48 protein-coding genes, 2 tRNA genes, 4 pseudogenes and 1 riboswitch (1 of these 55 only partly in view) are annotated in these 56774 nt (G+C 69.9%); of the genes and pseudogenes, 26 read left to right on the top strand and 28 right to left on the bottom strand.

All coding sequences use genetic code 11. The annotated features are described in order from the left end of the window. Positions 1–184: 184 nt before the first annotated feature. The 8 genes and pseudogenes from NMN56_RS27100 to NMN56_RS27135 all read left to right on the top strand — a co-directional run bounded on the left by NMN56_RS27100 (position 185) and on the right by NMN56_RS27135 (position 10293). Positions 185–1003, top strand: a complete 819-nt coding sequence (locus tag NMN56_RS27100) for a GntR family transcriptional regulator (protein WP_274040756.1) — start codon at positions 185–187, stop codon at positions 1001–1003. A gap of 172 nt (positions 1004–1175) precedes the next feature. Then, a complete protein-coding gene (locus NMN56_RS27105) occupies positions 1176–3335 on the top strand; it encodes a carbon starvation CstA family protein (RefSeq protein ID WP_274040757.1) in 2160 nt (719 codons plus the stop codon). Continuing rightward, positions 3332–3547, top strand: coding sequence for a YbdD/YjiX family protein (locus tag NMN56_RS27110; protein ID WP_274040758.1), 216 nt, complete (start codon positions 3332–3334; stop codon positions 3545–3547). Before NMN56_RS27105 ends, NMN56_RS27110 begins: the two co-directional genes overlap by 4 nt. Before the next feature lie 161 nt (positions 3548–3708). After that, positions 3709–3981 carry a DUF3311 domain-containing protein gene (locus tag NMN56_RS27115; RefSeq protein ID WP_274040759.1) on the top strand — a complete coding sequence of 91 codons (273 nt, stop codon included), beginning with the start codon at positions 3709–3711 and terminating at the stop codon, positions 3979–3981. Further along, positions 3978–5591, top strand: a pseudogene (gene mctP, locus NMN56_RS27120) (monocarboxylate uptake permease MctP); the annotation flags it as partial. The gene NMN56_RS27115 and the pseudogene mctP, both read left to right, overlap by 4 nt. Before the next feature lie 167 nt (positions 5592–5758). Then, positions 5759–6262, top strand: a complete 504-nt coding sequence (locus NMN56_RS27125) for a GNAT family N-acetyltransferase (RefSeq protein WP_274040761.1) — start codon at positions 5759–5761, stop codon at positions 6260–6262. 115 nt (positions 6263–6377) lie between these two features. Further along, positions 6378–6541, top strand: a riboswitch (cobalamin riboswitch). A gap of 327 nt (positions 6542–6868) precedes the next feature. Continuing rightward, positions 6869–9211, top strand: a complete 2343-nt coding sequence (locus NMN56_RS27130) for a ribonucleoside-diphosphate reductase subunit alpha (RefSeq protein ID WP_274041072.1) — start codon at positions 6869–6871, stop codon at positions 9209–9211. After that, on the top strand, positions 9211–10293 hold the full coding sequence (locus tag NMN56_RS27135; protein ID WP_274040762.1) for a ribonucleotide-diphosphate reductase subunit beta: 1083 nt from the start codon (positions 9211–9213) through the stop codon (positions 10291–10293). Before NMN56_RS27130 ends, NMN56_RS27135 begins: the two co-directional genes overlap by 1 nt. Positions 10294–10336: 43 nt before the next feature. Here NMN56_RS27135 and def read toward each other — a convergent pair whose 3' ends face one another. The 8 genes and pseudogenes from def to NMN56_RS27175 all read right to left on the bottom strand — a co-directional run bounded on the left by def (position 10337) and on the right by NMN56_RS27175 (position 18115). Then, positions 10337–10993 (bottom strand): peptide deformylase, encoded by a 657-nt coding sequence (gene def, locus NMN56_RS27140; protein WP_274040763.1) that lies wholly within the window; start codon positions 10991–10993, stop codon positions 10337–10339. A 74-nt stretch (positions 10994–11067) separates the two neighbouring features. Further along, positions 11068–12069, bottom strand: coding sequence for a tetratricopeptide repeat protein (locus NMN56_RS27145; protein WP_274040764.1), 1002 nt, complete (start codon positions 12067–12069; stop codon positions 11068–11070). A 149-nt stretch (positions 12070–12218) separates the two neighbouring features. Then, a complete protein-coding gene (locus NMN56_RS27150) occupies positions 12219–13481 on the bottom strand; it encodes an HD-GYP domain-containing protein (protein ID WP_274040765.1) in 1263 nt (420 codons plus the stop codon). Then, entirely contained in the window at positions 13478–14902 is a 1425-nt protein-coding gene (locus NMN56_RS27155) for an HD-GYP domain-containing protein (protein ID WP_274040766.1), read from the bottom strand. Before NMN56_RS27155 ends, NMN56_RS27150 begins: the two co-directional genes overlap by 4 nt. Before the next feature lie 373 nt (positions 14903–15275). Continuing rightward, a pseudogene (gene rsrA / locus NMN56_RS27160) lies at positions 15276–15578 on the bottom strand (mycothiol system anti-sigma-R factor); the annotation flags it as partial. After that, positions 15575–16243: a sigma-70 family RNA polymerase sigma factor gene (locus tag NMN56_RS27165; RefSeq protein WP_274041073.1), complete on the bottom strand. Its 669-nt coding sequence runs from the start codon at positions 16241–16243 to the stop codon at positions 15575–15577. The gene NMN56_RS27165 and the pseudogene rsrA, both read right to left, overlap by 4 nt. Positions 16244–16482: 239 nt before the next feature. Then, the gene (locus NMN56_RS27170; RefSeq protein ID WP_274040767.1) at positions 16483–17121 is read right to left on the bottom strand and encodes an alpha/beta hydrolase family protein; all 639 of its coding nucleotides are present in this window, start codon (positions 17119–17121) and stop codon (positions 16483–16485) included. 169 nt (positions 17122–17290) lie between these two features. Further along, a complete protein-coding gene (locus NMN56_RS27175; protein ID WP_274040768.1) occupies positions 17291–18115 on the bottom strand; it encodes an SOS response-associated peptidase in 825 nt (274 codons plus the stop codon). A gap of 90 nt (positions 18116–18205) precedes the next feature. Between NMN56_RS27175 and NMN56_RS27180 the strand changes: the two genes are divergently transcribed. The 4 genes from NMN56_RS27180 (at position 18206) to NMN56_RS27195 (ending at position 21834) form a co-directional block, all read left to right on the top strand. Continuing rightward, entirely contained in the window at positions 18206–18919 is a 714-nt protein-coding gene (locus NMN56_RS27180; RefSeq protein WP_274040769.1) for a M50 family metallopeptidase, read from the top strand. A 98-nt stretch (positions 18920–19017) separates the two neighbouring features. After that, positions 19018–20394, top strand: coding sequence for a 3-phosphoshikimate 1-carboxyvinyltransferase (gene aroA / locus NMN56_RS27185; protein ID WP_274040770.1), 1377 nt, complete (start codon positions 19018–19020; stop codon positions 20392–20394). Positions 20395–20406: 12 nt separating this feature from the next. Beyond that, positions 20407–21435, top strand: a complete 1029-nt coding sequence (gene rsgA / locus NMN56_RS27190) for a ribosome small subunit-dependent GTPase A (RefSeq protein ID WP_274040771.1) — start codon at positions 20407–20409, stop codon at positions 21433–21435. Between the two features lie 75 nt (positions 21436–21510). After that, the gene (locus NMN56_RS27195) at positions 21511–21834 is read left to right on the top strand and encodes a DMT family transporter (RefSeq protein WP_274040772.1); all 324 of its coding nucleotides are present in this window, start codon (positions 21511–21513) and stop codon (positions 21832–21834) included. A 97-nt stretch (positions 21835–21931) separates the two neighbouring features. On the opposite strand, the gene NMN56_RS27200 is transcribed toward NMN56_RS27195, so the two are convergent. Further along, entirely contained in the window at positions 21932–22567 is a 636-nt protein-coding gene (locus NMN56_RS27200) for a TetR/AcrR family transcriptional regulator (RefSeq protein WP_274040773.1), read from the bottom strand. A gap of 132 nt (positions 22568–22699) precedes the next feature. On the opposite strand from NMN56_RS27200, the gene hisN reads away from it, so the two are divergent. The 4 genes from hisN (at position 22700) to NMN56_RS27220 (ending at position 26127) form a co-directional block, all read left to right on the top strand. Then, positions 22700–23494 carry a histidinol-phosphatase gene (gene hisN, locus NMN56_RS27205; RefSeq protein ID WP_274040774.1) on the top strand — a complete coding sequence of 265 codons (795 nt, stop codon included), beginning with the start codon at positions 22700–22702 and terminating at the stop codon, positions 23492–23494. A 110-nt stretch (positions 23495–23604) separates the two neighbouring features. Beyond that, the gene (locus NMN56_RS27210; RefSeq protein WP_274040775.1) at positions 23605–24057 is read left to right on the top strand and encodes a CBS domain-containing protein; all 453 of its coding nucleotides are present in this window, start codon (positions 23605–23607) and stop codon (positions 24055–24057) included. Between the two features lie 159 nt (positions 24058–24216). Next, positions 24217–25770: a neutral/alkaline non-lysosomal ceramidase N-terminal domain-containing protein gene (locus tag NMN56_RS27215; protein ID WP_274040776.1), complete on the top strand. Its 1554-nt coding sequence runs from the start codon at positions 24217–24219 to the stop codon at positions 25768–25770. Between the two features lie 123 nt (positions 25771–25893). Further along, on the top strand, positions 25894–26127 hold the full coding sequence (locus NMN56_RS27220; RefSeq protein WP_274040777.1) for a hypothetical protein: 234 nt from the start codon (positions 25894–25896) through the stop codon (positions 26125–26127). A 659-nt stretch (positions 26128–26786) separates the two neighbouring features. On the opposite strand, the gene NMN56_RS27225 is transcribed toward NMN56_RS27220, so the two are convergent. Further along, entirely contained in the window at positions 26787–27239 is a 453-nt protein-coding gene (locus tag NMN56_RS27225; RefSeq protein ID WP_274040778.1) for a hypothetical protein, read from the bottom strand. A gap of 210 nt (positions 27240–27449) precedes the next feature. On the opposite strand from NMN56_RS27225, the pseudogene NMN56_RS27230 reads away from it, so the two are divergent. Next, positions 27450–27599: pseudogene (locus NMN56_RS27230) on the top strand (ATP/GTP-binding protein); the annotation flags it as partial. A 173-nt stretch (positions 27600–27772) separates the two neighbouring features. On the opposite strand, the gene NMN56_RS27235 reads toward NMN56_RS27230, so the two are convergent. The 9 genes and pseudogenes from NMN56_RS27235 to NMN56_RS27275 all read right to left on the bottom strand — a co-directional run bounded on the left by NMN56_RS27235 (position 27773) and on the right by NMN56_RS27275 (position 38605). After that, positions 27773–28081: a hypothetical protein gene (locus NMN56_RS27235; RefSeq protein WP_274040779.1), complete on the bottom strand. Its 309-nt coding sequence runs from the start codon at positions 28079–28081 to the stop codon at positions 27773–27775. Positions 28082–28221: 140 nt separating this feature from the next. Continuing rightward, positions 28222–28707 (bottom strand): flavin reductase family protein, encoded by a 486-nt coding sequence (locus NMN56_RS27240; protein WP_280842666.1) that lies wholly within the window; start codon positions 28705–28707, stop codon positions 28222–28224. Further along, positions 28670–29893 (bottom strand): NAD(P)/FAD-dependent oxidoreductase, encoded by a 1224-nt coding sequence (locus NMN56_RS27245; protein ID WP_347178668.1) that lies wholly within the window; start codon positions 29891–29893, stop codon positions 28670–28672. Before NMN56_RS27245 ends, NMN56_RS27240 begins: the two co-directional genes overlap by 38 nt. Before the next feature lie 15 nt (positions 29894–29908). Beyond that, positions 29909–30859, bottom strand: coding sequence for a MarR family winged helix-turn-helix transcriptional regulator (locus NMN56_RS27250; protein ID WP_280842667.1), 951 nt, complete (start codon positions 30857–30859; stop codon positions 29909–29911). Between the two features lie 189 nt (positions 30860–31048). Further along, positions 31049–32500 (bottom strand): MFS transporter, encoded by a 1452-nt coding sequence (locus NMN56_RS27255; protein WP_274040782.1) that lies wholly within the window; start codon positions 32498–32500, stop codon positions 31049–31051. A 59-nt stretch (positions 32501–32559) separates the two neighbouring features. Beyond that, positions 32560–33213, bottom strand: coding sequence for a hemerythrin domain-containing protein (locus NMN56_RS27260; protein WP_274040783.1), 654 nt, complete (start codon positions 33211–33213; stop codon positions 32560–32562). A 139-nt stretch (positions 33214–33352) separates the two neighbouring features. Further along, positions 33353–33949: pseudogene (locus tag NMN56_RS27265) on the bottom strand (cation:proton antiporter); the annotation flags it as partial. Between the two features lie 1192 nt (positions 33950–35141). After that, a complete protein-coding gene (locus NMN56_RS27270) occupies positions 35142–37010 on the bottom strand; it encodes a tyrosine-type recombinase/integrase (RefSeq protein ID WP_280842668.1) in 1869 nt (622 codons plus the stop codon). A gap of 158 nt (positions 37011–37168) precedes the next feature. Then, a complete protein-coding gene (locus NMN56_RS27275; protein WP_274041075.1) occupies positions 37169–38605 on the bottom strand; it encodes a catalase in 1437 nt (478 codons plus the stop codon). A gap of 163 nt (positions 38606–38768) precedes the next feature. Between NMN56_RS27275 and NMN56_RS27280 the strand changes: the two genes are divergently transcribed. From NMN56_RS27280 to NMN56_RS27295, 4 genes are all read left to right on the top strand, one after another. Continuing rightward, on the top strand, positions 38769–39182 hold the full coding sequence (locus NMN56_RS27280) for a Fur family transcriptional regulator (protein ID WP_274040785.1): 414 nt from the start codon (positions 38769–38771) through the stop codon (positions 39180–39182). Positions 39183–39336: 154 nt separating this feature from the next. Beyond that, on the top strand, positions 39337–40104 hold the full coding sequence (locus NMN56_RS27285) for an ABC transporter ATP-binding protein (protein WP_274040786.1): 768 nt from the start codon (positions 39337–39339) through the stop codon (positions 40102–40104). Then, positions 40101–40967 carry an ABC transporter permease gene (locus tag NMN56_RS27290; RefSeq protein ID WP_274040787.1) on the top strand — a complete coding sequence of 289 codons (867 nt, stop codon included), beginning with the start codon at positions 40101–40103 and terminating at the stop codon, positions 40965–40967. Before NMN56_RS27285 ends, NMN56_RS27290 begins: the two co-directional genes overlap by 4 nt. 82 nt (positions 40968–41049) lie before the next feature. Further along, positions 41050–42150, top strand: coding sequence for an ABC transporter substrate-binding protein (locus tag NMN56_RS27295; RefSeq protein ID WP_274040788.1), 1101 nt, complete (start codon positions 41050–41052; stop codon positions 42148–42150). Between the two features lie 182 nt (positions 42151–42332). Here the strand turns inward: NMN56_RS27295 and NMN56_RS27300 are convergent. From NMN56_RS27300 to NMN56_RS27315, 4 genes are all read right to left on the bottom strand, one after another. After that, positions 42333–42406 (bottom strand) — tRNA-Met (locus NMN56_RS27300). A gap of 94 nt (positions 42407–42500) precedes the next feature. Continuing rightward, positions 42501–44327 carry a tetratricopeptide repeat protein gene (locus NMN56_RS27305; protein WP_430542720.1) on the bottom strand — a complete coding sequence of 609 codons (1827 nt, stop codon included), beginning with the start codon at positions 44325–44327 and terminating at the stop codon, positions 42501–42503. Positions 44328–44508: 181 nt separating this feature from the next. Next, positions 44509–44582: transfer RNA gene (locus NMN56_RS27310), tRNA-Met, on the bottom strand. 162 nt (positions 44583–44744) lie between these two features. Further along, positions 44745–47645, bottom strand: coding sequence for a UPF0182 family membrane protein (locus tag NMN56_RS27315; protein ID WP_274041076.1), 2901 nt, complete (start codon positions 47643–47645; stop codon positions 44745–44747). Between the two features lie 142 nt (positions 47646–47787). Here NMN56_RS27315 and NMN56_RS27320 point away from each other — a divergent pair, with 142 nt between their 5' ends. Then, positions 47788–48378, top strand: coding sequence for a PPA1309 family protein (locus NMN56_RS27320; RefSeq protein WP_274040790.1), 591 nt, complete (start codon positions 47788–47790; stop codon positions 48376–48378). Positions 48379–48435: 57 nt separating this feature from the next. Here the strand turns inward: NMN56_RS27320 and NMN56_RS27325 are convergent, their stop codons facing one another. The 4 genes from NMN56_RS27325 to NMN56_RS27340 all read right to left on the bottom strand — a co-directional run bounded on the left by NMN56_RS27325 (position 48436) and on the right by NMN56_RS27340 (position 51684). Next, positions 48436–49533, bottom strand: a complete 1098-nt coding sequence (locus NMN56_RS27325) for a YlbL family protein (protein ID WP_274040791.1) — start codon at positions 49531–49533, stop codon at positions 48436–48438. A gap of 25 nt (positions 49534–49558) precedes the next feature. Then, positions 49559–49840, bottom strand: a complete 282-nt coding sequence (locus NMN56_RS27330) for a hypothetical protein (RefSeq protein WP_274040792.1) — start codon at positions 49838–49840, stop codon at positions 49559–49561. A gap of 217 nt (positions 49841–50057) precedes the next feature. Further along, positions 50058–50552: a molybdenum cofactor biosynthesis protein MoaE gene (locus NMN56_RS27335; RefSeq protein WP_430542721.1), complete on the bottom strand. Its 495-nt coding sequence runs from the start codon at positions 50550–50552 to the stop codon at positions 50058–50060. 31 nt (positions 50553–50583) lie between these two features. Then, positions 50584–51684 (bottom strand): SDR family oxidoreductase, encoded by a 1101-nt coding sequence (locus NMN56_RS27340; protein ID WP_274040794.1) that lies wholly within the window; start codon positions 51682–51684, stop codon positions 50584–50586. A gap of 193 nt (positions 51685–51877) precedes the next feature. Here NMN56_RS27340 and NMN56_RS27345 point away from each other — a divergent pair, with 193 nt between their 5' ends. Further along, positions 51878–53395 (top strand): zinc-dependent metalloprotease, encoded by a 1518-nt coding sequence (locus tag NMN56_RS27345; protein WP_274040795.1) that lies wholly within the window; start codon positions 51878–51880, stop codon positions 53393–53395. Beyond that, complete coding sequence (locus tag NMN56_RS27350) at positions 53392–53943, top strand: NUDIX hydrolase (protein ID WP_274040796.1); 552 nt, start codon at positions 53392–53394, stop codon at positions 53941–53943. Before NMN56_RS27345 ends, NMN56_RS27350 begins: the two co-directional genes overlap by 4 nt. A gap of 24 nt (positions 53944–53967) precedes the next feature. Here the strand turns inward: NMN56_RS27350 and NMN56_RS27355 are convergent, their stop codons facing one another. Then, a complete protein-coding gene (locus tag NMN56_RS27355) occupies positions 53968–54519 on the bottom strand; it encodes a M48 metallopeptidase family protein (protein WP_274040797.1) in 552 nt (183 codons plus the stop codon). Between the two features lie 255 nt (positions 54520–54774). On the opposite strand from NMN56_RS27355, the gene NMN56_RS27360 reads away from it, so the two are divergent. Next, complete coding sequence (locus NMN56_RS27360) at positions 54775–55875, top strand: ThiF family adenylyltransferase (RefSeq protein WP_274040798.1); 1101 nt, start codon at positions 54775–54777, stop codon at positions 55873–55875. 53 nt (positions 55876–55928) lie between these two features. Continuing rightward, positions 55929–56774, top strand: partial view of an ABC1 kinase family protein gene (locus NMN56_RS27365; protein WP_274040799.1) — the 5' portion only. It continues 555 nt past the right edge of the window; only the first 846 of its 1401 coding nucleotides appear in the window; its start codon is at positions 55929–55931; the stop codon falls past the right edge of the window.

The raw sequence follows: 56774 nt of genomic DNA on the forward strand, positions 1-56774 counted from the left end.
GTGCAGAGCTTGGCCTAGACCTTTAGGGGTGTCAACGGTGTATAAAGCTCCCTGTCGGTTCCGTTACCGGAACGACATCTGAGCTGGGACGCCTGAGTGGGCTGAGCCCGTGCCACGATGTGAGCCGCTACGTACACGGAGGAAGCCGGTGACGGCAGCACGACATGAGTCGGGAAGGCGTGCCATGAGTGCGGACGGGGGCGGCGCGGGGGCGCCGACGGCTTCGGCCGGGGCGGGGACGGATACCGCCGGCGGCAACGGAACCGGCGTGCGCACCGCGCGCGTTCCCAAGTACTACCGCCTCAAGCGGCACTTGCTGGAGATGACCGAAACGCTGCCACCGGGCACCCCGGTCCCACCGGAGCGCACGCTGGCCAGCGAGTTCGACACCTCGCGTACGACGGTCCGGCAGGCGCTCCAGGAACTGGTCGTCGAGGGGCGGCTGGAGCGCATCCAGGGCAAGGGCACGTTCGTCGCCAAGCCCAAGGTCTCCCAGGCGCTGCAACTCACCTCGTACACCGAGGACATGCGCGCCCAGGGGCTCGAACCCACCTCGCAGCTCCTGGACATCGGCTACGTCACAGCGGACGACCGGCTCTCCGGGCTGCTCGACATCCCCGCGGGCGGACGCGTGCTGCGCATCGAGCGGCTGCGGCTGGCCAGCGGGGAGCCCATGGCCATAGAGACCACCCACCTCTCCCAGAAGCGTTTCCCCGCACTGCGCCGCAGCCTGGTCAAGTACAGCTCCCTCTACACGGCGCTCGCCGAGGTCTACGGCGTCCATCTCGCCGAGGCCGAGGAGACGATCGAGACCTCGCTGGCCACACCGCGCGAGGCCGGACTGCTCGGCACCGACGTGGGGTTGCCGATGCTGATGCTCTCGCGGCACTCGCGGGACACGGGCGGGGAGCCCGTCGAGTGGGTGCGCTCGGTGTACCGGGGCGACCGGTACAAGTTCGTCGCCAACCTCCAGCGGCCGGGCGGCCGGCACCCCGCGCGGTAAGCCTCGTCCGGGGCACGCGGGGCCGCCTGGACGCCCGTTGGGGACGCGCCCCGGAAACTGGCCCGCGCCGCGGTGTAGCGCGGACCACCTCACTGTTCTACGGTCCTAGCCGTCGTGGTGTGCTCGCTACCAGCGGTGGTGGTGGGCCCCAGGGGGTCGAGGAGGACAGCGAGTGAGCAACGCAAGACAGGCCGGACGGCTCAGTCCACGTTCCATCGTCATCTGGACGGCCGTCGCCCTGATCGGGGCGGTCGGCTGGAGCATGCTCGCACTCGCCCGGGGCGAGGAGGTGTCGGCGGCCTGGATGGTCGCAGCGGCCCTCGGCTCGTACGCGATCGGGTACCGCTTCTACTCGCGCTTCATCGCCACCCGGGTGCTGCGCGTGGACAAGTCCCGTGCCACACCGGCGGAACGGCTCAACAACGGCATCGACTATCACCCGACGGACCGCAGGGTGCTGCTCGGCCACCACTTCGCCGCCATCGCGGGCGCAGGACCGCTCGTGGGTCCCGTGCTCGCGGCGCAGATGGGGTATCTGCCGGGCACCATCTGGATCGTCGTCGGGGTGATCTTCGCGGGCGCCGTGCAGGACATGGTGACCCTGTTCTTCTCGATGCGGCGTGACGGCAAGTCACTCGGCCAGATGGCCCGCGAGGAGATCGGCCCGGTGGGCGGCGCCGCGGCGCTGCTGGCCGTGTTCGCGATCATGATCATTCTGCTGGCCGTGCTGGCGCTCGTCGTCGTCAACGCGCTGGCCGAGTCGCCCTGGGGCACCTTCTCGATCGGCATGACCATCCCGATCGCGCTGTTCATGGGCTTCTACCTGCGCGTGCTGCGCCCCGGCAAGGTCAGCGAGGTCTCGCTGATCGGCATCGTGCTGCTGCTGTTCGCGCTGGTGGCCGGGCGCTGGGTCGCCGAGTCCTCCTGGGCCGAGACCTTCACGCTGGAGCCGGGCACGCTGGTCATCTGGATCCTGGCCTACAGCTTCATCGCCTCCATCCTCCCCGTCTGGATGCTGCTGGCGCCGCGTGACTACCTCTCCACGTTCATGAAGATCGGCACCATCGGGCTGCTGGCCGTCGGCGTGGTCGTCACGCTGCCGACGCTGAAGATGGAGGGCATCACCGACTTCGCCGGCGGCGGCGACGGGCCGGTGTTCGCCGGCTCGCTCTTCCCGTTCGTCTTCATCACCATCGCCTGCGGCGCCCTGTCCGGGTTCCACGCGCTGATCTCCTCGGGCACGACCCCGAAGATGATCCAGAAGGAGACCCAGGTCCGGATGATCGGGTACGGCTCCATGCTGATGGAGTCGTTCGTGGCGATCATGGCGATGGTCGCCGCCAGCATCATCGACCCGGGGCTCTACTTCGCGATGAACGCACCGGCGGGTGTGATCGGCGACAACGTCCAGGCCGCGTCCGAAGCGGTCAAGAACCTCGGATACTCCATCACGCCCGAGCAGTTGGCCGCAGCGGCGAAGGCCGTGGAGGAGGGTTCGCTGCTCTCCCGTACGGGTGGCGCTCCGACGCTGGCGATAGGCGTCTCGGAGATCTTCTCGAAGGTCGTCGGTGGCGCGGGCATGAAGGCGTTCTGGTATCACTTCGCCATCATGTTCGAGGCGCTGTTCATTCTGACGGCGCTGGACGCGGGCACGCGCGTGGGCCGCTTCATGCTCCAGGACATGCTGGGCAACCTCTACAAGCCCTTCCGCCGCGTGAGCTGGTGGCCGGGCCTGCTGGTCTCCAGCGCGGTCGTCGTCGCCCTGTGGGGCTACTTCCTGTGGGTCGGCGTGCACGAGCCGCTCGGCGGGATCAACCAGCTCTTCCCGCTCTTCGGCATCGCCAACCAGCTGCTCGCCGCCGTCGCACTGGCCGTGTGCACCACGCTGCTGGTGAAGTCGGGGCGGCTCAAGTGGGCCTGGGTGACCGCCGTTCCGCTGGTCTGGGACGCGGTCGTCACGCTCACGGCGAGCTGGCAGAAGGTCTTCTCCACCGACCCCAAGGTCGGCTTCTTCCAGCAGCGCTCCGTCTACCAGGACGCGATCAACGACGGCAAGGTCATCCCGCCGGCCAAGACCATGGACGACATGAACACCGTCGTCACCAACTCCACGGTCGACGGAGTCCTTGCCGCGCTCTTCGCCGTCCTGGTCGTCGTGGTCCTGCTCGACGCGGCCCGTACCTGCGTGCGCGCCATCAGGAACCCGCAGAGCGCGAAGCTGAACGAGGTCCCGCACGAGGAGTCGCAGATCGTCGCGCCCGCCGGACTGATCCCGACGAAGGAGGAGAAGGCGGAGCTGGCCGCCGCCGGCCCCTCGGAGGACTCGCGGTGAGCCCCGCACGCGGAAGCGGGCTGCTGCGCGCCGGCCGCTGGGCGCGCTGGTATGTGCGCGAACTGACGGACGAGAGCGCCTACGACCGCTACGTCGCGCACGTGCGCCGGCACGAGGGGCCCGAGGCGCCCGTGCCCAGCAGGCGGGAGTTCGAGCGGCGGCGTACGGACGCGCGGGAGGCCGACCCCCGCGAGGGCTTCCGCTGCTGCTGAGCTTCGGCTCTGTCGGTCCGCGCCTGCCCGTCCGCACCCGCCCGTCCGCGTCTGCTCATCCGCGCCTGTCCGGTATACGGACGGCCGGTGACGGGGAGCGAATCCCTCACTTAGGTTTCGTGCACATTACACAAACCTGAGTGAGGGACGGAGCCCGCACCATGTCAGCACCACCCCCAACACCGGTCGGCAAAAGACCGGTTGTCACCCCTGGGCGCATCGTCGCGGGTCTCTGCCTCTTCGCACCGTTCGTCGGAATCCTCTGGGTGGACTCGTACGCCCGCGTTGAACCGAAGCTCATAGGAATTCCCTTCTTCTACTGGTACCAGATGCTCTGGGTGCTCATTTCCGCGCTGCTCACCGTCATCGCGTACCGCATCGTCCGCAGGGAAGAGGCAGCGCGCAGCGCCGAGAAGAGCGGTGAGGCGCTGTGAAGGACGGCGTGAACGGCGTCGCGCTCGCCGTCTTCATCTTCTTCTTCGTCGCCGTGACGGTCATGGGATTCCGGGCCGCGCGCTGGCGCAAGGCCGAGAACGGGAACACACTCGACGAATGGGGCCTGGGCGGCCGGAGTTTCGGCACCTGGGTCACCTGGTTCCTGCTCGGCGGCGACCTCTACACCGCGTACACATTCGTCGCCGTACCGGCCGCCATCTACGCCGCGGGTGCCTCGGGATTCTTCGCCGTTCCCTACACCATCCTCGTCTACCCGCTCATCTTCACCTTCCTGCCCCGCCTGTGGTCCGTCTCGCACACCCACGGCTACGTCACCACCTCGGACTTCGTACGCGGACGCTTCGGCTCCAAGGGGCTCTCGCTGGCCGTCGCGCTGACCGGGATCCTGGCGACGATGCCCTATATCGCGCTCCAACTGGTCGGAATCCAGGCCGTGCTGGACGTGATGGGCGTCGGCGGCTCGGATTCCACGCACTGGTTCATCAAGGATCTGCCGCTGCTCATCGCGTTCGGTGTCCTTGCTGCTTACACCTACTCCTCGGGGCTCCGTGCGCCCGCGCTCATCGCGTTCGTCAAGGACGCGCTGATCTATCTCGTCATCGCCGTCGCGATCATCTACATCCCCATCAAGCTCGGCGGATTCGACGTCATCTTCGACAAGGCGGGCGAGGCACTCGGCCAGAACAACCCGGCGACCGGTGCGCCACGCGGCGAACTGGCCCCCGGCGAGAACAACCACTGGGCCTACGCCACCCTCGCCTTCGGCTCGGCGCTGGCCCTCTTCATGTATCCGCACTCGATCACGGCGACGCTCTCCGGCAAGAACCGCAACGTCATCAGGCGCAACACCACGATTCTGCCGCTGTATTCGCTGATGCTCGGTTTCCTGGCGATCCTGGGATTCATGGCCATCGCGGCCGGAATCAAGGTCGACAACGGCCAGCTCGCCATTCCGCAGCTCTTCGAGACGATGTTCCCCGACTGGTTCACGGGGGTCGCTTTCGCCGCCATCGGGATCGGCGCGCTCGTACCCGCCGCCATCATGTCCATCGCGGCGGCGAACCTGTTCACCCGCAACATCTACAAGGACTTCCTCAAGCCCGGCGCGACGCCCGAGCAGGAGACGAAGGTCTCCAAGCTGGTGTCCCTGCTGGTGAAGGTCGGTGCGCTGGTCTTCGTCCTCGGCATGGACAAGACCGTCGCCATCAACTTCCAGCTCCTGGGCGGCATCTGGATACTGCAGACCTTCCCCGCGCTGGTCGGCGGCCTCTTCACCCGCTGGTTCCACCGGTGGGCGCTCATCGCCGGATGGGCCGTCGGCATGGTCTACGGAACCGTCGCCGCCTACGGCGTCGCCAGCCCGACCCAGAAGCACTTCGGCGGCAGCAACGCGATGATGCCCGGCATCGGCGAGATCGGGTACATCGGCGTGACCGCCTTCGTGCTCAACGTGCTCGTCACCGTCGTCCTGACGTTCGTCCTGCGTGCCGTCGGCGCGCCGGACGGCATCGACGAGACGCGCCCCGAGGACTACACCGCCGACGCACCGTCCACACGCGCACGCCCGACGGCGAGCGCGGACGAGGCGGGCGCCGAACCGGCGGGCGTGACGGGCCAGACGGGCACGCCGGACGCGGCCGGCGCGTACGAGGCGGACGCGGCGGACGAGGCCGGCCCCGCCGGCGCGGCGGGGGTGACGGTGAAGTGAGCGGAATCCACAGGCGTCACGCTGCGTCCCCGAGCATGATGGCCGCCATGAACATCAAGGTCAGAACCGCACGGCCCGACGAGTACGCCGAGGTCGGGGAGTTGGTCGCCCGCGCGTACATCGACGGCGGTCTCCTCGACCTGGGCGAGGACGACCCCTACCTGGAGCGCCTCCGCGACGCGGCGGACCGCGCCGAACACGCCGAACTGCTCGTCGCCGAGGGCGCCGGGGGCACGCTGCTCGGCTCCGTCACCTTCGTCGGCGACGGTGGCCCGTACGCCGAGCGCGCCGAGGAGGGCGAGGCGGAGTTCCGCATGCTCGGGGTGCGCGCCGGCGCGCGGGGCATGGGCGTGGGCGAGGCACTGGTCGCCGCCTGCCTCGAACGGGCACGGGACAAGGGGTTCGCGGGGCTGGTGCTCTCGACGCAGCAGCGCATGCACGCGGCCCGGCGGCTCTACGAGCGCATCGGCTTCCAGCGTGCGCCCGAGCGCGACTGGATGCCGGTCCCTGACCTCGACCTCACGCTCTGGGCCTACACACTGCGGCTGTGACCCGTGCACGCGGTTCCGTACGGCTGGCACAGCTGAGCGAAGAGGCCGTCGCAGGCCCCGTAAGACGGGCCTGCGGCGGCCTCTTCGCTGCGCGGACCACAGCCCACGACACACAACATATGGGGTGGCTTCCGCTCGGAGCCACTAGATGTATGCTCTGTCGAGCCGCCACCGCAGGGGAATCCGGTGCGAATCCGGAGCTGTCCCGCAACGGTGAGCGGGCGCGCACAGCCATGCCCGTCCGCGAGTCCGAGTGCCTGCCGGCGGCTTCGACGAATGTCCGGGTCTCGTGGGTTGGACCGGCGGACCGAGCGCGCATGCCCTGACGCGCCGTTCTCCGTGCCCCGCCCTCCAGACCGCCGCAGCAGCGAGGGAGAGCACCGAGTGACCATCGCACCCACCGTCACGGAGCAGAGCCAGGCGGGCCCGGCAGAGGCCCCCGCCCCCGGACGCACAGAGGCCCCAGAACCCGGACAGGCGGGGGCTCCAGGACCCGGACACGCGGAGGCCCCGGACCCCGGTGGGCCCACCGGCCACACGGATCACACAGAGCACCCGGGGCACGCCGACCACGCCGACCACGCCGCTGACGCCCTCCACCGCACGCTGGGGTCCCTCACGGCTGACCTCGCCGGCACCGACCCCGCGCGCGTCCGGAAGGCCGTGCTGCGGGGCCGTCAACCGGGCGCCACAGCCGCCGAGTTGCGGGAGCTGGCGACGGAGGCAGCGGCAGGTCTGATCGGCGAGGACCCGGCGTACTCACGGCTCGCCGCGCGGCTGCTGACGCTCACGATCCGGGACGAGACGGCGTCGCAGGGCGTCACCTCGTTCTCGGACTCGGTCGCGCTGGGGCATGCCGAGGGGCTGATCGGAGAGGCGACGGCCGCCTTCGTCCGTACGTACGCCGACCGGCTGGACGCGCTCGTCTCCTCGGCGGTCGGCGAAGGCGCCGACGACCGGTTCGGCTACTTCGGGCTGCGCACGGTGCAGTCGCGGTATCTGCTGCGCCATCCCCGCACGCGCCGGGCGATCGAGACACCGCAGCACTTCCTGCTGCGCGTCGCGTGCGGGCTCGCGGCCGACGGCTCACGGGCCGCGCTCGACGAGGTGGCCGAGCTGTACGCGCTCACCAGTTCGCTGGCGTATCTGCCCTCCTCCCCCACGCTGTTCAACTCCGGTACGCGCCACCCGCAGATGTCCTCGTGCTATCTGCTGGACTCGCCGAAGGACGAACTGGACTCGATCTACGAGCGCTACCACCAGATCGCCCGCCTCTCCAAGCACGCGGGCGGCATCGGCCTCTCCTACTCACGTGTACGGGCACGCGGAGCCCTCATCCGCGGCACGAACGGGCACTCGAACGGGATCGTCCCGTTCCTGCGCACGCTGGACTCGTCCGTCGCCGCCGTGAACCAGGGCGGCAGGCGCAAGGGCGCCGCGTGCGTGTACCTGGAGACGTGGCACGCGGACATCGAGGAGTTCCTCGAACTGCGCGACAACACCGGCGAGGAGGCCCGCCGCACCCACAACCTCAACCTCGCGCACTGGGTGCCGGACGAGTTCATGCGGCGCGTCGAGGCCGACGAGGAGTGGTCGCTGTTCTCGCCCTCGGACGCACCCGAGCTGGTGGACCTGTGGGGCGACGCTTTCGACGCCGCCTACCGCAGGGCCGAGGCGGAGGGGCGCTGCCGGAAGCGGGTACCGGCACGGCAGTTGTACGGGGCGATGATGCGCACCCTCGCGCAGACCGGAAACGGCTGGATGACGTTCAAGGACACGTCCAACCGCACGGCCAACCAGACGGCGCAGCCCGGCCGCACCGTGCACTCCTCGAACCTGTGCACGGAGATCCTGGAGGTCACGGACGACGGCGAGACCGCCGTGTGCAACCTCGGCTCCGTGAACCTCGCCGCCCACCTGGGCGACGACGGCCGGATGGACTGGGAGCGCCTGGACGCCACCGTCCGTACCGCGGTGACGTTCCTGGACCGGGTGGTGGACATCAACTACTACCCGACCGAGCAGGCGTCCGGCTCCAACTCCCGCTGGCGGCCCGTCGGACTGGGCGTGATGGGCCTCCAGGACGTCTTCTTCCGGCTGGGCCTCCCCTTCGACTCCCCCGGGGCCACCGAGCTGTCCACCCGCATCGCCGAACGCGTGATGCTCGCCGCCTACGAGACCTCGGCGGACCTGGCGGAGCGCCACGGCCCGCACGGCGCATGGGAGTTGACACGTACGGCACAGGGCGTGCTGCACCCGGACCACTACCCGCGGGCACGCGCGGGGCAGGCGTGGCCCGAGCGGTGGACGGCCCTGCGGGCACGCATCGCGCGCACCGGCATGCGCAACTCCCTGCTGCTCGCCATCGCTCCGACCGCGACCATCGCCTCGATCGCGGGCGTCTACGAGTGCATCGAGCCGCAGGTGTCCAACCTGTTCAAGCGCGAGACGCTCAGCGGCGAGTTCCTCCAGGTGAACGCGTACCTCGTCGACGAGCTGAAGCGGCTCGGCCTGTGGGACGCGCGTGCCCGCGAGGCCCTGCGGGAGGCCAACGGCTCGGTCGCCGGCCTGGACTGGCTGCCCGCGCACGTCAGGGAGCTGTACCGCACGGCCTGGGAGATCCCGCAGCGCGCCCTGATCGACATGGCCGCCGCGCGCACCCCGTATCTGGACCAGAGCCAGTCCCTGAACCTCTTCCTGTCCTCCCCCACCATCGGGAAGCTCAGCTCGATGTACGCGTACGCCTGGAAGCGCGGCATCAAGACCACGTACTACTTGCGGTCGCGCCCCGCGACCCGTATCGGGCAGGCGGCGGGCGCCGGCTCAGCCGTGGCCGCCGCTGACCCCAGCACAACCGCGTCCGCCCCCGCACGCACCGCTGTCCCCGCGACGGCGGAAGCCGTCGCCTGCTCCCTGGAAAACCCCGAGTCCTGCGAGGTCTGCCAGTAATGCCGTCCACCGACACCACCGCGGCACCCGCGGCCACCACGGCGCACGCTCCCGCCAGGAACCTGCTCGACCCCGGCTTCGAACTGACCCTGCGTCCCATGCGCTATCCGCACTTCTACGAGCGCTACAGGGACGCCATCAAGAACACCTGGACCGTCGAGGAGGTCGACCTGCACTCCGACGTCAGCGACCTCGCGAAGCTCTCCGCCGGTGAACAGCACATGATCAGCCGGCTGGTCGCGTTCTTCGCCACCGGGGACTCCATCGTCGCCAACAACCTCGTGCTGACGCTCTACAAGCACATCAACTCCCCCGAAGCGCGCCTGTACCTGTCACGGCAGCTGTTCGAGGAGGCCGTGCACGTCCAGTTCTATCTGACGCTGCTGGACACCTATCTGCCCGATCACGACGAGCGGGTCGAGGCGTTCGCCGCCGTCGAGAACATCCCCTCCATCAGGGAGAAGGCGCAGTTCTGCTTCCGGTGGATGGCCGCGCTTGAGGGCGCGGACGGTGCGGAGGGCGCGGAGCGGATCGACCAGTTGGAGAGCGCTTCCGACCGGCGCCGCTTCCTGCTCAACCTGATCTGCTTCGCCGCCTGCATCGAGGGGCTGTTCTTCTACGGCGCGTTCGCGTACGTCTACTGGTTCCGCTCCCGCGGGCTGCTGCACGGGCTGGCGACGGGCACCAACTGGGTCTTCCGGGACGAGTCGATGCACATGGCGTTCGCCTTCGACGTCGTGGACACCGTCCGCGCCGAGGAGCCCGAGCTGTTCGACGACGCGCTGGAGCAGGAGGTCACCTCCATGCTGGAGGAGGCGGTCGAGGCGGAGCTGCAGTTCGCACGCGACCTGTGCGGCGAGGGCCTGCCGGGCATGAACACCGAGTCCATGCGTGCTTATCTCGAAGCCGTGGCCGATCAGCGGCTGCTGCGCCTCGGCTTCCCCGCGCGGTACGGCTCCAGCAACCCGTTCTCCTTCATGGAGCTGCAGAACGTCCAGGAGCTGACCAACTTCTTCGAGCGGCGCCCCTCGGCCTACCAGGTCGCCGTCGAAGGCTCGGTCTCCTTCGACGACGACTTCTAGCCGGCGCAGCCGCCCGCGCCACCGCACCTGGGGCGCGGGCGGCTCATTCCTCGTTCGGCACGACGTCGTAGCGGGGCGTGCTCTCGGCCATCTGCCGGAGTACGTCCTTGCGCTCCCTCTTGGAGAGCCGGTCGATGTAGAGGTACCCGTGCAGGTGGTCGGTCTCGTGCTGGAGGCAGCGCGCGAAGTAGCCCGTGCCCTCGACGGCGATCGGCTTGCCTTCGGCGTCCTGGCCGCGCACGACCGCGTAGTCGGGGCGCGCGAGCGGGTGGTAGGCGCCGGGGACGGACAGGCAGCCCTCGTTGCCGTCGTCCAGGACCCGGTCCTCCGCGGGGAGTTGGTCGAGCACCGGGTTGCACACGGCACCGACGTGCCGCACACCGTCGTCGTCCCAGCAGTCGTAGACGAAGACCTTCAGGTCGACGCCGATCTGGTTGGCCGCGAGCCCCACGCCCTCCGCGGCACGCTGGCTGGCGAACATGTCGTCGATCAGCGCGGCCAGTTCGTCGCCGAACTCCGTCACCTCCCGGCACTCGCGGTGCAGGACCGGATTGCCGACGACCGTGACAGGCCGGGCCGTGCCGCGCGCGCGATGTGCCTCCTCGCGCGCACCGGCGTCCGTCGTGTCGTCCGTGCCGCCGACGAGCCCCTCACCGCTGACACCGGCCGACTCGGCCCTGGTTTCCTGTTGCTGCGCCATGCCGTCGTACGCCTTCCTGCGACCCTTGCACGCTGTCTCGTCGCCCTACAGAGTACGGGGCCGTACGGGGGTACTCAGCAGACCTCCTCCAGATCCCGCCACTCCCGGGTGTCCGGACTGTCGGCGACCCAACCGTCCAGCAGGCCCCGCACCAGGGCCGAGGGCGCCGCGAGGCCGCACTCCCGCTCGGGCACCCACAGCTCGCCCGGCCCGCCGGCCGTCATGTGCCCGAGAGGACCGGGGTGACCTGGGGAACTGTGGTCGTGCGGATCCAGGTGCACGCTGCCGTCGCCCTCGTCGGCCGGCATGGCGCTCTCCGAGCAGGCCCTGCACAGCAGGCGCACGGACGAGGACCAGTCCTCGGCCGCGAAGCCCGCGTCGGCCGCCAGGCGCTCCAGCGCGTCCCTGTCGGCCTCCGAGGCGGCCTCCAGCAGTACGACCCACGTGGGGACGGGAGAGGGCGCCCACAGCTCGATCTCGTCGAACACGGGGTACGAGGGGCCGGCCGCCGTGGTCCGCTCACCGTGCGGTACGCCGTCGTGCAGCACGACCTCGCCCCAGCGCCGCCCCGAAGAGGGCAGCGGGATGCTCTGGATCTCCATCCGCGCCGGGTCGATGCGCCGCCCCCACACGACCTCGGCCTCGCCCTCGGGCGAGAGCCGCACGGCCGCGCTGCCCAGGTGCATTCCCGAGGGCTCTCCGGCCGCCGCCGCTGTCTGTGCGTGCCCTGGCACATGCAGCCCGTACGCCTGCCAGGCGCGGCGTGCCAGTGGCCAGTCCTGCAGCGCCGTCGCCGCGATGCCGACGTTCCACCAGTCGGGCGCCCCCGTCTCGCGGTCCAGCAGTGCGACCGCGCGGAGCCCGGCCGCCCGCGCCTGCTCCCAGTCGTGCCGGAACTTGTGCAGCAGCGCGAGGTTGAACCAGGACTCCGAGAGCCACGGCTCCAGATCGGCGGCGCGGGTGAGCAGAGCGCCCGCGTCCTCGTAACGCCCGTCGCCGATAAGCGTGAACGCGCGGTCCGTCGCCTGCCGCCAGGAGGCGGAGGGACGGTGCCGCACCTTGCCGAAGATCCTCACTGTGTCCCTGCCGAATCCGCCGTTTCCGTCTGACTTCCCGCCTGTCGCTGAGGTCCTGCGCGCTGTGCGCACCGCGCCGTACGCGCCTTTCGCGGTTCCCCCTTCGCATCCAACCATGCCCGCTCGGGTGCTCGCTCATTACCCGTGCGTCATGCTTCGAAGCCCCGGGACACAACGCGTGACAGGGCTTCCACCACCCGTGGTTCGTAGTCACGCGCGGTGGCCAGACGGAGCTGCTCCAGCGCCTGGCACGGCCCGGCGGGTGCTTCGCCGCCGCGCCCTGTGCGCAGGTCGTCATACGCGTTGACCGTACGGATGACACGGGCGGTCACCGGTTGCTCCCGGTAGGGGTCTGCCTGGCGTTCCACCACTGAGGCGATGTGCCCGTGCACGCCTGTCTGGCGCACGACCGCACCGCCGAGCAGCGCGATCCGGCGCCGCTCCGCCGGCTCCAGCGGCTCCGTCGCCCCTCCGGGCACGGGGTCGACGAGCGAGAGCTGGCCGATGTCGTGCATGAGCGCCGCGTACTCCAGCACAGTGAGTTCGGCCTCCGCGAGGCCCAGCTCACGCCCCACCGCGCGGCTGAGGTCGGCCACTCGGCGCGCGTGCCCGCGCGGGGTGTATCCGGCGACCTCCGTCGCACGGGCGAGGGAGGAGATCGTCTGCCGGTATGTCGCCCGTACGGAGGTGTAACGGCGGAAGGAGAACTGCGTGAGCAGCAGCGGTACGCAGAAGACCGGAAGCGCCCACAGGCCCGCCACGGCGACCGCGAGCGCGAGCACGGCGCCGGTGGCCGCCATGGCGGGAACGATGCTCAGACGGGTGCGCAACTCCTCGCGCAGCAGCGGCGGGAACGGCCACGCGGTACGCGCCGCGACGACCGCGGCGGCGAGCAGCACGTCGAACAGCCCGGTGAGCAGCGTGATACCGAACAGACACAGTGCGTATCCGGGCCCCGGAGCCGTGATCTGCCCCAGAAGGCCGCTGTTGTAGAGCGGTTGGAAGCAGCCCGCTGCGAAGCCCACGCCCAGTACGGTGCGCGACACCACGTCAAGTCCCGGCGCCCTGCCGAGCGCGACGTGCGGCGCGAGCCCCACGAGAGAGGCCACGACGGCGACGGCGACGACCTGGAGCACCCCGTGTGAGGTGGGCTCGTGGTGCACCTCGCCGAGCATGGCGTAGCCGAGCGCCCCCGCGCCGCCGAGCGGTCCCACGGCCCGTACGTCGCCGTCGGCGCCCTCCAGGCGGACGCGCGTCAACTCACCGACGGCGATGACGAGTCCGAAGACCAGCGCGATCCCGGGCTGGGCCACACCGTGCCACAGCACATGGCAGAGCGCGGCGGCGCACAGCGCGGCTGCCGCGGCGTACAGCACGGCCACGAAACGGGGCACGGAAGGCGCGGTGCTCATACGGCCGGGACGTTTCCGCTCGCGCGGCGCCCCGCCGGATCCCCGCTCTCCGCGCCGGTGTCCGGCCCCTCAGGGGGCGCACCGGGCGTCTCCTGCGGCGCGTTGGCCGGTACGGGCTCGCCGGGCAGGTCGGCCGTCACGGCCACCGACCAGTCCTGCCGCTCCAGAGCGCCGATGAGCGCGGCGACCATACGGGGGTCGAACTGCGTTCCGGCGCACCGGCGAAGCTCCTCCAGCGCCACGGGAACGGGCCGCGCGCGGCGGTAACTCCGGGTGGAGGTCATCGCGTCGAAGGCGTCGGCGACGGCGACGACCCGCGCGAACTCCGGGATGTCGGTGCCGGAGAGACCGTACGGATAGCCGCTGCCGTCCATGCGTTCGTGGTGGTGCAGGATCGCCGAGCGTGCCTCGCCGAGGAAGCCGATGCCGCGCACCATCTCGTGCCCGTACTCCGGGTGCAGTTCGATCACACGGCGTTCCTGCGGTGTGAGGGGGCCGTCCTTGCGCAACAGGCGGGTGGGGACGCCGAGTTTGCCGACGTCGTGCAGGATGCCGGCGAAGCGCAGCGTCTCCGTGCGTTCCTCGCCCATGCCCAGCTCCCGCGCGATCAGCACGGAGGCGCGGCCCACGCGTTCGCTGTGGCCGCGCGTGTAGCGGTCCTTGATGTCGACGGCCTGCACCAGCGCCCGGATGGTGGCCTGGTGCGCCCCGCGTTCGCGCTGGTACTGCGCGAAGACCCAGGAGCAGATGCACATCGGCAGCAGCACGAACATCGCGGCCACGGGCCCGTAGGCACTGCGCCACAGCACCGCCATCATCAGCCCGGCCAGCCCGTGCACGACATGCGGCCCCGCCGAGCGCGCCAGCTGACCGCGCCACGCGGTACGCGGCGAACAGCGCTCGGCCGTGACGAGGATCCAGCCGTCCAGCGCCGTGAGCACGGCGCAGAGCGTGAGCGCGGCCGTCATGGCGGGCAGCAGCGCGTACGGGAACCGCGCCTGGCCCGCGTCTACGCCCAGCAGTTCGCTCACATGGGAGGCGGCACACAGCGCGAGGGTGAGCCGGGCCGCGTGCCAGACACGGCGGGCCGGCGCGTGGCGGGGGTCGACGCGGCCGACAAGCGCTCCGGGGACGGCCGTGAGCGCGGCGGCGGAGGGCGGCAGCAGACAGACGGCCGCGAGGAGGACCGGGAAGAACACCGGGCGCAGCGCGCCGGGCCCGTTGGGCATCCGGCGTCTCATCAAAGGACAGCGGGGCGCGTACTCGCACAGCGCGTAGAGCGCGGCGAGCGGCAGCACCGCCGTCCATTCCGTCTCCCGGTGCCGCTCCAGCGCCGGCGCCGTGCACAGTGCGGCGGCGAGCGCCGCGCAGGCGACTGTGGCGCGCGCCGCCACCGGTAGCTCGGCTCCCCGAGCACGCATCGTGTGCCTCCTCCCCACCTCTGACAATCCGGGGAGGATATGGCGGTATGCGCGCCGGGGGGTGGCTCGTGGCCGCGTTCCCCCGTACGGGAGAAGAAGTGCTCACACGAAAGAGTGAGAGCGGAGAGAAACGGTCACACAGCCCGGTCGGCTCTGAACAGGGCGAACTCCCGTGTCAGGCGGGGTTCTTGTCCGCCGCGGAGGCTGCCTCGTCGTCCTGCGGAACGCTCCCTGCCCCGGCTCCGGCCCCTGCCTTCTGTCCGACGGCCCCCGCGTGTGCGGTGGCGCCGGCAGTCCCGGCGGAACCGGCCGTCCCAGTGGGGCCGGAGAGCCCTCCGGTACCGGACGTTCCGGCGGAACCGGTGGTTCCCGCCGGCCCGGCGGCGCCCACCGCACCGCCCGTCGACGCCTCGGGCCCTTCGCCCTGCCGGATCACCTCGATCCGGCTCATCACCTTGGCCCGCAGATCGGTGGGAACGTCGTCCTGCCCGCAGCAGCGCTTGACGAGCTTCTTGACCTCCTGCTCCAGTCCGTACTTCTCGAAGCACGGGGAGCATTCGTCGAAGTGCTCCTTGAACTTCTCGCAGTCGCTGTCGGGCATCTCCCGGTCCAGGTACTCATAGAGGTGGTCCAGGACCTCAGAGCAGTCCGTCTCGTGCGGATCTCCGCAACTCATGAGCCCGAGCCTTTCCGGTCTTGCGACCCGTCCGCCGCCGCGCCGGCCGGAACCAGGCCACGCTCCTGGGCGTAACCCTCCAGCATCTCGCGAAGCTGGCGCCGTCCCCGGTGCAGACGGGACATCACCGTGCCGATAGGTGTCCCCATGATGTCCGCGATCTCCTTGTAGGCAAAGCCCTCGACATCGGCCAGATAGACCGCGATGCGGAACTCCTCGGGGATCGCCTGGAGCGCTTCTTTCACATCCGAGTCGGGCAGGTGGTCGAGGGCCTGGGCCTCGGCCGAACGCAGCCCGGTCGACATGTGCGACTCGGCCCGCGCGAGCTGCCAGTCCTCGATCTCCTCCGCCGCACTGCGCTGGGGTTCACGCTGCTTCTTGCGGTACGAGTTGATGAACGTGTTCGTGAGAATGCGGTACAGCCACGCCTTGAGATTGGTGCCCTCACGGAACTGGTGGAAGGACGCGTACGCCTTGGCATACGTCTCCTGCACCAGATCCTCGGCATCGGCCGGATTGCGCGTCATGCGCAGCGCGGCCGAATACATCTGGTCGAGGAAGGTGAGAGCGTCCCGCTCGAAGCGCGCGCTGCGCTGCTCCTCGGTCTCGGACGCCTGATTCTGCTGAGCACTTCCGCCGCCATCGGTCCCGGTGACAGGACCCACCTCCTCCAACGTCGTGACGAGTCCGAACGAGGACTCGCTCGAATCGGAGAATAGACGACGATCCGTACCGTCCGCCGCTCGAATCTTCGAGCCTCCGGACAGCGCCACCGTGGCCCAGTCCAGGTCAACGGCCTGCGGGCGCTCCGGGCAAGCGACAGAACCCATACGGGCGGCTCCCTCTCCTCGTGGTGCTGTGCGTACGTGTACCGACTCTCCGTACAACTGCCGTCCCCCGCGTCTCATTCCCGGCCGAGCCAGTCGGTCACCGAGGCGGCGATCACATCCATCGCCTGCTCCTCCGAGAGGTCCGCCTTCTTGGGCACGGCGAAACCGTGGTCCCCGTAGGGCACCTCCACCACCCGCGTGCCCTCGGGGAACTCCCCGGGACGCCCGAACGGGTCGCGTCCGCCCTGCACCACCAGCACGGGAAGCCCCGTCCCCGTCAGCTCGCCCGCGCGGGACTTCTCCGGCTTGCCCGGCGGGTGCAGCGGAAAGGACAGCGCGAGGACCGCACGCGCGCCCAGTTCCCTGCCCGTACGGCAGGCCACCCTGGCCCCGGCGCTGCGCCCGCCCGCGACGACGGGCAGTCCGGGGCGCTCCAGGGCCGGCCAGAGCGCCGTCCAGGCCGCGTCGAGGGTCGCGGGTGCCGGGGCGACCTTCTTGCCCGCCACCCGCCACGGCTGCTCCACCAGCGCGACGCTCACCCCGGAAGCCGGCAGCGCCGCGGCGAGGGCCCGCAGGTCCCGCGCCTCGATCCCGCCGCCGGCGCCGTGGCCGAGTGCCAGCACCGTGTGCGCGTTCTTCGCGCGGTGCCAGGTGATGCGGGCCGTGCCCGCAGGAGTCGAGACGGTCTCGGCCGTCCCTGCTGTCTCACTCATGACCGCATCCTGCCAATCCCGGGGCGCGGGGGCGGCGTCACATGCGGCTGCGCCGCGTGGGCGGCCCGGAGAGGCGGGGAAACCGCGCGCCGGGCCACACCGCACAGGCAGCCTGCGAAGCGCCCGCAGGGACACCGCGCCCTCTCCCGGCGGGAGCCGACGACACGGCTCAGAAGAGCGTCTCCTCCTCGGGCGCCGCCAGTTCCTTGAGCAACCCGGCCCCGTTGTTGCGCACGTTGCTGACGTCGGTGGAGACCGGGTAGGCGCGCATCAGGCCCTCGGGCGGCGGCTCCAGCAGCGCGCGCAGTTCCCCCTGGTCCGCGCGGGTCGGGTCCAGCCAGGCGTCCCAGCGCTCGGGGGGCAGCATCAGCGGCATGCGGGGGTGGATGTCGGCGAGCGAGCGCGGGCCGTTCTCGCCCGTCTCGCCCTCGTTCGCCAGCGGCGCCGTCTCGGCCTCCGTGGTGATGACGGTGCAGGTCGTCCACCAGGCGAGCGGGTGGTCGTCGGGAAGGGTCTTGTCCCGCCAGAACTCGTAGAGCCCGGCCATCGCCATCACGCTGCCGTCGTCGGGAGTCACGAAGTAGGGCTGCTTGCGTGCCCGCTTCTTCCTGCCCTCCTGTTCGAGCTTCAGCTCGCCCTGTGCGGTGACCCACTCGTAGTAGCCGTCGGCCGGGAGCAGGCAGCGCCGGGCGGCGAAGGGGCGCCGGTAGGCGGGCTTCTCATGGACGGTCTCCGCACGGGCGTTGATCATCTTCACGCCCACGTCCGGGCTCTTGGCCCAGCCGGGCACCAGGCCCCACTTGAGCACCCGTAGCTGCCGGACCGGAGTCTGGTCGTCCGCGCCCTTGACGGGGCGGTCGAGCACCGCGTGCACCTGCTTGGTCGGCGCGACGTTCCAGTCCGGCGCCAGCGCCTCTTCCGGATCCCACTTCTCGACCTCGAAGAGCCCGGCGAGGTCCTCGGCCCCCCTGCTCGCTGCATACCGTCCGCACATGCTGCAAGACTGCCACGGCACGGCGCGAAGCCGCCGCCCGTTGGACAGGAAGGTCCCTCGGAGACAGAACAGGGGAGGGCAAGCGGAAAGATGGACAACGCGAGCATCACGGACGTCTGGGACCGGGTCTTCGGAAGCCAGCCGGATCCCGACCAGTGGCTGGTGATCGTCACAGGGCTCGTCGCGCTGCTCGCGGTGCTGCCGCACGGGGTGTGGCGGCTGTCGCGCAACGCGGTCACGATCGCGCACGAGGGCGGCCACGGGCTCATAGCCCTGGTCTCCGGCAGGCGTCTGGACGGCATCCGGCTGCACTCGGACACCTCAGGACTGACCGTCTCCCGGGGGAAACCGACCGGAATAGGCATGGTCCTGACCGCCGCCGCCGGATACACCGCTCCCCCACTGCTCGGACTCGGCGGCGCGTGGCTGCTCTCGGCCAACCACATCACCGCGCTCCTGTGGGGCGCGACAGCGCTCCTGATCGCCATGCTCGTCATGATCCGCAACGCCTACGGGGTGCTCACCGTCCTCGTCGCCGGCGGCGCCTTCCTGCTCGTCTCCTGGCTGACGGACGCCTCCGTGCAGGCCGCTTTCGCCTATGCCGCCGTGTGGTTCCTGCTGCTGGGAGGCGTACGCCCCGTCTTCGAGCTGCAGTCGAAGCGGCGGCGCGGCGGCGCTCCGGACTCGGACGCCGACCAGCTCTCCCGCCTCACGCACGTACCCGCCGCCGCGTGGCTGCTGCTCTTCCACGCCGTCGCGCTCCTGTCGCTCCTGGGCGGAGGGCGCTGGCTGCTCGGCCTCTGAGGGCGGACCGGCGCCCCCTTAGCAGCGTCATGTTTCGCCAGCATTTCTCCACATCTGATCAAGAATCGACCCCCGGCTCAACCACTAAAGTGGCCTCCATGACCGACCAGCGCACCACTGCCGCAGAAACCCCCCTCTGGCCAGCCCCCACAGCCGCGGGCGGCCCGGTCGACGCGACCGTCACCGTCCCCGGATCCAAGTCGGTCACCAACCGGGGTCTCGTCCTGGCTGCGCTCTCCTCCGAGCCCGGCTGGCTGCGGCGCCCGCTGCGCTCCCGCGACACCCTGCTGATGGCGGAGGCCCTGCGCACGATGGGCGTGCAGATCGAGGAGACGGTCTCCTCCGCCTCCCGCACCGCTGCGGTGGAGGGCGCTCCGGTCTCCGGTGAGGCGTGGCGTGTGATCCCCACCACGCTGCACGGGCCCGCCACCGTCGACGTGGGCAACGCCGGTACGGTCATGCGCTTCCTGCCCCCGGTCGCGGCCCTCGCCGACGGCGCCATCCGCTTCGACGGCGACCCGCGCGCCTACGAGCGCCCGCTGCACGGAGTCATCGACGCGCTGCGCACCCTGGGCGCCCGGGTCGAGGACGCGGGGCGCGGGGCGCTGCCCCTGACGGTGCACGGGGGCGGCTCGCTGACGGGCGGCACCGTCGAGATCGACGCCTCCTCCTCCAGCCAGTTCGTCAGCGCGCTCCTCCTGTCCGGCGCCCGCTTCAACCAGGGCGTCGAGGTCCGCCACACGGGCCGCACGCTGCCCTCGACGCCGCACATCCGGATGACCGTCGACATGCTGCGTGCCGCCGGTGCCCAGGTGGACGCGCCGGAGGACGGCGGCGAGCCCAACGTGTGGCGCGTCACTCCCGGAGCGCTGCTCGGCCGCGACGTGACCGTCGAGCCGGACCTGTCCAACGCGCAGCCTTTCCTCGCCGCCGCGCTCGTCACCGGCGGCCGTGTCACCGTCCCCGACTGGCCGGCGCGCACCACGCAGCCGGGCGACGCGCTCCGGGACATCTTCTCGGCCATGGGCGGCTCGTACGAACTCGACGAGCGCGGCCTCACGTTCACCGGCAGCGGCCGGATCAGCGGCATCGACGTCGATCTCAGCGACGTCGGCGAACTGACCCCCGGCATCGCGGCCGTCGCGGCGCTCGCTGACAGCGAGTCGGTGCTGCGCGGAGTCGCACACCTGCGCCTGCACGAGACCGACCGGCTGGCAGCGCTCGTCAAGGAGGTCAACGGCCTGGGCGGCGATGTGACCGAGACCGACGACGGGCTGCGCATCCGGCCGCGCCCCCTGCACGGCGGCGTCTTCCACACGTACGACGACCACCGCCTCGCCACCGCCGGCGCACTGCTCGGCCTCGCCGTCGAGGGCGTACAGGTCGAGAACATCGCGACCACGGGCAAGACGCTGCCCGACTTCCCCGCCCTGTGGGAGGGCATGCTCGGAACACCCGTCGGAGAGAGAGCCTGAGGGGCTCCCGCGATGCGCCGCTACGGCAAGCACACCGACGAGGACGACATCCGCTTCCGCCCCTCACGCAAGGGCACCCGCCCCCGCACCCACACCCGCCCCAAGCACGAGGACGCCTCCGAGGGCCTGGTCCTCACCGTCGACAGGGGCCGCCTCACCGTCCTGGTCGAGGACCGGACGATCACCGCGATGAAGGCACGCGAACTGGGCCGCAAGGGCGTGGTGGTCGGTGACAGGGTCGCCGTCGTCGGCGACCTGACGGGCGAGAAGGACACCCTGGCGCGCATCGTGCGCGTCGGGGAGCGCACCTCGACACTGCGCAGAACCGCTGACGACAACGACCCCTACGAGCGGATCATCGTCGCCAACGCCGACCAGCTCGCCATCGTCACGGCCCTCGCCGATCCGGAGCCCCGCTCCCGGCTCATCGACCGCTGTCTGGTCGCCGCCTTCGACGCGGGGCTCGAACCGCTGCTCGTACTGACGAAGTCCGATCTGGCCTCCGCGGGGCCGCTGTTGCACACCTACGCGCCCCTGGGCCTGCGCTACGCCGTCACCAGCAGGGACGAGCTGGCGGAAGGCTCGGAGGGCTCGGCGGCCGAAGCCCTGCGGGAGCAGCTGCGGGGCCAGATCACGGTGTTCGTCGGGCACAGCGGCGTCGGCAAGACCACCCTGGTGAACGCGCTCGTGCCGGAACGGCAGCGCGCCACGGGCATCGTCAACGCCGTCACGGGACGCGGCCGGCACACCACGACCTCGGCGCTCGCGCTGCCGCTGCCCCCGTCCACGATCGGCGAGGACGGCTGGGTCATCGACACCCCGGGCGTACGGTCGTTCGGCCTGAACCACATCCAACCCTCGCGCGTCATCCAGGCGTTCCCCGACCTCGAAGCCGGCGCCGCCGGGTGCCCACGGGGATGCACCCACAACGAACCCGACTGCGCGCTCGACCAGTGGGTCGCCGACGGGCACGCGGAACCAGCCCGGCTCCATTCGCTGCGCCGCCTCCTGGCGACGCGCGAAAGACGAGAAGGGGATTGATCGCTTCCATCCGCCTCCCCCTGCATACTGTTTGCTTGCGCTTGACCCCAAAGGGAGTAACGGGAGGAAGAGCACATGGCATGGCTGCTGGTCGTCGTCGCGGGGCTGCTGGAGACGGGTTTCGCAGTCTGCCTCAAGCTCTCTCACGGCTTTACCCGGCTGTGGCCGACGGTCGCCTTCTGTGCCTTCGCGCTGGGCAGCTTCGGCCTGCTGACCCTCGCCCTCAAGCGGCTCGACGTCGGTCCCGCCTACGCCGTGTGGACCGGCATCGGTGCCGCCGGTACGGCCATCTACGGCATGGCCTTCCTCGGCGACATGGTCTCCACCCTCAAGTTGGTCTCGATCTCGTTCGTCATCATCGGCGTCATCGGTCTCCAGCTCTCCGGCAGCACCCACTGACAGCCCCACCGGCCGCCCGCACCCACGCTCCGGGACGCCCACGCGGACCCCGCCGGACGCCTGCGCGCACGCCGCGCCAACCGCTCTCCCGCAGCGGTCATTTGCGCTCCAGCAGTGCCCTCACCACCTCGTCCACCCTGCCGCACGGCCCGTCGTCCGGGCCTCTTCCCGGTGCGACGACGTACGACAGGGCGACCCGTAACCCGGTCTCGTAGGCCAGTTCCAGCTTTCCCTGCCCACCGTTGTGCGCCGCGGGCACCGGCTGCGGGCCCCCGAGCGGAAGCGTCCCGGCCTGGTCCAGGCCGGACACCGCGCGGTCGCGCAGCACGAGGGCGAGTTCGGCCGGTTCCCCCGGCAGCCCGGCGGTGGGCGCGTGGCGGGCCGGGGGCAGCGGCATGCGGGTCCCCCAGCAGCCGGTGAGCGCAGCGCGCACGATGGGCTCCTCCCGCGCGCTGCGCAGCACCCAGCCCGCCGCCGCCGCGCAGCAGGCCGCGGGGTCGGCGCCGGTGCGGCCCGCCTCGGTCACCGCGCGCGCCGCCCCGTCGAGGAAGTCCTCGACCAGCCGGTTCACGAGCGCGGCCCCGAGTCCCTCCTTGCTGCCGAACTCGTTGTAGAGGGTCTGCCGGGACACCCCGGCCGCCGCCGCGACGTCGACCATCCGCACCCCCGTCCAGGGCTGTGCCCTGACCGCGGCGTGCGCGGCCTCCAGCAAGGTCTCGCGTGCAGTAGGCATCGTTGCCTCCCCAGCCCGAGGCCCGGCGGCCCGGCGTGCGGCACAGAATTGACGCGCCGCCAAGAGGTGTCAATACAGCCCGCACCGCATGGCCCTGTGGCCGGGGGTTTCGCCGCTCGATACTGTTCGCACATGCCGGACTACCACGATGATCTGCGTCTCGCCCATGTGCTGGCCGACGCCGCCGACGCCGCGACCATGGAACGGTTCAAGGCTCTCGACCTGAAGGTCGAGACCAAGCCGGACATGACGCCGGTGAGCGACGCCGACAAGGCGACCGAGGAGTTGATCCGGACTTCGCTGCAACGAACGCGTCCACGGGACGCGGTGCAGGGCGAGGAGTTCGGGACGGAGGGCCACGGCCCCCGGCGCTGGATCATCGACCCGATCGACGGCACCAAGAACTACGTGCGCGGCGTCCCCGTGTGGGCCACGCTGATCGCCCTGACGGACCTGGGCGAGAACGGCGAGCAGCCGGTCGTCGGTGTCGTGTCGGCGCCCGCGCTCAGCCGCCGCTGGTGGGCCGCCAAGGGCGTCGGCGCCTACACGGGCCGCAGCCTGACCAAGGCGTCCCGGATCGGCGTCTCCCAGGTGTCCGAGGTGCGGGACGCCTCGTTCGCGTACTCCTCGCTGCACGGCTGGGAGGAGCGCGGCATGCTGGACGGCTTCCTCGACCTCACCCGCGACTGCTGGCGCTCGCGCGGATACGGCGACTTCTGGCCGTACATGCTGGTCGCCGAGGGCGCGGTGGACATGTGCGCCGAGCCGGAGCTGTCGCTGTGGGACATGGCGGCCAACGCGATCATCGTCGAGGAAGCGGGCGGCGTCTTCACCGGCCTGGACGGCAACCCAGGTCCGCACAGCGGCAACGCGGTGGCCTCCAACGGGCTGCTGCACGAATCGACGCTGAACTATCTGAACGCGTAGCGCCCCTTGTTGGGACTCCTGCCGCATGTGAGCATGAGAATCCGAGCGCTTGTGACCTTGTGAACTCCTTCTCGGAGAGCGGGGGTTCCTCCAAGGAGGTGGCACTTCTCATGCCCGGACACGTCCACGACGCGATGACCACCGTGGTCCTCACCATCGGCCCCGACCACACTCTCCGCCAAGCCGCCCGCCTCATGTCGGAACGCCGGGTCGGCGCCGCCGTCGTGCTCGACCCGGACACCAGCGGAATCGGCATACTGACCGAGCGCGACGTCCTCAACTCCCTCGGCGCGAGCCAGGACCCGGACCAGGAGCGGGCCCAGGACCACACCACGACCGATGTGGTCTTCGCGACGCCCGCGTGGACCCTGGACGCGGCGGCCGAGGCCATGTCGCGGGGCGGCTTCCGGCATCTGATCGTGCTCGACGAACGCGAGCCGGTGGGCATCCTCTCCGTCCGCGACATCGTCAGGAACTGGTCGGAGGCCCAGGTCCCCGTGGCCCCGACACCCTCCGACGCCCGCACCGCCCCCTCCCCCGAGGCGAACGCGCTCACCGGGTGAGCTCTCCCGCCCGGGGAACGGGGCCCTCTCCGGGGCACGCCCCCCGGGTCAGGAGCGGGGGCCAGGCCGGGGACCAGGACCGGTGGCGGGGCCCTGCGCCGCGCCGCGAGTCGGAGCAATGTACTGACGCGCCGTCAGCACTCGCCTATATCCACAAGAGTGCTGAATCCTCTGCGCCACCTCCCGGGCGCCCAGCCGCTGGCGAGGCGGTCACTGCTGGGCACGGCGGTCTTCGGGGCCGCCGCCTGCCGCACACGTGCGCCTGCGCCGGCGGGCGGCGCAGGCGGAGACCTCCCCGCGTTCAGCGTCGCCACAGGCAGGGCCGACATCACTCCCCGCCTGGGCAAGGACACGTGGCTGGCCGGTTACGCCACCACCAGTGGCCCGCGGGTCGCCACCGGTGTCCGGCGGCGTCTGTACGCCCGCTGCACCGTTCTGCGCCACTCCGGTGTGCCGCACCTGATCGTCACCGCCGACGTACTGGGGATTCCCCCCTCCGTGCACCAGGCGGTCCGCACCGCCGTCCGCCGGCGGTACCGCGTCAGCGACGCGCGCCTCATCCTCACCGCCACCCATACGCACGGCGGTCCCGTTCTGCCCGAACACCTCGACCCGTACATCTCCTACGGCATTCCGTACGAGTCCGCCGGGGCCCTCCGCTCCTACACCCGCCGCCTCGTCCGCGACCTCACGGACCTCGTCGGGCGCACCCTCTCCTCCCGCGCCACCCCGTGTTCCCTTGAGTTCCACATGGGCCACGAGGACTTCGCCGTCAACCGCGCGGGGCTCCCGCACGCGGAGGTCGCGGTCCCGGTCCTGGTGGCGCGGAACACGCACGGCGGCGTGCGCGCCGTGCTGTTCGGCTACGGCTGCCATCCGGTCGCGGCCGGCGGGGTTGAAGCCCTGGTCGACTCGGACTATCCGGGGGTGGCCGTCGCCCGCGTCGAGGAGGCACTGCCCGGCGCCTTCGCCCACTTCCTCCTGGGAGCTGCGGGTGACCAGAACCCGGGCACGCGCGACCAGTTCGGCCCCGACCACTGTGAGCGGGTCGGCGCCCGGCTGGCCGGCGCGGTCACCCGTGCCCTGGCCGGGCCGGGCCGCACCCTCCACGGCCCCCTGGCCGCCGAGTCCCGCCGCGTGGCCCTCCCCCTGGACGTCCCCCGCACCCCGCGGGAGCACTCCGTCTTCGCCGCGGCCTTCGCCTCCCGGTTGCGCGGTACCGCCACCGCACCCGTCAGGCGCCGCCACGCACATGTGATGCTGCGGCAACTGGCCACCCGCTCCTACGCCGGCACGGTGCATCTGCCGGTGCACGTATGGAAGCTCGGCGGAACCCCCGGCCTGGCGCTGGCCCTGACGGGCGGAGAGCTGGTCTCCGGTTACGCCGGCATCCTGCGGTCCCGGCACGGCGGCCCCGAGAGCCTGTGGATCGGCGGATACGCCAACGAGACCTGCGCGTACATCCCGACCGACGAACTCCTGCTCCGCACCTCAGGAGGCTCCTACGAGGGCGGCTGGGACAGGGACCATCCGCGCGTGGCAGGCGGCTCCATGGCCCCCTACGGCTGGCTGAGCCATTTCCGCGGCAAGGCCGACGCGGACGCTGCCGACGGCGTCGAGCAGATCCTCGTCCACGCCCTGGACGAGATGCTCACCACGACGCCCCGCACGGCCGGCGAACCCGGGACGATGGCCCGCCTCTCCCCCCTGTGAGCCCGCTCCGGTGGAAGGGATGGAGCCGTTCGGGTCGCTCTGCCGTCGCGTCGCCTCGCGATGAAACAACGACGTAGCGGTACGAGGTATCTGTAAAAGGACTCATCACACCAGGAGGTCGCCATGCGCATGAGCGCAGTCACCAAGTCCGTCGCAGTCGCCTTCGCCATCACCGGCCTGATCGGCGCCGGCGCCGCCACGGCCCAGGCCAGCGGCAAGCCGCACCACAACCACTACAAGCACGTCAACACCGAGATCGAGAAGGAGTACACGAAGATCTTCAAGTCGGACGACGACAAGTTCCTCAACGACAACACCGTCTTCGTCTTCGGTGCTCAGAAGCGCCACGCGTTCTGAGCGACCCGCTTGGCAACGCTGGAGGGCCCCCGTCGACCACGCCGGTCGAGCGGGGGCCTTCCCGCGCGTGTGCCCGCACCCGGGCCGCACGGACAGCGCTCCGCGGTCACGGGTCGGGGCGTCCCCCGAAGATGACGCCGGGGAGCCGGCCCCATCCGCCGGCCTCCCGCGTCTGCCCCTTACGCACCGGAGGGACCGGAGCCCAAAACTGTTACCGTCCTGACCTGCAAGGACACGGCAGAACTCGGACATAGACCCCCGTTCCCCCCTCCCTCGACCCCACTCGATCCCTCTCGATCCGGGTGGCGTGTTGACGCGTCAACACGCCACCCGAACCAGTCACACCCCGTCTTCCACGCCTGATGCCAGTCCTGCCGCCAGTGGAACTTCACGGGCCCTGGAACACCTCACCAAGCAAACCCTCGGCTTCGCGAACGAATTCGCATCCCTCACCGTTGGCGCTGATGGCGGCGAGGCGCCGATGGGGCCGTGGGGCAAGAAGGTGTTGCCGGCCTTGACGCGTTCGCTGTTGTCGGTCAAAGCACTCCTGGGCCTCATCCACTCCGCGCCACCCTGCTACCTCAACTCCGGCACGGCACATGGGCCCTGACTGGTGGCCTCCTGCCCCACTGCGCCGCCCTACGAGCAGCGTACGAGCACTAATCAGCCCACAGGGACCCGCTATGCACCTCGCACTGGGACTCCGGCAGGGCCGGCGAACTCCTGGCCGGGGATGCGTCTCCGCACGCCACCTCCTCGACAGCGGCGCCTCCTTGCACTGGCAAGAAGTCGGCGCGGGCGAGATACAGGAGAGACGCAGGGCCAAGAACATCGAGGACGGGCAGCACCTCACGCAGCCGATCTTCGTCGAGGAGCCCTTCACCGGACAGCTTGCTTGAAGCGCCGACCATCAGCCGGGCGACCTGCGCACTCGGCACGGTGACGATGCCGGCGCCATCGATCACCACGATCCCCGTCCACGACTGCGGACACAACCGCGAGCCAGGAGAGACCACGACGTCCGCACTCTCCGAGGAGGCGAACTCCACTGGCTCCATCGCCAGCTCCACCCATAGCTCCCGGGCCCGGTCACACAAGAGATCGCTCGTCATGCCCGTATCGTGCCGGGCCTCACGCCTCGGAGCGATTGATTTACAACGAGGCCAGTACCCTCGGCCTGCGACGCCTCGCGCACCACCCTTCCGCTCACACAGGTGGACCGCACGAACGAGCGGAAACAATGCCCCAACCCACGTCGCGAACAAGTAGTCTATGAATCGTCGCAGTTCAGAGCCGGTATCCGAGCTCCTGCGGTCGGTAAAGTCGACGAGATCCACCGGCTCAACCCCCGCACCACCACCGGCGCCCAGAGCGCCGACCTGATCAAAGACCTCACCGAACTCATCGGCGCGACGTTCGTGTACGCGGGCATCGACGTCACCTCCACCCCACTGTTCTCCGGAGTGCGTGGGGGTCTGTCCGTCGTCGAGGGAGAACGCCTGCTCCCCAGTTCAAGAGCCGGTTCGGCGACCGCCTCCCCCTCCAACCAACCTCACCCAACGTAACCACCGCAGGAACCCCAACCAACCGGAGCACATCACGCATCACACACAGAGCAGTTGACATCCTCGGCGGACCACGGCCATCACTCCTCGGCAGCGGCCTCCCGGATCAGCGGCTCGAACTCCCGGCGCACATAGGCGTCGAACGGTTCCGTCAGCGCGCCGTCGATCACCCGCCGCACCCGGTGCTCCGCCGCGAACTCCTTGATCGCTGCACGGGAGTCCGGCCCCACACCCCCGCCAACGATCAGCACCGCGAACTCCTCGGTCTCCAGCAGCTTCCGGGCCTCGTCGTCGGTGCTCACTCCCTCCGCGTCAAAGCCGTCCGCACGCAGCGTGGCCAGCACCTCCGTCACCCTGGCGGGCGTCCTTCCCAACACCAGCGTCCTCATGGCCGTTCCTCTCCGGTACGTCGACATCGGCGCATCCGAACCTAGAAGCTCAACAGGGCTTGAGGTCAACCCCCAACTCCCACCCGCCTCTCGCGCGCCCCGGTCCCTTGAGCGGCCTTGCCCCAGTCGGCGGCTGCGCGTCATCGCGGCCGCGCTCTGCGGCCATGGCGGCGCATGCGGCCACGCTGGACAGTACGCCGCCGGCCACGAGCCCCGCACGGGCGCTGGTGTGCTCGGCGAACCAGCCGATCGTCGGTGGTCGACAGCACGAGCCAGTCCTGAGCCACCACCATCATCCAGGTGCCCGATACGGAGATCAGCTGACCGGCCGTGAAGTAGCGGGCCAGCGACTGCTGACGCCCGGACAGGAGGTTCACGGTGAAGCCGCCGCTCTCGTCGAGCAGGCCGCGCAGCCGGGACTTCTTGTGCAGGCAGAACAGCACGAGCGGGGGGTCGAGGGAGACCGAGGTGAAGGAGTTGACGGTGGTGCCCTCGGCTCGGCCGCTCAGCCCGGTGGACACCACCGTGACACCGCTCGTGAACAAGCCGCACACGCGGCGCAGACTCAACGGCTCGACGGGCTGTCGCTCAGGGGTGCGGGTCAGCGATCGCGCTGCTGCGGACATACTCATCCCTTTCATGAGGGTGTCGTGGGTGTGCCGCGCGGGTCACAGGAGCTTGCGGACCTTGGAGCCGGCCTTGACGATGCCGAGCAGGAACTCCCGGCCGACGCTGCTCATCTCCGCCGGGGCCCGCGTCGACGCCCAGTACAGGAAGCGGGCCATCGTCGGCACGGACGGGTAGATGAAGCGCTGCTTCTCGTCCTTCCAGCCGAAGACGGGGTTCACGACGGGCGAGTCGCGCAGCGTCTGGAAGATGATGTCGGCGGCCTCGTCCCCACCGAGCGCGCCCGCCTCGTACTTCTCGTAGGCCTCCGCAGTGGTGTCCAGGATCTTCTTGAAGGAGTCGGTCCGGGGCCACCACAGACCCGGGTACGGGACCCGCTCCAGCTCTTCGAAATGCTCCTTGCGGCCGTCGCGGGCGTGGGTGCTTGAAGCGGGCCGGCTGCTCGCGCAGGCCGAACTTATCCGCGAGCGGCGAGCGCGCCCCGGAGGCGTCCACCAGGTACTTTGCCCGATACTGCTCGGCCTTGGCACCAGGTGCGGCGCTCTTGCCCGTGACGGTCACGCCGTCGGCGTCGAAGTCGACCTCGCTCGCGCGCCAGTTCTGCCGGGGCACACAGCCGTACTTGATCGCCACGTGGAACATGAACGAGTCGCTGTCCTGGCGGTGCAGGTGGCTGTTCTGGTGGAAGATCATGGGCAGCGCCAGCTGGGTGGCGGCCCGCGGGTCGGGCTCCTGGCCCACCTCGTGCTTGATGAAGCCGAAGTGCGCCTTGGTGCCGAAGGTCGGGCCGATGTCGCGGGTGGACGCCTGGACGCTGGCGAGGCTCTTCAGCTCGGGGATGTCGTGTCGCTCGGAGGGGATGTGGATCCACTCCACGAGCTGCGGGGTCATGGACTCGCCGACGGCGAAGCGCGGATGGGCGGCCGCGTCGACGAGCAGGACCCGCGCCCCGTGCTTGGCCAGGATCGTGCCGGTCACGGAGCCGGCCAAGCCCGACCCCAGGATGATGACGTCGAAGGTCATCTCCTCGGGTATGTGTGCCGATTCCGTCGCGCCTTTGGTCATCTTCGTGACCATGAGCTGACTCTTTCTTCGGGGCGGAATACCACATAGAAAAAGCTCTTCATTCAACGAATGAAGAGCTGTGGAAAAGACATGAAGAAGCCGCTGAATTAAGCGTGACATGTTGCGGCCAGAGGGTCAACTCCTGGCCGGAACAGTCGACTTGGCGTTCTGGGAGAATTCGCTTCCGGAATTCGCTTCAGCGTGTGCGGATGCCAGAAGTTTCAGCAGCAGCGCCCGCAGTTCGTCCGCACCACCCGGGCCGAGCATGGCCGCCACGTCGGCGGCGAGTTCCTGTACGGCCGCGGTGACGACGGCGAGTTTCTCCCGGCCCGAGTCGGTCACCTCAAGGGCGTACCGGCGCCGGTCGCGCGGGTCGCGGCCACGACGTACGAGCCCCTGCTTGACCAGTTCGTCGACGAGCTGCGAGGCGGCAGGACCGGTGATGGCGAGGAACTCCGCGAGCTGCTGCTGCGCACAGGGGCCGGAGGCGACGAGCGCCGACAGGGGACCGTAGTGCCGCACGCGCAGTCCGGTGCCGGTGAGCTTGTCGTCGCCGTGCTTGCGCAGCCGGAAGTGGGCCTGCGCCATCAGGTACTCGGTGCCCTGCACGAGCGGCTGCGCCGGCTCGGGCAGCAGCCGGGCCAGGAGTGCGTCGAGCCGCGCGGTCTCCTCGCGGGTGAGCACGGCGGTCAGCTGCGCGTCACGCTCGGCGACGGCCCGGCGCCGGGCCTCGAGAGCGGTGCGGCCCCGGCCGGTCAGGGAGAGCACGTACTGGCGCCTGTTGTCGGGGTTGCGGGTGCGCTGGGCCTCGCCGCGGGCCTCCAGGCGGTCGATGACCTGGACCATGATGGTGCGGTTGATGCCGAGGCGCTCGGCGAGGTCGAGCTGGGAGGCCCAGTCCTGGCCGCTCAGAGCGTCGAGGACGAGGAAGTCCCGGGAGTCGGTGTCGGTGCCGTCGGGGGTGGCGGAGAACTGTGCATGGACCCGGCGCAGGAGGTAGCTCACATAGTCCGCGAGCGGCTCCGGGAGCTTCCCCGGGACCTCGGCGGACTCCTCGGCCCTCGTCACGGGAGTCGCCGGATTCATCTGACTCCCCGCTTCCTGGATCTCATCGCGTGCACGCTGCAAAACAGCACCTCCTGCCCGAGTATAAGTGCGGTGCACTCGCCGTTCCCCCGAGTGCACCGCGGCCCGGAGAACCAGTGGGACGGGCAGGCCGGCGGCCCCGCCGCGAGGGAGGGGCGGGGCCGCCGGGTGGGTCACAGCCGGACGGGTCTATGCCCCGTCCCGCTGCGGCTGGGGGGCCGACTTCGGCGCGGTGAGCAGCGCCGTCAGGAGGGCCAGCAGGTAGAGGCCGCCACCGAGCAGGAAGCCGTACGTGTAGCCGGTGTTCAGCGCGTCGGGCGTGGCCGGCCGGGACTGGTTCTGGGTGATGACGGTGGCCGCCGCGGCCAGCACGGCCAGGCCGAGCGCGCCACCGAGCTGCTGCGCGGTGTTGATCAGGCCCGCCGCGGCACCGGTCTCCTGCGGCTCGAGCCCGCGGACGCTGATGCCGGTGATGGCCACGAAGACCATGCCGAGGCCGAGAGCGGACACCAGCTGCGCGGGCAGCAGCGCGGCCCAGGGGTTCTGGCCCGGGGTCAGCAGGCTGAGCCAGACCATGCCGAGGGTGCCGACCGTCAGGCCGATGGAGATCACCGAGCGCTCGGGCATCCGGGCCAGCAGCCGCGGACCGATGCCGCCGGCCGCGATCAGCATGCCCACCGCGTAGGGCAGGTAGGCGACGCCGGTGACCATCGGGCCGTAGCCCTTGACCACCTGCATGTAGAGGGTCAGGAAGTAGAAGGTGGCGAGCATGCCCGCGGCGACCAGGAACATCACCAGGTTGGCGCCGACCCGGCTCTTGTCGGCCAGGACGTGGCCGGGGATCATCGGCGCCCGTACGGTGCGCTGGATGAAGACGAAGACGGCCAGCAGGACCAGCGCGGCTCCGAGGGCGATCAGCGCGGCGGTGTCGAGGCCTCCCCCACCGGCGCGGGTAATGCCGTAGAGCAGGGCGCCGATACCGAAGGTGGCGGTCAAGGCACCCGCCACGTCGGCCTTGCCGCGCTCACGGCCGCCCTCGACGAGGACGCCGGTGCCGAGCAGCACGGCCAGGGCGATCGGGACGTTGATGAACATGACCCAGTTCCAGCTCAGGTACTCGGTCAGCGCGCCGCCGAGCAGCAGGCCGACGACCGACCCGAGTCCGCCCATCGCGCCGTACACGCCGAGCGCCTTGTTGCGGCTCGGGCCCGCCGGGAAGGTGGTGGCCAGCAGGGACAGGGCAGCGGGCGCGGCCATGGCGGCGCCGAGGCCCTGCACGAGCCGGGCGGTGATCAGCAGCCCGCCGGTGGTGGCCATACCGCCGAGCAGGGAGGCGACGGCGAAGATGACCAGGCCGATCCGGAAGACCCGCCGGCGGCCGAAGAGATCGCCGGCGCGACCACCGACCAGCAGCAGTCCGCCGAAGGCCAGGGCGTAGCCGGTGACGACCCAGCCGAGGCCGGACTCACTCAGGCCGAGGGCACTCTGCATGCTGGGCAGGGCCACCGACACGATGGTGCCGTCCAGGACGAGCATCAGCTGTGCTGCGGCGATCACAAGGAGTGCGAGGCCGAGCTTGCCGTCCTTCTGCGGCGGTGCCGCGGCCCTGGGGCCGGCCTGGGCGCTGTCTTGCAGCGACATGAGCTCTCTCCGATGTCTCTGGGCTGGGGGATGGGTACGACGGGGCCCGCGGTGGGGAGTCAGGGGGTGGTGGTTTTGGTGCCCCAGGGGTCCAGCGCTTCGTAGGCGGCACGCCATTCGGTGTCGTAGGCGTTGCGGAGCTGTTCGGGCATCTTGGCGAAGAACGGGGTGAGTTTGGCGGCGGTCATGTCGTCGACGAGCCAGGGCAGGTAGCGGCGGGAGTCGTCGCCGACGCGGGTGCGTTGTTCGGTGGCGAAGGCTGCCCACTGCTCCTGGCTCATGGTGATGTCCATGAGGGCCAGGGCCTCGTTTTCCTCGTGGTCGAGGTGGCCGTTGAGCTTGGTGTAGAGGGTGTCGGTGAGGCCGCCGAGGCGTTCGGGGCCGGAGTCGCGGTCGGTGAGGGCCGCGTCGATGTCGGCGAGGAGCGGGTCGATGACGGCGTGTTCGGCCTCCATGGCGTCCAGGAGGGCCAGCTCGTCGGGCCTGTCGGCCAGGACCTGCTGCATCACCGGCCACACGGTGAGGTCCTCAGAGGTGTGGTGGATGGTCAGGAACTTCTTGAACAGTTCCCATCCGACCGCGGTGCTCAGGATGTGGCGGGGGTCCTCGTCGACGCGGGCCGTGATCCGGGCGATCCGCTCCAGTTCGCGCCGGAGGGCGTCGTGGATGGCGTACATCATCGTCATGTCGTGGTTCTTGAACTGCTGGCTCATCACTGTCTCCCTCAGTGCTGCACTGCTGTGGCGCTGTCCCCGACAGTATCGTCAACTAGCTAATCTATCAACACATCAAACTAGCAATGCACCAATGATCAGGTACCCAAGGGATTAGCGGGGCAGGGCGGAGGCGCCTTCAACGGGTCCCGGCAGACTCAAGGACCGCCCCTTCTCGGCCGGTGCGGGGACGGCCGTCGTCCGGATCCGGATCCTTCGCACCGCGGCGGACCCGGCTGAGCACGGGCGAGGTCGCGGCCGTGGTGGCCAACGCCATCAACACGAGAATCGTGAACAAGTCGGGCCCGATGACCCCGAGTTCGAGACCAACGTTCAGCACGACCAGCTCGGTCAGGCCCCGGCAGTTCATCAGCGTGCCGATGGACATGGCGTCTCGCCAGCCCTGGCCCGTGAGCCGGGCCGCGACCGAGCCGCCGCCCCACTTCCCGAGCACCGCGACGGCGAGCACGGCGCCCGCCCACAGCCACTGCGTGGCGTCACTGCCAAGCAGCGACACATCGGTCTTCAGGCCGGTGCTGACAAAGAACAGCGGCAGCAGCACGGGCACGGTGAACGCCCGCACGCGAGCCGCGGTGGCCTCGATCTGCCGCCGGCCGCGCGGAGTGATCGCGCCCAGCAGGAACGCGCCGAACAGCGCGTGCACACCGATCCCCTCGGTGGCGTACGCGCTCAGGCACAGCCCGCTGAACAGCACGACCAGCACCACGCCGTCGGCGTACTCGCGCTCGGGCGGATGCGGCAGAGGCGGACTCCTCGACCCCGGTCGCCTCGACCCCGGTCGTCACGACGAACGACAGCCGGGCTGATGCCGCCTGAAGCCGACTTCGGGCCCGGTCTCTTCCCGCTCGCGGCGGTGAACGGGGCCGGGCCCGTTCACGTTGATGAACAACTGCCCCTCATCGGCGAGCCAACTCCCGTGCGTATACGGGCCGTTGAATGGCTGGCCCGGCTGGCCGACGAGTCCGTTCAGGCCCGGTACTGGGCAAAGGTCTACCGAACCTCGTCAACCGAGGACTGCCGGTTCTTCCTCGGCGGGACCTCCAGCACCGGCCACGCCTCATTCCGGGCCGCATCCCGGCCGGGGCGAACCAGGCGTGGGACCATCCCTGCCCACCTTTACGGCTACCAGCTCGCGCACGGAGTGATCCCACGACTCGGCTGGGGCGACGACCACCCCTCCGTCTGCCACACATGTGACAACCACTCCTGCCAGCAACCCCAGCACCTCCGCCTCGGCACCCCTGCGGAAAACCGGGCGGAATGGCTGGCCCGACGCCACAACCCTGACAGTCCCCTCGCGGATCTCCGCGGGCCTGCAGGCCGTTCGCGAGCCATCGGGGCCGCGATCCGCAGAGGGCTGTCACTCGGCGAATCCTCACCGGACACCGCCCTCCGAATCCGTAGAGCCGCAGCAGTCGGCAGACCACTGAGTCTCTGGTAATCGCTCCGGCGTTGCAGCACACAACAACTTCGCGCGGCGCCGAACTACGCTTCCTTGGAAGGCAATTCACCCAGACCCCACCAACCCGACTCCGCTTGTGCGGGAATCAATGCGGGCAGATCCGGGCCGCCTCCGTACGCTTCGGTTCACCCCCGCGCGCGCGGGGAGCACACGTCCATCGTGTGCTGTGGGGCAACGCCTACCGGTTCACCCCCGCCCGAGCGGGGCTGGTCCTGGGTGCGGACTCATCCACACCATCCGCACGGTGATTGCCATTTGAGCGTGTGGGCCAACTTGCCCCCGGTCCAGGTGAGTCACGCTTCCATTCGGTTTCGGTGCCTGCTGAGCCCAGCGAAGCACTGTGGGGTGGCTCGTAAGCCTGTTGTCGCTGCCGTGGCCATCAGCCCACATGTCGCGCACGCAGGCGCCCGCCGAGATGTGAGCCTCCCCGGGCTTCGTTCGGACGTCAGGCGTCGAGCGTCAGTGCCGCCGTGTCAACCGCCCCTCGGGCGGGATCAGAGTGCTCCTCGCAGACCTTGCGAATGCCTGCACCGATCTCTTCGGCAGCCCGCTTCACCGCAGCTCCGTTGATCCCGCGAATGTGAGCCTCCGTGGCGCAGCCCGGCCGAGGCCCCTCGCGGTACTCGGCGGCTTTCGTGGTGAAACTGTCGATCTCAAACTCCCATGTCCACCGGCTCGTCAAGGGATAGGACTCGCGCGAGAGGGCGCCGCCGTATGTGACTGTGACGTGATGGACGAACTGCCGGTCGGGCATGCGCGTCCACACAGGTCCGTCGCCGGTCCACTCCGGACGTTCTTCCGGGCCGTCAGCGCCTCGTGCGCTCCCCTTCCCGGGGCATCCGCCGGTGCGCATGGCCTCCAAGTCGCCATCGTGGTCGTCCATCCACTGGTCGAGGACGTCTTGAGCGACCTGGGCATCGCTGAAGGGGACCTCTTGGCCCGCAAGAGTGACGACGAACACGGCTCCGACTTGCTTCGGAGAAGGAAGATCGCCCGCATCGATCCAAACGTCTCCGGAATCTCCGGAGCGCGGCTGCGGCAAGGGCGGCATCCCGGCCGCTGCTTCACCGCGACCGGAGTACGCGAGAAAGTTCGGCAGAGGAGCGGTGGGGTCCATGGCCCACGCGACCGCAGACATGATCTCGTCGTCCAGCGCGTCCAGGAGATGCCCGTAGCGGTCCACGGTGGTGGTGATCGACTCGTGCCCCAGGCGCCCCTGGATCGCGGGCAGCGGGACCTTCGCAGCGATCAACCAAGAGGCGTGGGAATGGCGGAGGTCGTGGACGCGGGGCTGTTTGATCAAGCCGTACTTCTCGACCGCCAGTTCGATGGCCGGTACCCAACGCTGGCGGCGAAACGTCCCCGCATCCCACTGGCCTCCCCTGGGGGCAGTGAACAGGAGGTCATCCTTGGCCTTACCCTTCGCACGCAGTCTGAGCTTCTGCCAGAACTGCTCAGTGACCACGATGGTGCGACGGCTCTTCCGCGTCTTGGGCGCTCCGAGATACGCCTTGCCGTCCTCGTCCTTTTTCCACGCGCGCTGGATGCGAATGGCGGGCCTTCCACTGCGGCGGCGCAGATCGCGCGGCTGGAGCGCGGTGACCTCGCCCCAGCGTGCACCAGTCTCGCCGAAGGCTTCCAGCATCTCTTTGGCGTCTTCAGCTATGCATTCCTGAAGCCAGCCGAATTCCTCACGTTCGAGGAAAACCATCTCTTCATCGATCTCAGCACTGTCGAGGCGTGGAATGCTCGTGAACTCACACGGGTTCGCTGTGCGAAGCTGAGGTTCGGCCTCAACCGCAGCCTGCAGGATCTGGTGCAGGACGCCATGCTGATTCTTGATCGTCTTGGGCGCGTACTTCGTCCGCGGACGACGCCCCTTTGCGTCGAGGGGAGCCGCCGCACCAGCCTTCAGGTCGTCGACCCACCGCTGGACCATCTCGCGGCTGATTCCACCTTCGCCGTCCCGGACGGAGTAGGGCTTGAACCAAGGCGACATGTTCCGCTGTACATATCGCCGGTACCTGCCCCTCGTGTCACCTTGCATCCCGCTCAGGAGATCGATCACCTTCATCGCGAAGGGCTCGAACATCTCGTCCGGGGTCCGGACGTCCTCAGCAAAGCCTCGGCCTCGCATCCAACTCGGCGGCCACTGCTGACCGTGTCCGTTCACCAGGTCCCGGAAGCGCGTCGCGGCAGTCTCGTCGTCGAAGACCTCGGACTCCTGCTTGGCGGACTTGGCCCCGCCTGCTCGGAACAGCACGGTGTAGCTCATCGTGCCGTCGCTCTTCTTCCGTTTCCTGATCGAAGCCATGTTGCGCACGGGACGACGGATCGGTGTTGACATCACGAACACCGAGAGGTCGCCCCTTCGATATTTGCGCAGGTCAGGGGAGCATCAAGGTGAACGCACCGGAGGGACCGGAGCCCCATGGCGTCCGGTCCCTCCGGGCTCGTTCGGCGAGCGGTCGGTCAGCCGCGCAGGGCCTGAACCGCGGCTTCCAGCCGCTTGCCGAAGTCGTCGTCCGCCTTGCGGAAGTTCTCGATCGCGCGGCGCGCTATGTCGTCGCGCGAGACGCCCGAGATGTTGCCCGCGAGGTTGTCGATCAGACGCTGCTTCTCGTCCTCCGACATCAGACGGTAGAGATTGCCGGGCTGGACGAAGTCGTCGTCCTCGGCGTGCGTGGCAGCCGGGTGCGTTCCGGTCGTCCCGCTGACCGTGGCCGGCTCCCACGAGGCCCTGCCGGTCTCGGCGGGGCCGCCGAAGCTGTTCGGCTCGTAGTTCTTCGTGCCGCCGTGACGGCCGTCGTACATCGCGCCGTCCCTGCCGTAGGAGCGGGCTTCGGCCGCCTTCGGCTCGTTCACCGGCAGCAGGTCGGCGTTGATGCCGACGCGGTAGCGGTGCGCGTCGCCGTAGGCGAACAGCCTGCCCTGGAGCATCTTGTCCGGGGACGGGCCGATGCCCGGCACGAAGTGGTGCGGGGAGAAGATCGACTGCTCGGTCTCGGCGAAGATGTTCCGCGGGTTGCGGTTCAGCTCCAGCTTGCCGATCTCGATCGGGGGGTAGTCCTCGTGCGGCCAGACCTTGGTCAGGTCGAACGGGTTGAACCGGTAGTTCGCCGCGTCGGCGGCGGGCATGATCTGCACCTGCACGGTCCAGGTCGGGTAGTCGCCCTGCTCGATGGCCTCACGCAGGTCACGCTGGTGGCTGTCGGGGTCCTTGCCCGCCAGCACCTCGGCATCCTCTGCCGTGAGGGTCTTGATCCCCTGGTCGGTCTTGAAGTGGTACTTGACCCAGAAGACCTCGCCGGCCTCGTTGTTCCACTGGAACGTGTGCGAGCCGTACCCGTTCATGTGGCGGTACGAGGCGGGGATGCCGCGGTCGCCGAAGAGCCACGTCACCTGGTGCGTGGACTCGGGCGACAGCCCCCAGAAGTCCCAGACGTTGTCCGCCTCCTGCGAGCCGGTGTACGGGTCGCGCTTCTGGGTGTGGATGAAGTCGGGGAACTTGATGGCGTCCTTGATGAAGAACACCGGGGTGTTGTTGCCGACGAGGTCGTAGTTGCCCTCTTCGGTGTAGAACTTCAGCGCGAAGCCGCGGGGGTCACGCACCGCGTCGGGGGCGCCGAGGTTGCCCGCGACGGTGGAGAAGCGCAGGAAGGTCTCGGTCTCCTTGCCGATCTCCGAGAGGAACTTCGCGCGGGTGTACTGGGTGACGTCGGCCGTCACGGTGAACTTCCCGTACGCGCCCGCGCCCCGGGCGTGCACGATGCGCTCCGGGATGCGCTCGCGGTTGAAGTGCGCGAGCTTCTCCAGCAGCAGCTGGTCCTGAACGAGGACCGGGCCGCCGACACCGGCGGTCTGGCTGTTCTGGTTGTCCGCGACCGGAGCGCCGGCTTCCGTCGTCATCGGTCCGGTGGTCTCGTTCTGCACGGTCACGTGCGCCTCCTGTGCCTCAGTGCTGTCCTTGGGCCAACCACGAGCGATCCTACCTTGGACATTGTCTAAGTCAAGATGAATCCGAAACTCATACGGGTTCTGCTCATGGACATGGCGCTGCTAGTCTGGAGACATGAGTGACCTGCTGGAACGGCTCCGTGAACGCGGCTGGCGGCTCACCGCGCAGCGGCGAGTCGTCGCCGAGGTACTCGACGGCGATCATGTCCACTACACCGCCGACGAGGTCCACGCCCGTGCGACCGACCGACTCCCGGAGATCGCCCGCGCGACGGTCTACAACACCCTGAGCGAGCTCGTCGCCATCGGTGAGGTGCTTGAGGTGAGCACCGACGGCCGCGCGAAGCGGTACGACCCGAACGCGCGCCATACGCACCAGCACCTGGTCTGCTCCCGGTGCGGCACGATCCGCGACGTCCACCCGACGGGCGACCCGCTGAAGGCCCTCCCGGAGGCCGAGCGGTACGGCTTCACCATCGCGGACGCCACGGTCACCTACCGGGGCACCTGCCCGAACTGCGCCTCCTGACCCAGGCACCGACCGCACTTCTCAACGACCCGTCCCCTTCCGGGGGACGGGTCGTTCGCGTTGCCGCGCGCACGCCCCTTGCTGGAATCTGACGGGCCGTCATATCGTCGCGACCGGATGAACAACTTCCCCCATCCCACGACGGGGAGTCACCATGCCGAAAATCCGCGCCAGCGGCCTCACCCGGACCTTCGGGCGGGGCTCCCACCAGCTCACCGCGCTGGGGCCCGTCGAACTCGACGTCGCACGAGGCGAGTTCGTCTGCCTCGTCGGCCCCTCCGGCTGCGGCAAGTCCACTCTCCTGCGCATCGCGGCGGGCCTGCTCCGCCCCACGACCGGCGAACTGGAACTGCGTACCGACGCCACCCACCCCGCCGCCATGATCTTCCAGGACTACGGCATCTACGACTGGAAGACCGTTCTCGCCAACGTCCGCTTCGGCCTGGACATCCAGCGCGTCCCCCGTAAGGAGGCGGACGCGCGTGCCCACGAGTGGCTGCGCCGCATGGGCCTGTCCGACTTCGCCGGCGCCTACCCCGCCGCGCTCTCCGGGGGCATGCGCCAGCGCGTCGCCATCGCCCGCGCGCTCGCCGTCGAGCCCGAGATCCTGCTCATGGACGAGCCCTTCGCCGCGCTCGACGCGCAGCTGCGCACCATCCTCCAGGACGAGCTGCTCGCGCTCACCCAGTCCACCAGCACCACGACGCTCTTCATCACCCACAGCCTGGAGGAGGCGCTGGTGCTCGGAGACCGCGTCCTGGTGATGTCCGCCAGGCCGGGCCGGATCATCGCCGAACGCCGCCCGCCCTTCGACCGGCCCCGTACCGGCGAGGTCCGCTCCGACCCGCGCTTCACAGCGCTCAAGGACGAGCTGTGGGAACTGCTGCGGGACGAGGTCGGACAGGAGGCGGCCGTCTCATGAGCACCCTGGAGAAACCCCGGTCCGAGGAGGGGCGCGTGATACGCCGCCCCGGACCGCGCGAGACCCGCCCCGAATCGGCGCACCGGCGCCGGCGCACCCTGGAGGTGTCGCTCGCCGTCGCCGTACCCGTGGTCCTCGTACTGCTGTGGCAGCTCGCTGCGACCCAGCAGTGGATCGACGACCGCGTCTATCCGGCCCCGTCCTCCATCGCCTCCGACGGCTGGCAGCGTGCCCTCGACGGCGAGCTGTGGCCCGACGTGTGGGCCACGCTCAAGCGCGTCCTGGCCGGGTATGTGATCGGCACCGTTGCCGGCTACCTACTGGGCCTGCTCATGGGCGCGCTCCCCCTGGTGAGGGCCGCGCTGGAGCCGATGATGGACGCACTCTACGTCGTGCCGAAGCTGGCCCTGCTGCCGATCTTCCTCAACATGTTCGGTCTCGGCGAGGGCCCGCAGATCGCGCTCGTCGCCGCCACGGTCTTCTTCTTCGTGTGGATCTCCACCATGGCCGCCGTCCTCGCCGTGCCCGAGGGCCACAGGGACGCGGGACAGGTCTTCGGCGCGAGCCACCGGCAGATGTTCCGGCATGTGCTGCTGCCCGCCTCGCTCCCCGCCGTCCTCGTGGGTGCCCGTATCGCCGCGGGTGTGGCGGTGCTGGTGATCGTCGCCTCCGAGTCCATCGCCGCCTCCGACGGCCTGGGCCACCTCATCTTCGACTCCCGCGCGCTCTTCCAGAACGACGTGATGTTCGTCGGCATCGTCTGTGTGGCCATCCTCGGCGTCGTCTTCTCCGAACTCGTACGGATCGCCGGGCGGTTCCTCACGCCCTGGGCGCCCCGTGACCGGGGCCGCGGCCAGTCCTGACCACTCACCGGAGGTCCCTTTGCGCACCCCTGCATCCGCCCGGGGCGCCCGCCCCGCCACGGCTCACGCGCTGGTCCCGACCGTGACACTCGCCCTCGCTCTGGTGCTGTCCGCGTGCTCAGCGCAACAGGACAGCGCCCTCAGCACGGAACCCCGCACCATCAAGCCCGTAGCGGGCTGCGACGACAACGCCTGGACCGACCCGGGCAAGCTCAGCGGGACACGCTCGCCCGCCCGCTGCGACAAGGGCGCCCCCGCACCCAGACCGCTGAAGAAGCACCGCAAGATCACCATCGCCACCAGCACCCTCACGGCGGAGTACGTAGGGCCTCTCCAGATCGCCATAGAAAAGGGCGAGTTCAAGAAGGAGGGCCTGGACGTCGACCTGAAGGTGCTGCCCACACCGGAGGCGCTCCCCCTGCTCGCGAAGGGCGAACTGGACGCCCTGTGGGCGGCGCCCGAGGCCGCCGTGATCAACGGCATCAACAGCGGCTTCGACATCCGCTGGGTCGCGGGCAACTTCTCCCCGGCGCCCTCCTCCAAGAGCGGCCTGTGGACCAGGCTGCGCAAGGGCGAGACCCCGGACTCCGTGCACCTGGCCGACCGCAAGGTCGGCACGCTGATCGGCAAGGGGTCGGTGATCTCGTACGCGATGGACAAGGTACTCGCCCAGCACGGCGCCACGATGAAGTCCATGTCCTTCCAGCAGCTCGGCTCGTCCGACGTGCTCACCGCGCTGACCACGGGCGGCGTGGACGCGGCCTGGCTGCTCGACCCGGTCTGGCGCAAGGTCGACGGCGACAAGCGCTACGCCTTCCTGGGCGGCCAGCCCGCCGGTGAGCCTCTGGGCGGAGCGCTGTTCGGCCCGAACCTGCTGAGTGACGACGTGGACGCGGGAGTGGCCCTGCTGCGCGGCTACATCCGCACGATCAACACGTACTTCGCCGGCGACTACAAGAAGAACGCCGCCTTCGTGGCGGAGCTGGCCAAGGCACTCAAACAGGACGCCAAGGTGGTCAAGTCCGTGCCCTCGCTCCGGATGGACTGGGAGATACGCAAGGGCACGACCGACAGGCTCCAGAAGGCGTACCGCGACGCGGGCGTCACCGAGGGCAAGCCACTCCCCGAGGAGAAGCTGGTGGACCGCAAGCTGTACGCCGAAGCGGTCGGCCACAAGCCCTGAACAGGTGGCCACGGTGCGACCGCGCCCGGCCGGACCGGCTGCTGAACGCCATGGGCTCCGGACCTCACGGGCACGCAGCACGTCACTACAGGGACCACGTCCGACGTCCCTGCGGGGACCGGCTCACTACAGGCACACATGACGAAGGCCCGGATCCTGAGATCCGGGCCTTCGTCTTTCAGTAGCGGGGACAGGATTTGAACCTGCGACCTCTGGGTTATGAGCCCAGCGAGCTACCGAGCTGCTCCACCCCGCGCCGTTGTGTTCACAACCTTAGCCCGGACCGACGACCTGTGCAAATCGAGGTCCCGGGAGACGGACGGGGCCCGTGCGACCACGCGCACGGACCCCTACGCCGTCAGCTCGGCCCGCAGGGCCTCGCGGAGTTTGGCGGCGCGCTCGGCCACCTCTGCCGGGCCCAGCTCGACCGCACGCGCGCACCAGAACTGGCCCTCGGCCAGCTCCCCCCTGCGTGCGTTGATCAGCGCCAGCCGCAGCGCGGCCCTGCCGTGCCCCGCCTCCGCGGCGCGGTTCCACCACACCACGGCCTCGGGCTCGCTGCCCTCGCGTGCCAGGAGCAGTCCGAGGTTGAACGCACCGTTGGGGCTGCCTGCCTCGGCAGCCGCGCGGTACCAGCGCGCCGCGTCGACGACCTCGCCGCGCGCCGCGACGCACATGCCCAGCCGCACCTGCGCCCTGCGGTGCCCGCGCTCCGCCGCACGCTCGTACCACTCCTCGTACTCGGGCCGCGCCATGTTCTCGGTACTGCCCAGGTGGTGCGCGGAGCCCAGTTCGCCTTTGCCCTCGCTGCGGCGTGTGACGCGCTCCAGCAGCGCGCCGAGGCGGAAGGCGCCCTCGACGCTGCCACCGCCCGCCGCGCAGCGCAGGTGCCGCTCGGCGGTGTGCAGCTCGCCCTCACGCAGCAGTGCCATGCCCACCTGGAGCGCGGCCTCCGCGTGCCCGGAGGCCGCGGCACGCTCGTACCACGCCCGCGCGGTGCGCTCCTTGCCGCGGCCCGCGTGCAGGATGCCGAGGTTGAAGGCCGCGTCGACGCTGCCCGCCTCGGCCGCCTTGGAGAACCACGGCTCGGCGCCCTCGGAGTCGCCGCGCTGCAGCAGCAGCACGGCGAGCGCGTTGGCGGCCTCCCTGTGGCCCGCGTAGGCGGCACGGCGGTACCACTGCTCCGCCTGCGCCGTACGCCCCTGAGCGGCGCACAGCAGCCCGAGGTTGAACGCGCCGTTGTCGCAGCCCGCGTCGAGAGCGACGCGGTACCACCGCTCGGCTGCCTGCCGCTCGCCACGGTCGGCGTGCAGCGCGCCCAGCGCGTTGGCGGCGTTCCCGTCGCCGTCCTCCGCTGCCCTGCGCCACCACACGGCGGCGCTCTCCTCGTCACCCGCGTCCCGCAGCAGGAACCCCAGGGCGCAGGCGGCCCGTGCCTCACCGTCCTTCGCGGAGGTGAGGTACCAGCGTCCGGCCTCCTTCAGGTCGCCACGGCGCTCCAGGATCGCGCCCAGGCGCAGTGCGGCCCTGCGGTGCCCACGCGCCGCGGCCTGGCGGAACCATCCTTCAGCCTCTGCCTCGGCACCGCCCGGGTACGCGGAATCGCTCTCGCCGGTCTCCTGTCCCTGCGCGGTCACCAGCTGTGCGACGCGGTACGCGGCCTCCCGGTGTCCCTGCTCGGCTGCTGCGCGGAACCAGCTCTCGGCACCTTCCTCGCCGCGGTGCTCCAGCAGGTCGGCGAGCGCGTAGGCGCCCAGCGCGTGCCCCGATTCGGCGGACTGCCGCAGCCAGTAGTGCGCTGCGGGCTCGTCGCCGCGCTCCCGGTGGTGCCGGCCCAACGCGTGCGCCGCTGCGGCCGATCCGGCGACGGCGGCGGTGCGCCACCACCCGGCGGCCTCCTCCGGGTATCCCCGCTGGTGCAGCAGAACGCCCAAGTTGTTCGCCGCCGCGCGGTCACCGCCGGCGGTGGCGGCGCGCAGATGCGACTCGGCCGCGTCCAGGTCGCCCCGGCGCAGCAGTTGGGCGCCGAGCATGCTGGCCGCTGTCATCGTTTCGGCGGTGCCGGAGTTCCCGGCGCCCACCGCGGTGTACGGCTTGTCAGCTTCCTCCGCGTATTCCTCCACACTCAGGCCCGGACCGGTCCACACCGGGTCCGTCAGCCTTGCCTTATCCCCCATAAGCCCCATCGTCGCACCACCTGCAACCCGCGTACACCTGGTATACCGCAGCCAGTGAGGTCACTTCAGCGTTTTGTCGACTTCCCGACAGGCAGATGTCTCAAACGCGGGGACGCGCAGCGCACCCCGCACAAGCGAAGAGGCCCGGAGTCTGTTGACTCCGGGCCTCTTCGTATCCGAGTAGCGGGGACAGGATTTGAACCTGCGACCTCTGGGTTATGAGCCCAGCGAGCTACCGAGCTGCTCCACCCCGCGCCGTTGTGTTCACAACCCTACACCACGTTCCGCACTGCCCTGGCCATGGCTTCTCCGTCCTTCCGGCGACAGGGGCCGGGCCGGAACGCCGAACGGGCGGCCCCGCACAGTCAACCCGACCGTGGGAGCCGCCCGTTGAGAGGCGGGTGTCGCTCGTAGGAGCTAGTTCTTGTCGGAACCGCCCTTGTCGTCTGCGTTGGCCGCTTCCTTCAGGGCGTCCTCAAGTGCCTCCTGCTGCTTGCCGTACTCCTCCCAGTCCCCCTTCTCGATCGCCTTCTGGCCGGCCTCGTAGGCGGACTGCGCGTCCTTCAGCGCCTCTTCGACCGAGGCGTTGGGCGGAGTGGGGGTCTTCTCCTTGTCCGCGCCTTCGTCCGAGCCTTCGTCGCCCTCTTCGGGCCCTGTCTTGTCGGTGCCCTCGTCGGATCTGCCCTCGGTGTCGAAGATCTTGTCCAACGCCTTGTCCAACGTGTTCTCGAACGCGATCTGTTCGCCATAGGTGACCAGAACCTTCCGCATGCGCGGGTAGTTGGTTCCGGCACCGCGGACGTAGACGGGCTCCGCGTAGAGCAGGCCGCCTTCCAGTGGCACTGTCAGCAGGTTGCCGTACTCGACCTCCGAGTCACCCCGTTTGAGGAGGTTGATCGACTCGGCGATCGTCGGATCGGAGTTGAACTTGCTCTGCACCTGCGAGGGCCCGGACACCGTGGTGTTGGGCGGCAGTCTCAGGATTCTGATCTTGCCGTACTCGTCGCTTCTCGCGTCCGCGTCGATCGCCATGAAGGCGCCCAGCGTCTCGCGTTTGTTCGGGTTGAAGGTCGTCGTCAGCGAGAACCGCTGTTCCTTCTGGTCCGGCATCTTCATGCTCAGGTAGTACGGCGGAACCGCGTTGCCCTTGTGCGTCGGGTCGTCCGGGATCTGCCAGCGCTCACTGCCGCTGTAGAACTGCGAGGGCGACGTGACGTGGTAGGTCGTGAGCAGATCGCGCTGCACCTTGAACAGGTCCTGCGGGTAACGCAGGTGGTCCATCAGGTCGTTGCTGATCGCGCTCTTGGGCTTGACCGTGCCGGGGAACGCCTTCATCCACGTCTTCAGCACCGGGTCCTTCTTGTCCCACTGGTACATCTCGACGTCGCCGGTGTAGGCGTCCACCGTCGCCTTGACGGAGTTACGGATGTAGTTCACCCGGTTCTGCTGCGCGACCACCGCGCGCTGGCCGTCGGTCAGCGAGTCGGCCGTGGTGTCCCCCAGCGTCGTGCGCGACGAGTAGGGATAGCCGTTCGAGGTGGTGTACGCGTCGACGATCCACTTGGTGCGGCCGTCGACCACCGCCGGGTACGGGTCGCCGTCGATGGTCAGCCAGGGCGCGACCGACTCGACGCGTTCCTTGGGCGTGCGGTTGTACAGGATCCGCGAGCCCTTGCCGATCGCCCCGGAGTACAGGATCTGGGGCTCGTTGAAGTTGACCGCGTACGCGGCACGGTTGACCGGGTTGGAGAGGTTGACACCGCTCTTGCCCTTGTACGTGTACGTCTTCTCACCCTTGTCGTCGGCGTAGTCGAGCTCCTTCTGGGGCCCGCCGACGATGGAGTACTGGGTGGTCTTCTCGCCGTAGTAGATGCGGCCTTCGTAGTCACCCTTGTCGCCCTTGGGCGGCAGGTCCTTCTCGGTGAAGTCCGGCGAGCCGTCGCTGTCGACCGAGGTGCCCTTGGCCGCGACCATGCCGTAGCCGTGGGTGTACTTGAAGTGCTCGTTGATCCAGTTCTTCTCCGGGATGCCGTCGGTGTTGATCTCGCGGAGACCGACGACGGTGTCCTGCTCCTTGCCGTCCTTCTTGTAGCGGTCGACATCCAGCGTCTGCGGGAACTGGTAGTAGCCACGCACCTGCTGCTTCTGCTGGAACGTCGGCGAGACGACGCTCGGGTCCAGCAGGCGCATGCTCGCCGTCGTGTCGGCGGCGTCCCTCAGCTTCTCGTTGTTGGCCTTGCTGGTGCCGGAGTAGTCCCGTACGTCGGAGTCGTCGATGTCGTACGCGTCGCGCGTCGCCTCGATGTTCTTCTTGATGTACGGGGCTTCCTTGGCCTGCTCGTTCGGCTGGACCTGGAACTTCTGCACGATGGCCGGGTAGAGCCCGCCGATGAGGATCGCGGAGAGGACCATGAGGCCGAAGCCGATCACCGGCAGCTGCCAGGTGCGGCGCCAGATGGTGGCGAAGAAGAGCACCGCGCAGATGATGGCGATGATGAACAGGATGGTTTTCGCCGGCAAGTAGGCGTTGGCGTCGACGTACTTCAGGCCCGTCCAGTTGTCGGTCGCCTTGAAGTCGCCTGATTTGACCGCCAGTCCGTATCTGTCGAGCCAGTAGGCCACGGCCTTCAGTGCGACGAAGACGCCCAGCAGGACGGAGAGGTGCCCCGTCGCCTGAGCCGTCGCGCGGGCGCCGGGAGTGGTCACCCGTAGTCCGCCGTAGAGGTAGTGCACGAGCGCGGCGGCCAGCAGCGAGAGCACGGCGGCAGCGAAGCCGATGCTCAGCAGGAAGCGGTAGAACGGCAGATCGAAGGCGTAGAAAGAGACGTCCTTGCCGAACTGGGGGTCCTTGGAGCCGAAGGAGACCCCGTTCACCCACATCAGCCAGGTGCGCCACTGGCCCGCCGCCGAGGCTCCGGAAATCAGCCCGACAAGCGCGGTGATGCCCAGCAGCACCCACTTCTTGTAGGGCGCGAGACCCATGCGGTAGCGGTCAAGGCTCTGCTGTTCCAGCGACATCGCGCTGAGTGGTGGCCGCAGCCGGTGTGCCAGCCAGATATTGAAGCCGACCGCGGCAGCCATCAGCAGACCGAAGACGGCGAACATGCCGACCTTGGTCCACAGGGTCTTGGTGAAGACCGAGCTGTAGTCGACAGAGCGATACCAGAGCCAGTCTGTCCAGAACCCGGCAAACATGACAAAGAGCATCGCCAGTACGGCCAGCACGCCCGCTGTCATCAACAGCGTTCGGGCACGCCGGGACGGCCGGCCCACTCTGATCCGTGGTCCGGAGGGACCTCCTGAGCCCCTGTCCGGCATCTGGAAAGCCAAGGTGCGCACCTCGAAGATTCGCAGTTTATGTAGCGCTGAAGCTGGGCCCGCATCGTAAGGCCCACCTAGGCAACTTACTCAAGCTTTACTCAGTTCCCGTTTCCGGGGTCGGAGGCGGCACGATATGCGCATGAACAACCTCCCTCTTGATGGCACACCACTCGCATCCGGCCCACTCACCCGCGCGGTGCTGGAGATCGACGAGTACACCGCCGGGCTGGGCTGGGACCAGCCCGCACGGCTTTTCGCCCTGGTGAACACCGCGCGGCTGCGCGCCGAGGAGCCCGGTCTCGCCGGGCAGCTGGGGCTGGACGAGGCCCCGGACAGCGAGAACGGCGGGGAGGGCGGGCCCGGCGGGGACCGTTCGCTCACTCCCGTCGAGCAGGACGAAATCCCGGAAGGAGCGCCCCTGGACGAGTTCCTGGGCACCATCGGGTGGCCCGATACGGTCGACGGCTGCGCGGTCACCGTGGAGCGGCTGATGCTTCCGCCCTCGGCGGAAACCTCCGTACCGGGCGACTTGGACGACGAGCAGCTGGCCACGTGGGTCGCCGAGCATCCGGAGCGCAGGGAGGTGCGGATGACGGTCGCCGTACTGCGTGACGGGCAGCGCGAGTCGGCGCTGCGGCTGCGTGAGAAGGACACGCCCACGGAGGTGCTGACGGGTTCGGAACTGGTGCCCGGGCTCGCCGAGGCGCTGTCCGCGACGTTCGAGGAGTAGGCGTGACGGGCCGCGGGCATCCGCCCGTCGGCCCGCCTCGGTCCTTCCGGGCCCGGCTCAGCCCTTCTTGCAGCGTGTGAGAGCGTCCGTTTCACCTTCGCGGATCTTCTTGAGCGCGTTCATCGCCTCGTCCATGGAGCCCACCTTCACGAGGGTCAGCCCGTCGGGCTTGTCCTTGGCCGCCGAGGGGCAGTTGCCCGCGGGGGTCAGGAAGAACTTCGCGCCCTTCGCGCGCGCCGCGACGGTCTTCATCTGGATGCCGCCGATCTCGCCGACCTTGCCCTGGTCGTCGATGGTGCCGGTACCGGCCACGAACTGGCCGCCCGTCAGGTCGGTCTTGGTGAGCTTGTCGACGATGCCCAGCCCGAACATCAGGCCGGCGCTGGGGCCGCCGATGTCGGCGAGCTTGATGTCGATCGTGAACGGGAACGTGTGGCCGAGCGCGGGCTGGATGCCGACGATGGGCCGTCCGTCCTCCTCGGCCTTCTTCGTCGCCACGGTGACCCGCTTGCCGTCCGCCTCAGAGGGCTGCTTGCCCGCCTTCTTGGAAGCGGCGGCCTTGTCGGCGGGAATCACGGTGAAGGTGACCTTCCGGCCCGGCTCGCGCTTGGTGACCAGATCGGCGACGCTCTCCGGCTTCTTGACGGCCTTGCCGTCGACGGCGGTGATGACGTCGCCCGCGTGCAGCCGCTTCTCGGCCGGGCCGCCCTTGACGACGGAACCGACGAGCACATGCGAACCGACCGGGATGTCCAGTTCCCTGAGCGCTGCCACCTTGGCGCTCTCCTGGGAGGCGCTGAACTCCTCGGCGTTCTGCTCGTCGACCTCCTGGGCCGACTTGTCGTCCGGGTAGAGCGTGGAGTGGGGGACGACGGCGCTGTCGTGCTGGAGCCAGCCGGAGAGCGCTTCCACGAGGTTCATGCGGTATTCGGCGCCGGTGACGCGGACGGTGGTCATGTTCAGATGGCCCGTCGTCCTGTACTGCTTCGGCCCGCCCTTGATGTTGAGCACCGGGTCGCCCGCGTGCTTGCTCAGGGTGTTCACCGTCGGCCCGGGCGACATCTCCGCGTAGGGCACATTGATGAGGACACCGGCGCAGAGCAGCGCTATGAGCATCAGGAACGAAGCAAGCATTGTCGCGGTGCGGCGAGGCATGGAACGACAGTACGGGACCCGTTTGTCAGGCGCCCGCCCGGCCCGGCCCCTCCGAGGCCGACTGTGCGACGGCCCCCGCGCCCGGGGAAGCCGCACCCGCGGGCACCGGGTCCTCGTGCGGGTCTGCCTCCTGGGAGACCTCTTTCGCCTCGGCGCTGGAGCGCTCCATGGCGGCCCGGAAGCGCTCGTATCCGGCGACTCCCGCGGCATCGGGTGTGGTGGTGCGACGGCGGCCGGCCCAACTGCCCCAGAGTCCCGCCGCGACCGCGGCGACGACCGGAATCAGCAACCAGGCGAGAGCCGCCATGGAGACCTCCCGACCCCTCGTACGTGTGTCTCCGGCCGGAAACCGGCCGATGAGCAGATTAACCGTCAGAGACACAACGGTCCGACCCGGGCCCCGGTTACGCAACCGGAATCTTCCCCACCGCATCGCGCGGTTGGGGGCGTGCAGCCGCGTTGCCGGTCCGGCGTTCCTGTAGTAGCCGCGTTCCCGCTGACAGCGGCGTGCCTGTGGTTGCGCCTCAGCCGCCCTCGGCGCCCACCCACTCCTCTGTGCCGTCGGAGAAGGTCTGGTGCTTCCAGATGGGCACCTGGTGCTTGAGGTCGTCGATCAGTCGGCGGCAGGCGTCGAACGCCTCGGCCCGGTGCGGGCAGGAGACGGCCACCACCACGGCGAGATCCCCCACTTCCAGGTCGCCGACCCGGTGCACGGCGGCGAGCGCGCGCACAGGATGGTCGGCCGCGATCTTCTCGGCGACCTTGCGCAGCTCGGCCTGCGCCGAAGGATGGGAGGAATAGCCCAGACGGGCGACGTCGGTACCGCCGTCGTGGTCGCGCACCGTGCCGACGAAGAGCGCCGTGCCTCCCGCCGCGTCGTCGCCGACCGCGGCGAAGACCTCGTCCACGGAGAGCGGCGTCCCGCGGATCTCCAGCAGCCGGATCGGATCGTCGGCGGCCCGCTCACCTGGGTGGTCGGGACGGTCAGCAGCGTCGTACATCTGTGCCATGCCCGTCATGCTGCCGTACGGGCGGGGAATTCGGAACACTTCACAGGCCGCGCCGTTTGCGTGCCCTGCGGACAAGCGCCGCCGTGCCCAGGAGCGCCACCGTCGCACCGGCGGCGCCGGCGGCCGTTGCGGCCTCCGTGCGTCCCAGGCGCCGGCCGGCCACCGCGTGCCGTCCGGAGACCTCCTCCAGCAGCTCGGCGAGGACCTCCTCGTTCGTCCAGCGCGGGCGCCAGCCCGAGTCGTGCAGCCTGCTGCCGCTGACGACCCACGGGTACATCGTGTACGCCAGGTCACCGGCCGGGGACGGGGTCAGACCGAGGCGGTGCAGCCGGGAGGCGGCGCCCAGCGCGACGCTGGAGGGCAGCTCCATGCGGCGCATGCCCGTCAGCTCCTCGACCTCCTCCTGCTCCAGCCAGCCGTCGCAGCCGACGGCCAGCTCGCCTTCGACCTTCTCCAGCGCCGCGTGCTCCAGGGCCGTGACCAGGTCGTCGACGTGGCAGAACTGCCAGCAGGGGCGTGAGTCCGCGACGACCAGCAGGCGCGGGGACTCGAAGTAGCGGGTCAGCGCGGTGTCCGTACCGGCTCCGACGAGGACGGCGGGGCGCAGGACGGTGACGTTCAGGCCGGGGTGGGCGCGGGGTGCGCGGCGGGCGAGGCGTTCGATCTCCAGCAGGTCGCCCACGCCCGTGGCGTCGGCCGTGGCGCGCAGCTCGGCGTCCTCGGCGAGCGGCACGTCGTTGTCCTGGAGCGCGCCGTAGACCATGGCGGAGGTGCACAGCACGACCCGGTGCACACCGGCGGCGGCAGCGGCCGTGAGCACGGTCTGGGTGCCCCGTACGTTGTAGGCGGTACGGGCTGCGGGGTCGGTCTCCAGGTCGAGGTCGAGCGCGAGATGCACCACGACGTCCACGGGGTCGCCGCCTCCGCGCAGCCTGTCGGCGATGGCGGGGTCGCGGACGTCGAGCGTGTGCCACTGGGCCTCGCTCACCTCGCCCCTGCGTTCGTCGAGGGCGATGACCTGCTTGATCTCCTCAGAAGCCGCGAGCCGCTCCGTGAGCAGCGCGCCGACCCCCGAGGCTGCGCCCGTGACGGCGACGGTTGGGGTTCGCGCTGCGCGAACGTGGGACTCGGAGGAACTCACCGGGCGTCTCCAGTGGTTGTTTCTGGTACGAGGTGCGCAGGCTCCATCCTGCCTGACAGGTGTCTAGGCTGGAGGCAGAGCCCACAGATCACATCCAGGACATGCGGATCGTTCCGGAACCGACCAGCACCTCACCACTACGAGACCCGATCACCAGATCCGACCGTCCGACGAGACAGAGCCGAGGAAACCCGTGAGTGACACCCCATTCGGATTCGGCGTACCTCCCGAGGAGCCCGAGGACGGGGACGAGGGCAAGAAGCAGCAGGGCGGCGGACAGCCCAACCCGTTCGGTTTCGGCGGAGAGGGTGCCGGCGACAACCCCCTTGCCGCGATGTTCGGGTCCCTGGGGGGCGGACAGGGACAGCTCGACGCGAGCGACCTGGGAGCCGCCTTCCAGAAGCTGGGCCAGATGCTGTCCTACGAGGGCGGCCCCGTGAACTGGGACATGGCCAAGGACATCGCCCGCCAGACCGTGGCAGCGGGTGCGCAGGACGGTTCGAAGGACGCTTCCGTGGGCCCGCAGGAGCGCGCCTCGGTCGAGGAGGCCGTCCGCCTCGCCGACCTGTGGCTGGACGGCGTCACCTCGCTGCCCTCCGGTTCCGGTACGGCGGTGGCGTGGAGCCGCGCCGAGTGGGTCGAGTCGACCCTCCCGGTCTGGAAGGACCTCGTCGACCCCGTGGCCGAGCGCGTCGGCGCCGCCATGGGCGACGTGCTCCCTGAAGAGATGCAGGCCATGGCGGGCCCGCTGCTCGGGATGATGCGCTCCATGGGCGGCGCGATGTTCGGCACCCAGATCGGCCAGGCCGTGGGTGTGCTCGCGGGCGAGGTGGTCGGTTCGACCGACATCGGCCTCCCCCTGGGCCCTGTGGGGAAGGCAGCGCTGCTGCCCCGCAACATCGACGCGCTCGGCAAGGGCCTCGGCGTGCCCCTGGAGGAGGTGCGGCTGTACATCGCGCTGCGTGAGGCGGCGCACCAGCGCCTGTTCGCGCACGTGCCGTGGCTGCGCTCGCACCTGTTCGGCGCGGTCGAGGGCTACGCCCGCGGCATCAAGGTGGACACCGCCAAGCTTGAGGACGTGGTGGGTCAGATCGACCCGCAGCACCCCGAAGAGCTGCAGGCCGCGCTGCAGCAGGGCATGTTCCAGCCCGAGGACACCCCGGAGCAGAAGGCGGCGCTCGCGCGCCTGGAGACCGCTCTCGCCCTCGTGGAGGGCTGGGTCGACGCGGTCGTGCACGCCGCGGCGGAGCCGCACCTGCCGTCCGCCTCGGCGCTGCGCGAGACGCTGCGCAGGCGGCGTGCGACCGGCGGACCGGCGGAGCAGACCTTCGCGACGCTGATCGGCCTGGAGCTGCGTCCCAGGAGGCTGCGCGACGCGGCCCGGCTGTGGGCCTCCCTCGCCGACGCGCGCGGCGCGGAGGGGCGCGACGGCCTGTGGGAGCACCCTGACATGCTGCCGACGGCCGCTGACCTGGACGACCCGGACGGCTTCGTCCACCGCGAGCAGCCGGACTTCTCGGAGCTGGACAGGATGCTCGGTGACGCGGCGGCGGAGCGCGGCGGGACGGATGCGGCCGGTGAGGCCGGTGCGGAAGAGCCCGGGAAGGGCACCTCCACGGGGCCGAAGCTGGACAAGTCGTCCCCCGAGGAAGGCACGGGCGGCTCGTCCGGCGAAGACGACGAGGACAATCCGGGCGAAGGGAAGAAGTGAGCCACCCCCAGGATCTCCATGAAGACGCGAAGCGGGTCCTGAGCGGGTGGCGGGCGCCGGAGGGTGACGCGGAGCAGGAGCGGTTGCGGCTGTGCTACTTGGAGCACCTTTCGGCACATGCGGACGGCATGTGGAAGGCGTGCTCCCAGGGGCACGTCACGGCGAGTGCCCTGGTCGTTGATCCCGTAGGCGGCAGGGTGCTGCTGACGCTGCACCGGAAGCTGCGCATGTGGCTCCAGATGGGCGGCCACTGCGAGCCGCAGGACGCGTCGCTGGCCGAAGCGGCACTGCGGGAGGCGTCCGAGGAATCAGGCATCCATGGGCTGACGCTTGTGCCTGGCGGTCCGGTGCGTCTGGACCGTCACCACACGCCCTGCGCGTGGCATCTGGATGTGCAGTACGCGGCGCTGGCTCCTGCCGGCGCCATGGAGACGATCAGCGACGAATCGCTGGATCTGCGCTGGTTCGGGTTCGACGATGTGGCGGGCGTCGCCGACGACTCGGTGGTCGCCCTTACGGAGAGGACCCGGGCGCTGGCGCTCAGTTGACGGGTGACGGGGCCGTCGCCGCCGTCAGTCGTCGTCCGTGACCGGAAGGTGCGGCAGGCGCTCGGCCGCGACGACCCCTTCGAGGAAGCCCCGCGCGCGTTCGGTGCGGGGATAGACGTCCAGGAGACGCCAGAAACGGGGGCCGTGCCCGGGCACGAGCAGATGCGCCAGCTCATGGAGGAGCACGTAGTCGATGACGTACTCCGGCATGCCCTGAAGCCGGTGTGAGAGCCGGATGCTGCCCTCCGCCGGAGTGCACGATCCCCAGCGTGTGTTCTGGTTGGTGACCCAGCGGACGGAGTCGGGACGTGCCCGCCCGTCGAGGTACTGCTCGGACAACTGGGCCGCGCGCTCGGCGAGATCGCTGTCGCCGAGCATCCTTTTGCGCTCCTGCGCTGCCAGTTTGTCGAGCATCACGCCTACCCAGCGCGCCTCTTCGTCCTCCGACATACGTGCCGGAATGAGCACGACCGTGCGGTTCCCCTCGCGGTAGGCGGAGACCGTACGGCGTCGGCGGGCGCTGCGGCGCACCTCGACCGCGCTCTTGCTGGTGCTGTTCAGCGGGTCGGCGGGCACGCCCTGACGTTACCCGCTGCCGATGGAGGAAGTCCCGCCTCCAGGCTGGTTCGAGGACGAAAGGCGAGAAGGGGGGAAAGCCCCTCGCGTGGACGGCCGGCCCAGGGGAGAACATCGTGCCGAGGCAGACTGGCTTGTACGCACCATCCCCAGATTTATATGACTAATACCGATGTCTGTGGATAAGCCGCAACCAGGAACTGAACGGTGCCCGCATGCTGTCAGCAGTGATCGAGACGGCCTCAGGGGGACACCATGCATCCAATGATCAAGCCCGCGCTGCGGCGCGGTTGGCGGGACCGGCAGACCGTGCAGTACGGCATGGCACCCGCGCACGCGGTGCTGCTGGGCCCGGTGAGCGATCCCGCCGCAGCACTGATGGAGCTGATGGACGGCACGCGCAGCCTGGACCAGCTGCGCGAGGAGGCAGGCAGGCTCGGGCTCGGACCTGAGATCCCCGAGCGGCTCGCACAGCGGCTCGCCTCGGCCGGTGTGCTGGACGACGCGACGGCGCACCGCGGTGCCGCGGCGAGCGTCGGTGACGGGCTGCGTCCCGATCTGGCCTCGCTCTCGGTGGTGCACCGTGAGCCAGGAGGCGGGCTGCGCCGTCTGGCCGCGAGGCGCGAGGCGCGGGTACAGGTGCGAGGTGCCGGCAGGGTGGGCGCCGCCGTCGCGGCGACGCTCTCGGCCGCAGGGGTGGGACAGGTGGACGTGGTCGACGGGGGATCCGTCGAGCCGTGGGACACCTCGGCCTGCGGAATCCCCGCACAGCGGGTGGGCAAGCGCCGCGATGTGGCGGCGCGGGCCGCCGTACGGGAAGCGCGGGCGTGGCACGGCAGTTCACGGAGCGAGATCGGCCTGGTGATCATCGCGCCGCGCGACGGACTGGACGCCTACGCCCCGGACCCTGTCGCGGCCGAACGGTTCATGACGGCGGGGACCCCGCATCTGTACGGCGGAGTGGCGGAGGCCACCGGTGTGGTGGGCCCACTGGTGCTGCCGGGCACCTCGCCATGCGCCGACTGCATGCTGCGGACACGGGCCGAACGCGAACCGGGCTGGCCGATGCTGGTGGGCCAGTGGCGCACGGCGAGTCGGCGCCGAGCGGGAACTCCCGCCTGCGACACGGCGCTGGCGACGATGGTCGCGGGCGCAACCGCCTCGTACGCGCTGAGCTTTCTCGACGGTGACGGCGGCTGCGCCGTGGGGTACCGACTGCGGTTCGCGCTGCCCTATCTGCTGCCGGACACCGAGCAGTTCGCCACCCACCCTGAGTGTCCGTGTGGTGCCGCTTCGGTGAGTGGACCCCCCTCGGACTCCGCGAGCCAAGGAACGCACGCCACAATGACCGGGTAGCCGCCGTTCACGGTGTTGTTCTCGGTTGAGCTGTCTGGGAGTTGGAGGGACGCATGTCTGATCTTCCCCGTAAGGCGGTTACGCGTACGGCCAAGCTGGCCGCTCTGCCGCTCGGTTTCGCGGGCCGGTCCGCATGGGGGCTGGGCAAGCGCCTGGGCGGATACTCCGCCGACCTCGTCGGCCATGAGCTGCAACAGCGCACCGCGGAGCAGCTGTTCAAGGTGCTCGGTGAGCTGAAGGGGGGCGCCATGAAGTTCGGCCAGGCCCTTTCGGTCTTCGAGTCCGCGCTGCCCGACGAGCTGGCCGGCCCCTACCGCGCGACGCTCACACGCCTCCAGGAGGCGGCACCGCCGCTGCCGGCCGGCACGGTGCACTCGGTACTGGAGCAGCGGCTCGGCGAGGAGTGGCGGGAGCTGTTCGAGGAGTTCGACGACAAACCGGCCGCCGCAGCGTCGATAGGTCAGGTGCACCGCGCCGTCTGGCACGACGGACGCGAGGTCGCCGTGAAGGTGCAGTATCCGGGAGCGGGCGAGGCTCTCGTGTCCGACCTCGCCCAGTTGGGCCGCTTCGCACGTCTGTTGGGCCCGCTGATACCCGGCATGGACATCAAGCCACTGATCGCCGAGCTGCGGGACCGCGTCACCGAGGAGCTGGACTACGCGCTGGAGGCCGAGGCACAGCGTACATACGCGGAGGAGTACGCCGGCGACGAGGACGTCTTCGTTCCGGATGTGGTGCACCAGGGCGACGAGGTGCTGGTGACGGAGTGGATGGACGGCATACCTCTGTCGGAGGTGATAGCGGAGGGCAGCCAGGAGGAGCGGGACCGGGCAGGGCAACTGCTGAGCCGCTTCCTCTTCTCCGGAACGGTCCGCACCGGTCTGCTGCACGCCGATCCG

Origin of the sequence: Streptomyces iconiensis (assembly GCF_028657195.3) — a bacterium.
Lineage (GTDB): Bacteria > Actinomycetota > Actinomycetes > Streptomycetales > Streptomycetaceae > Streptomyces > Streptomyces iconiensis.

What these genes read in the sequence shown, in the direction of transcription:
- NMN56_RS27100 (WP_274040756.1), top strand. Translation starts at nt 185, where the DNA reads ATGAGTGCGGACGGGGGCGGCGCGGGGGCGCCGACGGCTTCGGCCGGG.
- NMN56_RS27115 (WP_274040759.1), top strand. Translation starts at nt 3,709, where the DNA reads ATGTCAGCACCACCCCCAACACCGGTCGGCAAAAGACCGGTTGTCACC.
- NMN56_RS27125 (WP_274040761.1), top strand. Translation starts at nt 5,759, where the DNA reads ATGAACATCAAGGTCAGAACCGCACGGCCCGACGAGTACGCCGAGGTC.
- NMN56_RS27135 (WP_274040762.1), top strand. Translation starts at nt 9,211, where the DNA reads ATGCCGTCCACCGACACCACCGCGGCACCCGCGGCCACCACGGCGCAC.
- def (WP_274040763.1), bottom strand. Translation starts at nt 10,993, where the DNA reads ATGGCGCAGCAACAGGAAACCAGGGCCGAGTCGGCCGGTGTCAGCGGT.
- NMN56_RS27150 (WP_274040765.1), bottom strand. Translation starts at nt 13,481, where the DNA reads ATGAGCACCGCGCCTTCCGTGCCCCGTTTCGTGGCCGTGCTGTACGCC.
- NMN56_RS27155 (WP_274040766.1), bottom strand. Translation starts at nt 14,902, where the DNA reads ATGCGTGCTCGGGGAGCCGAGCTACCGGTGGCGGCGCGCGCCACAGTC.
- NMN56_RS27170 (WP_274040767.1), bottom strand. Translation starts at nt 17,121, where the DNA reads ATGAGTGAGACAGCAGGGACGGCCGAGACCGTCTCGACTCCTGCGGGC.
- NMN56_RS27175 (WP_274040768.1), bottom strand. Translation starts at nt 18,115, where the DNA reads ATGTGCGGACGGTATGCAGCGAGCAGGGGGGCCGAGGACCTCGCCGGG.
- NMN56_RS27180 (WP_274040769.1), top strand. Translation starts at nt 18,206, where the DNA reads ATGGACAACGCGAGCATCACGGACGTCTGGGACCGGGTCTTCGGAAGC.
- aroA (WP_274040770.1), top strand. Translation starts at nt 19,018, where the DNA reads ATGACCGACCAGCGCACCACTGCCGCAGAAACCCCCCTCTGGCCAGCC.
- rsgA (WP_274040771.1), top strand. Translation starts at nt 20,407, where the DNA reads ATGCGCCGCTACGGCAAGCACACCGACGAGGACGACATCCGCTTCCGC.
- NMN56_RS27195 (WP_274040772.1), top strand. Translation starts at nt 21,511, where the DNA reads ATGGCATGGCTGCTGGTCGTCGTCGCGGGGCTGCTGGAGACGGGTTTC.
- NMN56_RS27200 (WP_274040773.1), bottom strand. Translation starts at nt 22,567, where the DNA reads ATGCCTACTGCACGCGAGACCTTGCTGGAGGCCGCGCACGCCGCGGTC.
- hisN (WP_274040774.1), top strand. Translation starts at nt 22,700, where the DNA reads ATGCCGGACTACCACGATGATCTGCGTCTCGCCCATGTGCTGGCCGAC.
- NMN56_RS27210 (WP_274040775.1), top strand. Translation starts at nt 23,605, where the DNA reads ATGCCCGGACACGTCCACGACGCGATGACCACCGTGGTCCTCACCATC.
- NMN56_RS27220 (WP_274040777.1), top strand. Translation starts at nt 25,894, where the DNA reads ATGCGCATGAGCGCAGTCACCAAGTCCGTCGCAGTCGCCTTCGCCATC.
- NMN56_RS27225 (WP_274040778.1), bottom strand. Translation starts at nt 27,239, where the DNA reads ATGACGAGCGATCTCTTGTGTGACCGGGCCCGGGAGCTATGGGTGGAG.
- NMN56_RS27235 (WP_274040779.1), bottom strand. Translation starts at nt 28,081, where the DNA reads ATGAGGACGCTGGTGTTGGGAAGGACGCCCGCCAGGGTGACGGAGGTG.
- NMN56_RS27240 (WP_280842666.1), bottom strand. Translation starts at nt 28,707, where the DNA reads ATGTCCGCAGCAGCGCGATCGCTGACCCGCACCCCTGAGCGACAGCCC.
- NMN56_RS27245 (WP_347178668.1), bottom strand. Translation starts at nt 29,893, where the DNA reads ATGTCACGCTTAATTCAGCGGCTTCTTCATGTCTTTTCCACAGCTCTT.
- NMN56_RS27250 (WP_280842667.1), bottom strand. Translation starts at nt 30,859, where the DNA reads ATGAATCCGGCGACTCCCGTGACGAGGGCCGAGGAGTCCGCCGAGGTC.
- NMN56_RS27255 (WP_274040782.1), bottom strand. Translation starts at nt 32,500, where the DNA reads ATGTCGCTGCAAGACAGCGCCCAGGCCGGCCCCAGGGCCGCGGCACCG.
- NMN56_RS27260 (WP_274040783.1), bottom strand. Translation starts at nt 33,213, where the DNA reads ATGAGCCAGCAGTTCAAGAACCACGACATGACGATGATGTACGCCATC.
- NMN56_RS27270 (WP_280842668.1), bottom strand. Translation starts at nt 37,010, where the DNA reads ATGGCTTCGATCAGGAAACGGAAGAAGAGCGACGGCACGATGAGCTAC.
- NMN56_RS27275 (WP_274041075.1), bottom strand. Translation starts at nt 38,605, where the DNA reads ATGACGACGGAAGCCGGCGCTCCGGTCGCGGACAACCAGAACAGCCAG.
- NMN56_RS27280 (WP_274040785.1), top strand. Translation starts at nt 38,769, where the DNA reads ATGAGTGACCTGCTGGAACGGCTCCGTGAACGCGGCTGGCGGCTCACC.
- NMN56_RS27285 (WP_274040786.1), top strand. Translation starts at nt 39,337, where the DNA reads ATGCCGAAAATCCGCGCCAGCGGCCTCACCCGGACCTTCGGGCGGGGC.
- NMN56_RS27290 (WP_274040787.1), top strand. Translation starts at nt 40,101, where the DNA reads ATGAGCACCCTGGAGAAACCCCGGTCCGAGGAGGGGCGCGTGATACGC.
- NMN56_RS27305 (WP_430542720.1), bottom strand. Translation starts at nt 44,327, where the DNA reads ATGGGGGATAAGGCAAGGCTGACGGACCCGGTGTGGACCGGTCCGGGC.
- NMN56_RS27315 (WP_274041076.1), bottom strand. Translation starts at nt 47,645, where the DNA reads ATGCCGGACAGGGGCTCAGGAGGTCCCTCCGGACCACGGATCAGAGTG.
- NMN56_RS27320 (WP_274040790.1), top strand. Translation starts at nt 47,788, where the DNA reads ATGAACAACCTCCCTCTTGATGGCACACCACTCGCATCCGGCCCACTC.
- NMN56_RS27325 (WP_274040791.1), bottom strand. Translation starts at nt 49,533, where the DNA reads ATGCCTCGCCGCACCGCGACAATGCTTGCTTCGTTCCTGATGCTCATA.
- NMN56_RS27330 (WP_274040792.1), bottom strand. Translation starts at nt 49,840, where the DNA reads ATGGCGGCTCTCGCCTGGTTGCTGATTCCGGTCGTCGCCGCGGTCGCG.
- NMN56_RS27335 (WP_430542721.1), bottom strand. Translation starts at nt 50,552, where the DNA reads ATGACGGGCATGGCACAGATGTACGACGCTGCTGACCGTCCCGACCAC.
- NMN56_RS27360 (WP_274040798.1), top strand. Translation starts at nt 54,775, where the DNA reads ATGCATCCAATGATCAAGCCCGCGCTGCGGCGCGGTTGGCGGGACCGG.